The sequence below is a fragment of the Microbulbifer sp. ABF4_107 genome (genome assembly GCF_056312215.1).
In genome coordinates, this window is the sequence record NZ_CM149983.1 from 1 (window position 1) to 57,671 (window position 57,671).

Genomic DNA, 57,671 nt, shown 5'->3' on the forward strand with positions numbered 1-57,671 from the left:
ATGTCCTGTACTTCGTTCAGTTACGTATTGCTAAGGTTAAGATTGTCCTCAAACTGCCACCTACCAGCACCTATTGTCAGGGCTTTTTTCATTGGGCTCTTTTTTGTACCCAACCCTACGGGGAGCTTCCTGCGTTTATTTACTCCCGGCAAACCAACCATTACAGCCAGCCGAAATTCTTGAAAGAAGTGGCGAGGGCTACCGCCCAAGGCTCACAAAAATATCCGTCCCGCTGTTGCGGGAACTTTTTATCGAAAAGTCTCCGCTGAACAGCTCCACCCGATCACGCATGCTGCGGAGTCCGAAGCCGTCTCGCTCTGCTGCACAAGCCTTATCCACGTCAAAACCGACACCGTTGTCTGCGATACACAGAGTGACACGCTGATCCGTGCAGGTGAGCCGAATATCGATAATGCTCGCTTTACTGTGCTTCTGCGCGTTCGTCAACGCTTCCTGCGCAAGTCGGAAAAGCAGGGTTTCTATGTCTGGTGGAAGCCGGTTTTCCAACCCGGAAATACGCAGTGCTACCTGGATTTCAGTCTGATCCTCAATAAGCTGGCAGAGCCATTCGAGTGCGTGGGACAAGCCAAGGTCATCCAGCACTGCTGGACGTAACAATCGCGCAAGCTGGCGGGCTTCACTCAATGCAATTTCGGTAATTTCCAGGACTTCGGTTTTTTCGGCAGAGGCTTCCATGGTCGCGAGCCGAAGTTTTAAGGCCGTCAGTGTCTGCCCGATACCGTCGTGAAGCTCGCGTGCGAGCCTTTTGCGCTCCTCTTCCTGCACAGACCAGACACTGCGGGCCAAAGCGCGAAAGCGCTGCTCCCCATCAATCAGCTTGCGTGTTAATTTGTCCTGCTCGATGGACAGGCGTTGCAGGCGATCCATTACTTCAAGCTTATCCATCGAGTGATCTCCACGCTTCTGGAACCCACGGCAGTTTTAAAAACTCTTTGAGCTGGTCCTGTTTGATTGTACGGAGAAACCAGTGAGGAAGCTCCGAGCACGACCCGGAATTACACTCTCGCGCACTCTGCCGGATAGCGAACCAGGATTCAGCCGGAATCGTTTCAGGTTCCAGCCCCCGAGCCCAGCGCCAGATCTGGTTTGCAGGATCTATGGCATCCCGCTCGAGCTGCAAGCTATTTACGAGATACTGTCGCCAACTAGATTCCCAAGCAGGTAATGGTTGACCGAGCAGCTCCCTGATGACCGGTTCACTTTCTGCCGCGCGCCCGTTTTCAAGGAGCCACTCCGCTTTAATAAGTTGTTGGCGGGCGAGTTGGTCAGGAGTTGCACTATCCGTTAAAAGATCAAATTTGAGTTTGCCGCCATAGCGCAGAGTCAGCTCTGCGCGTAGCAAGGTGATTTCGTGTTCGGCTCGGGAATCTTGGAGTTCCGACGCCACCGAACTCGCTCTTACAAGCTCCGCTTCGGCCTTGGCCGGCTGGCCTCGCCATAGACTTAGTTGTGCGAGGTGAATTGATGTTGCAAGTTTCGCCTGCTGGTCTCCAATTTCTTCCGCTTCTCGTCGGCTCTGAAGCCATGCTCTGGTAGCCTGAGGCCAGCGCCCTTCCCGAGTATCCAGACTGGCAAGATATTGGCTGACATAGAGCATGCCTCTGCGATCGCCAATATTCTGGTGCCCCAGAAGAGATTGCTGAAAGTAGACCCTCGCACTTTCGTTGTCACCCGCCAACATCGCGATATAACCTACATTTGCCTGACTTTCCGCGATCAGGCCGAGATCGTCCAGTTCGCGGCGCAGCCCTAGCGCCTTCATATATTCTTGCTTGGCTGCGCTGTAGTTGCCGGACTCTTCGAGCAATACACCTTTATCGTTGTGAATACTGGCTTGAAGTCGTGGTGCATTCTCTAAGGCGAGTAAAGAAAGTGCGTCGTCGAGGTGCTGTTGTGCTTTATCCGGTGAGCCTGCGATGGCATTTAGGTAGGAAATATTTGCCAGCAGCCCTGCCTGACCAATCTTATCCCCAAGTGACCGCCTCTTTTCCAGAGCCTCCTGATAATATTTATCGGCGTGCCCCAGTTCACCTAGCCGTTCCTGGGCAACACCAATCGCCGCGAGGGTGTCCGCCTCAAGTTTCAATTGCCGCTGACTGCGAGAAAGCACAAGTGCGCGGGACAGCGGCTCTTCGATTGCCTTTAGTGCCGCGCCACTTTGAATCAGCTGGCGCCCGAGTATGTACCAGCCTCGCGCATCTGTGGGACTGTTGGCGAGCCAGCTTCGTAAATAGTCAATGCTCGCTTCCAAACTCTTGTGGTCTGCCAGTAGATCCGCGTGTAGGTGTGCTAAACGACTGTTGAAAGGCAACCGCTCGCTAAGAATTTCAAGAGAGCTAAGTGCTTTTTTACTGTTACCCGCGAGCCTCTGTCGCTCAAACTGGATTTGCAAGGCGAGTGTTGAGCTCGGGTTGTCGAGTAAGCTGTGGGCTTCATCTATGGCTTTTGTTGCTTCGCGGATATCACCGAGCCCATCGTTTGCCCTGAAGTGCAGGTACGAGCTCAAAGCGTGGGGCCATGTTACCGTTAGCCATTGTGAGAGTTTCGCGGCGAGTTCAAATTCTCCCATGTCGAGGTGGCGTCGTACCTGTACAACCTCGGCGCGAAACTTATCTGGAATGGCGATGGCCTGGGGCGCGCGCTGGTCCAATTGCGTAAGTAGCCTACTCCCTGCCAGATCGAGCGCAGAGAGCACATTCTCTGGCTCTATCATCTGGTGTATGGTGTGCGCCTTTTTTTGCCCGGGTGGACCGTAGCTGACGGTGAGGCTCCACTCATCCCCTATAGGTCTGATTTCAGATGTCACCACCCACACGGCCCCAAAGGCCTGTAGTAACTCTTCCTGCTGACTGGTTGAAAGAGGGAGTGGCCAACTGACCTGGCTGATGTAGTTCAAAACCGGTTGCTGCTCTGCCAGCCTCACATTCGGGGAAGACGCAAGCTGACTGTGTAACTGTTCCGCCGCTGTGCGGGAAAGCCAGGCTGGTACCGGTGGTGAGTATTCTGCGGGCAGCACCAGCAAGGTGGGCGAGGTGTGTTTACCTGTATCGGACGGTGCAGGTTGATACTTCCAGAGTGATAACCCCAAAATCACGACGAGCGGAAGTGCCCAGCCCCAGCGATAATTGCGGGGCGCCTGCGCAATACGCAAGCGAGCGTTACGAGCGCTTGTGGGGCGCCTGCTGGGACGTTTACTGAGCAGCTGGAGGATAAATTGACTGAGTTGTCTGGGCACCTCTTTACACCTTTCACAGGGTGCCAGCGGACGGACGCTTAACCGGGCGATCATCCGAGCACTACTTTCTTCACCGTCAAACGGAAGAAATCCGGTAGCTGACTCGTACAGAATCACCCCGAGGCTGTAGAGGTCACTGCGGCCATCGAGGGCTTTTCCCTGAATTTGTTCGGGAGAAGCATAATCTGGCGTGCCAGACGGGGCATCGGCTTTTTCACCCAGAGCGCGAGCGACGCCAAAGTCGGTAATAAAAGCCTGCCCTTCCGGGTTGATCAAAATGTTTTCTGGCTTCAGATCGAGGTGTACGACATTGTTCTGGTGCGCTTGATCCAGCGCGTCCAGCAAGGAGTGTGCGAGTGAGACTACGACCTGCGGTTTAAGTCGCTTTTCCCGGTCGAGCTTGGTTGCCAGGCTTTCGCCGGGAATATAGTCCATGGTGTAAAAGTAACCGTGCTCGGACTCGAAAATATCGTGCAGGCGAACCACATTCGGGTGGCTGATTTTTCGCGCAAGCAAAACTTCTCTGCGCAAGCTTACTCCTGCTTGCCGGTCGAGAAGTTTTAAAGCCACTTCAATCCCAAGTTGCTCATCCATTGCCAGGTACACTGAGCCGTAACCTCCACGGCCTACCAAGCACTGGATAACAAAACGATTTGCAAGGCGCTCACCGCTTTGCAGGGGATGGAAAAGATTGCTTATTGTTTTTGTTGTATCAGGATCTGTTTCCACTAGTGGAAAAACCTCATTTCCAGGCTGAAAGACTGGGAAAATGCGTTTCAGCAGTGCTCCGGTTCAGTTGATCAAGATCCGCTTTAAGCAATGTTGCCGCAATTGCCATGGATGCATTGTCTGCCATGGCCTCGAGAATACTTAAATCAAGCTCAGTAATCCCTTTTCCCATTAACAGGCTATCCGTATAGAGGACGCCAAGTTGTCTATCGTCCATCACCAGCGGCAAGCAGGCAAGGGCACGAATGGCATTGAGCTGGATACTGGGCTGGCTGGAAAGAAACTGATGGTCAAGACTGTCAGAGGTTACCAGCGGGCGGCCGGAGCTGAGCACTTCGGCTACCGCACTGCGCGACCCGGCAAAGTCAGCGCGTTGCAAAACTTCGGGTGTTACTCCATGCATTGCACTAACCGATAGATTACCGGTAGTACCTTTAAGTAGGATAAAAGCGCGATCGGTGCCAGCCAGCTGGATGACGCCTTCCAGTATTCGGGCGAGCATCTGCTCCAGGTCACCGCTGTTGGACAGTTGCTTGCCTATTTCTTCACAGTGCTTCCAACGCTTGTCTGCTTGGCCTTCGAGGTGATCCAGCTGCTGTATCCCCAGGAGTTGGAAACGCGTCTGAATCTCACCGATTGATAGCCAACAGTCATCCGTTAAATTGGCGAAACTGACATTTGCGCCGTGAATTCTCGTGCCATTTTTAGATCCCAGATCACGAAGCGTCCAGACATTATTCACCTGTTTCAGCTCAGCGTGACTCCTGGATACGGAGGGATTATCTATATGTAAGTTGCAGTCTGTGCTGCGGCCCAGTCTGTAAGTCCTGTTATCCTCCAGGCAAATTTCTTTCACTGGACGGCGAGGATAGTAAATACTGAACTGAGCCGGCACAGAATTAACCTTGAGAGAGACTGAAACGCAGGGTTGAACTTGCGCCGAGTAAATCACCAGCGGTGTTGGTCAGCGGGGAAGTGGCATGCCAGACATTACTGATTAATGAGCCGGCGAGGCTATCTATCAGGCCAATCACCAGGTCCAATGTGGCGATTGCAAGTAGGATATTTCCCTGTTCCCAAAAGAGCCGGGAAAGATTTAATTGGCCCAGCAGGCGGTTAGTGGTCAACCAGCTCAGCTTACTGGAGCTGATCGCGTTGCTTAACCTTTGATACTTGAGCGCTATTACGTCGTTTGGGTCTCTGTTGTCGCGGACCACCATCCACTCGGAGAAGTTGCCAGTTCTGAGGCGGGCGCGGTACGAGCCTTCACTGTGCTCGGCGGTTAAATCCTGAAAGGTCTCACCTTCGTGCGACTTGAATACCCTGAAATTGTTGTCAAAGTGAATATCGTGGGTATAGACCATGACATCGGCGGCTCCGCGAAAAGAAAGTTCTTCACTTGCGGGAGGTTCAATAACAATCATGACTGGGAAATCTGCAATCGGCTCGACGCCCTCGGGTAACCTGGCGACGACATTGGGGTCCGTCACGGAGAAGATATAAGAGTCCACTCCTGCGCTCGTTGCATCCAGGTTTTTTACTGAGTCAAAAGTGAGGGTGAGTTCAACGGAATTGCTGCCTTCGGAGATGGTGAATTGCGCACTATTCTCCGTAATTTCCGTTTCGGTAATGGTGGCCAAAGACGGCAGGCTCAAGGTACATCCGAGAAAAAATGTAAGTAAGCGCGACATGCTGTGCTACCCCGGAATCGTTATCGGAAATATTGTGTTCATTTTGATCACTTTTACATCTAACTACATCCGAAAATAAAAATAAAGCCAATTTGAGAGGTGTGTCATGGAATTTTGTCAATAGTGCGACATTGATTCTCATCACTGAAATTAAAACTGGAAAGTGCAGATATCGAATCACCGCAAAGAAGTCTGCCTCTGTTCTCCGTTGAAATTTTAAGCGCCGCCTGTAGCGTAATAGCCGCGCCATTCCGGTCATATATCCCAAACTTATCCCCAGCTCTGTCCAGTGTTTCTGTGAGTAACCGGGTTGTGCATAACCCGGAAAACTCTTAAGAAATCAAATTCTCCACTCACACCGACGAGAGGCATCTGCCGGGGCTGAGGCTTGTGGATCGCGCCAAATGAGTTGGGCTGTGCACAGTTCAAATGGCAGGTGCGCTAGAAATGAACACTCCAGCCCAGCGATGCGGATTCCACCTGATATTCTCCCCGAAGTTCCTCGCTGCCGACTTCAGGGAACAGCTCCCACTCCGCGCGAATAGTCCAACGATCTCGCAGTTGATAACTCACCCCTGCGCCATACCCCCAATGAAAACCACTGCCCGTTTCCGAAAACACGCCTTCCACGGGAATGGCCACCGGTTGCAGAGACCCGTCCTCAAGCTGGAATACTGCCAGCGCGTCTCCTCGCTGCAGCGAACGCAATTCATTAAACCAGAAGCCGCCACCCAGCTTGCCAAAGACACTGAATCCCGAGCGCCCCACAGGCAGGTGGCCGACAACAAAAGCATTGCCCATCCGGTTGGTTATACGGTCCTTGATGGCGAGTCGCGGAAATTGCGGATTGCCGACGACGAAATTTGATGTGGATGTTGCCGTCTGTCGTAGATCGGCTTCTACCGCGAAATTAGGGCTCCAGCGCCACCCCGCGTAGAGTTTGGCTCCCTCGCCCGCGTCACTGCAGTTGGATAGCGTTGCGACCTGACTCTCGCTGTTGAGCCGGTCAACGAAGCTACTCGTGTCACTACATATATCATTGAGGGCGGTTGCCTGGAGTGCGAGACCACCGTAGCGATGGGAATAGAAATCGGCACTGGCAAGGCTGCTGCCCAGCAGTGTAAGGGGTACCACAAGCAGAAGGAGGGGCCTGACCATGGCGATACCTGCTCTGGAGTCGGAAGAATCGTGTCTTGATGGCCGGCTTCCGTAAATCCATGGAAACTGGCCTGTGCGCTGAAGCTCAGCCCACCCATCACATCATATTTTGAGGTGCGCGCGCAATTCCGCCAACTTCTTGGCATTTTCAGCTTTCGACAGCGGTTTCGCCGCTTGATGTTCCAGCTGGACCTGTTTTGGCGCGGGCAAGCTTTCGCCCGCCATCAAGCGCTCGCAAATTTTTTTATAGTGGCTGGCGAATACGGGATAAGCGGAAGCTTCCGGGTTGTTCGCCAGGAAAAACCAGTCGGCGGCGCGGCCCGCGTGGTATACGGCGGGATGACTCCACTTGTGGTTGGCCTTGGGGCTGGGGGCATTGCAGGCCTCGCGGTAAGCGGCGCGCGGATCCGGAAGACCGTTATCGCCCTCGGCGCAGAACTGCAACATCTTGTGGATAGTAGGCAAATATTCGGATTGCTTGATGGCGCGTTTGGCACCGGCAACCATTTCCTCGGGGGAGAATCCGGCCAGGGACTCCAGCCACAGGCGCTTGGCATGGTTCAGCGTCTGTACGTCCTGAAAAGCGGAGTTGAACTGGTTGTGGTAGCTCAATTTCAGCAGCCCGAAAACTTCATTCAGTGCCCGCTTGCGCGCTTCCAGCTCGGGATTACCAGTTTGTGTCTGTGACGATGTCCCAGACTGACGTGTCTCTGGTGCGCTGGTTACCTGTGTTCCCGGATTCTTGTGGCTTGCCATGTTGTTGTCCTATCGCGAACTTGTTGCGTTCGGCCCACTTGTGCCGCGCATGGCGCACAAATACCGCGTCCCAGCTTTTGCGGGCGGCATTCTGGCTGCGCCAGTAAAGGATGAATTCCGGAACCAGCGATAGTGCAAAGTCCCGATCAATTTCACACTGGTTCAGCAGGTGCCCGAGGCAGTCGCTGGAGGGCTGCCAGTTGCGGGAAATGGGTTTAGCCACCGGGTTCTTTTCGATGCCCTGGCAGTAGTAAGCCCACTCCGTGCGCGCATACTCGATAAACTGCTCGCCCCAACGGGCGCTGTGGCCGCCACGCTCCAGCCATTTGTAAATGAACTCGGGCAGTAATTCTGCAGCAAAATTGGGGTTGATGGCCAATCGGCGCAGTTGTTCCCAGGTATTTTCGCTGGGCTGCCAGTCCCGGGTCATGGGCTCCGGCTTGCGCTTTTCGATAAACGGGGTGTCCTGCTTTTCCCAGTCCTCGGTTACCCAGTCGTTAAATTCAAGATCCCAGGAAACGGATTGCTTGGCACTGTTGCGGTGGTATTCCACAAAACGCTGCAGGCAGCGCTGAACGAAAGTACTGGGCACCCCCTCGTCTGAAAGCTTGCGCAGGGTTTCCTCCCCCGGGCGCCAGTGGTCAGGCAGCGGTTGTTTGCGCCCCTGGGTAGCCCGGAAGGACTCCCACTTGTTTTTTACCTGCTTCAGAAACAGGGAGCCGAAAGAGTGCCGGCTCTCACCGCGGTCTCGCCAGTAGGTCACGAACTCCGGTAACTGCTCCCGCACGAAGTGCTCCGGCACGCCCAGCTGCGCGATGCGCGCCATGGTTTCATTATCAGGCTGCCAGCTGGGCGAAATGGTATTGGCCGCGCGGGGAGCGGGGGCCTGAGCTATTGCAGGCCTGTTGGAGCCCTGCCCAGCTTGTAGCGAGAATTTGAGCATGGCACTGCTGCCGTAGGGGGCCGCGCCAAGTAAGAGGGCCCCCTGATTACGCAGACTGGTGGAGACCCGCTGGATATCCACAGGCTCCCAGAATGGCAGCAATTGTTGAAGCTGCTCGCCCCCTACGGTGTACCAGTCCCGACCGGGGTGTGACTCCACGGGCAAAAACGGTAGCAGGTCGCCCAGTGCGCCCAGCAATACTGCCTCCTCCAGGCCGAGGGTGGCGGCCAGAGTGGGGGAGATCACGAGGGGGCGTTCCGGGAGCAGGGGGTGTTTCATGCCGCGATGATACCACCCGAGGGGATGTCACCGGGAGGGTAAATGGCCCCTGGACCGAGGGGAATCCCCGACTCATGGGTTCCCACATCGCGCCTGAGACGTCCGGAAATAGTCTCTGTAACGCACATTCGGTCGGCGGCAGCTCGGGCTCGGGTTAGACGCCCTGCGCCGAAATACGGTAGGCGCAGCGCCTTGCTCCGTTTAGCAGGTATTCGCATCGATCCACCTGCGCGCCGGGCAGACACTGGCGGAAAATTTCCAGCTCCGAGCGGCAGAAGCCCTGGCACTGCCGGGCGGCCGCGCAGATCGGGCAGTGGTTTTCCAGCAGTAGCCATACGCCGCGCTTCTCGCGTACGGCCTGTGCCATGTAGCCTTCCCGATCGCGCAGCTCCGCCAGTTTTTTCACCCTGGCACCGAGGCTGTGGCACTTGGCCAGCGCGATTTGGTACTCTGCCAGAGACTCTTTCTCGCGCTGGCCTATCAGAGCGTCCAGCCCCTGCTCACCAAAGACTTCCCGCACGTTATCGATCAGCCGTACTGTGAGGTCGCCGTGTCGATCGGGAAAGCGTTGATGGGCCTTTTCGGTCAGCTCCCAGTAGCTGGTGGGGCGACCGACCTTTTCCACGCGATCAAAGCGGCTGAGGAGCCCACTGTCTGCCAGTTGATGCAAATGCTGGCGCGCGCCCACGGCGGATATCCCAAGGCTTTCCGCAATAAATGGGGCTGACTGTGGCCCACGGGTTTTCAGCAGGTAGAGAATCTGTTCGCGGGAATCGCCGGCGGAACTCCACGTCGACTTTTTTGATGTTGTCCTGGTCATTGTGCGTCCGCCTTTTGCGGCCATGCATCCGCTGTGCGCTGAATAAATGCAAACCAGATCGCGCCGGCAATACACAGCAAGCCGCCAAGCATCAGCGTCCACTGGCTGCCGAGTAGCGCCACACTACTCCCCAGCAGCGCAATCATGGTGCTGGTCAGACAGAAGTTGGCGGTAAGCAAGCCCATTACCCGTCCCTGGCCGAATTCAGCGAAGCGCTCCGACATAATCGCCGGAAAGATGCCATTCACTGTGGCGATACCGACACCGATGAAAGCGAACATGGCGTAGGCGCCAGCGAGATCTGTCCAGGGCAGTATCAGCAGCAAAATACCGAGCCCGACAGCTCCCTTGAATACTGCAGGCTCCGCGCCCAATCGCCGCTTGATTGCCGGCACTGCCAACACGCTGGTGGCTATCATAGCGCCGGTCACGATTACCGTGTTCCAGGCGATCTGGTGTGCTTGAAAGCCAAATTTTTCCACCAGCCAGAATGGATAGAATTCATAAAAAGCATTTACTCCAAGGGTAAACAGCAGATTAAACAGCGCCAGGGCGCACACTGCGGGCTCCCGCCAAAGGGCGAGGGAATTCTGTGCATGTACCAGCCGTATAAGACTGCCGCCGGAAGGGACCGCGAGCTTATCGGCAGGCATCAAGAGCTGCGCGAGCAAGGCGCAAGCGGTCACCGCCAGGGCTCCAGCCCAAAACACAAAATCCGCGCCGCTCGCAGCGAGATAGCCTCCACCGAGTGGCCCGAGCAGCCATCCCGCGTAAGAACAAGCCATTGCCAGCGACAGCGCGCGGGTCCGATCAATCGCCGGGTGCAGGTCTGCGGCCATGGCCCGCGCTATTGCGATATTGCCTTCGCACAGGCCGGTAACAAAGCGCGCGAAGGCAAACAGCAAGTAGTTCTCCCAGCTGAGTGCAAGCGCCGACAACGCATACCCCGCTGCGGCCAGTACAAGGGTAAACACCAGCGTGCGCCGGCGACCATACTGATCCGACAGGGCGCCCACCACACTGCTGCCGATCAGTAACCCCAGTGGAAACAGTGCCAGCAAAATACCGAGCAGCAGCTTGGGGGGCAACCCCATAAACCGGGTCAGTTCGTTCGCCGGTCCGTCCAGAAACAGCGGCGCCAATACCGGGTAGGGCAATGCGATACCGGCGGTGCCGATCAGGGTGACCAGCATGACGGCGAAGAGGGTAGCTTTGGGGTTTGCGATGGGCATGGTGATATAAAATAAGTAATTGCTTTTTATATTACGGTAGCACGTCTTCTTAATAAGAAAAGCAAATGCTTATTTATTGTGGCCATAGCGCTGAGCAATAACCCTGCGCGATGATCTCACTAGTCTGCTTTCCGCTACCCTGAGTGGGATCAAAGGTTTGACTACCTGATGCTTGCATTCCCCCTGCGGTAAGCTTTTACCATCACTGTTAACAAGCTTTGAGAAGCGCGATCGCACTTATTCATTGAATTCAGGCACGAGGAACTCATGACCAACAAAACCGCTTCGCCCGCCAAGACCTTTCAGTTACAGGGTGTCAGCTGCGCCGGCTGCGTGAAAAAAATCGAGTCTGCACTGGCGCAGGTGGAGGGGGTTAATGACGCGAGGGTGAACCTGGGGGACAAAACCCTGGTGGTTCATGGCGATGCTGAAGCGCAGGCCTGTATCAGCGCGGTGGAGTCCGCCGGCTATGGCGCGGAAGTCGTGCAGGCAAATGCACGGGAGCTGCGTGAACAGCAGCGGCAAGAAGAGCAAAGCCATTACCGGCAGCTGCTCTGGCGGGCGGGCATCGCGCTGGGTATTGGCGTGCCCCTGATGATCTGGGGACTGGTGACCGGCGAAATGGGCGTGCACAACAGCTTTCAGCAACTCGCTTGGGGAGCAGTCGGCCTCGTCACTCTTGCGGTACTGATTTTCTGCGGCGGCCATTTCTATACAGGCGCCTGGCGGGCCTTCCGCCATCACAGTGCCACCATGGATACACTGGTCGCACTCGGCACCGGCACCGCCTGGTTGTTTTCCATGCTGGTGGTCTTGCTGCCACAAGTCCTGCCTGAATCTGCTCGCCACGTCTATTTCGAGGCCAGTGCCATGATTATCGGCCTGATCAATCTCGGTCAGGCGCTGGAGGTGCGCGCCCGCGGCAAGACCAGCGCGGCGGTGGAAAAGCTATTGGAGCTGCAGGACACCAGCGCACGGGTAATCCGCGATGGGGAGGAAGTGGATATCCCTATCGAGCAGGTGCAGGCCGGCGACAAGCTGCGGGTACGCCCGGGGGAAAAAATTCCCGTGGATGGCAGCGTGCTGGAAGGCGAAAGCCTCGTCGATGAATCCATGCTCACCGGCGAACCGGTGCCGGTAAAGAAAGCGGCAGGCGATGGACTCAGTGCGGGTACCCTGAACAAAAATGGCAGTCTCGTATTCACCGCGGACAAAGTGGGCGCGGATACCCGACTGTCGCAGATCATCCAGATGGTCAAAAACGCCCAGAGTTCGCGCGTGCCCATCGCGCGGCTGGCGGACACCATTTCTGCCATCTTTGTGCCCACGGTAATGATCATCGCGGTGGTGGCCGCGTTGGTCTGGTACAACTTCGGCCCCGATCCCAAAGTCGCCCACATGTTGGTGGTGCTCACCTCGGTACTGATTATTGCTTGCCCCTGCGCGTTGGGTCTCGCCACGCCCATGTCGGTCATGGTCGGGGTTGGTAAAGGCGCTGAGAATGGCGTACTGGTGCGCAATGGCAAGGCACTGCAGCAGGCTACCGATCTCGATATCCTGGTGGTGGATAAAACCGGTACCCTTACCGAAGGTGCACCAAAGCTGACGGATATCGAAAGCGAAGGTGACGAGGACGAATTGCTGCAACATCTGGCGAGCCTGGAAAGCCGCTCCGAACATCCACTGGCGGAAGCGATTGTCGCAGCGGCAAAAGAAAAAAGCCTGCCGTTGGGTGAGGTAAAAAATTTCGAAGCGATAACTGCCCACGGAGTACGCGGCGAGGTCGATGGCAAAACCATTCTGCTGGGTAATCGCAAACTGATGCAGCGTGAAGGCATTGAAACCGGACAGTGGCCGGAGAAAGCAGAAGCGCTTGCCGCACAGGGGCGCACCGCCATGTATGCGGCAGTGGATGGGGCCATGGCCGGTGTGATCGCCGTAGCCGATCCCATTCGCGAAGACGCACAGGCTGCGGTAAAACGTTTGCAGGAACTCGGCCTTCGCATCGAAATGCTGACCGGTGACAACAAGGCTACGGCAGAGGCGGTCGCCAAACAGCTGGGTATCGAGCATGTGCACGCGGACCTGCTGCCGGAGGACAAGGAAAAGATCGTGGCCGACCTGCAAAAGGGCGGCGCCAAAGTGGGCATGGCCGGTGATGGTATTAACGATGCGCCAGCATTGGCGCGCGCCGATGTGGGCTTTGCCATCGGTGCCGGTACCGATGTGGCGATCGAGTCCGCGGATGTCACCCTGATGCGCTCGTCCTTGCACGGGGTTGCCGATGCGGTGGAGTTATCCCGCGCGACCCTGCGCAATATCAAACAGAACCTGTTCGGCGCATTTATTTACAACACCCTCGGTATCCCCATCGCCGCCGGTGTGTTTTATCCAATCACCGGCACACTGTTGAGCCCGGTGATTGCCGGTGCCGCCATGGCGTTTTCCTCGGTGACTGTGGTGAGTAATGCCAATCGGCTGCGGTTGTTCAAGCCGTCTCACGACTCGGCAAAATCCAACGGAGGTGACGCCTGATGGAATCCGTGCTGATTAATTCACTGGGTCTGGCCGCCATCGCGTTTACCCTGTGGTGGTTCTGGTTGGCGCCCAAGCAGCAGAAATCGCAGGCCGCTGAAGCCAGTGAAAAACTGGAAATTCTGGTCAAGGACGGTGTTTACGAACCGGAGCGGGTGCGGGTAGCCGCGGGCAAAGAAGCGATGCTGCATTTCCGCCGGGAAGACGCATCGCCCTGCGCCGAGTGGGTGCTGTTTCCCGACCTTGAAGTAAGCGCGCAGCTGACAGTGGATAAAGTTACCGAAGTAAAAATCCCCGCGGCCGACGCGGGGGAGTATCCATTCCACTGCCAGATGCAGATGTATCGCGGCACATTGGTTGTGGAGTAGAGCGCGGGATCAGGCGGCGTAGTGACTGAGAAATAACGCCGCCGTGCGCTCCGCCAGTGCGGCGCGCTCTTGCGGAGTGAGCAGTGGGCTGACCTGCATCAACTGGGGCCAGAAACAGCTGCCCTTGATCAGGCTGTGAATCTGCTTGCTACCGATTTCGATATCCAGATTCTGCAGGCGCCCGTCGGCTGTGGCCGCCTTGAGCCAGCGGGTGATGCCGGTCTCAATGGCTGAGAACTTTTCCATCTGCTGACGCAGCGCTTCCGGCTGGTGAAAAAAGTGGTCGAAGGCCACCCGATTCAGTTCGATATACTCGCGACTACAGATTACCTCTACTTCAGCCTCAATCAGTTTGCACAGTTGCAGCTTTAAATCGGAATCGCCCTCGTAAACCCCGCCGGCACACTGGGTGGCCTGCTGCCAGAGTTCGCCCATCAGCGTAATGATCAGCGCTTCTTTGCTGGCGAAGTGGTTGTACACGGTGCGCTTGGAGACTTCCGCCAGCGCGGCCAGTTCGTCCATGCTGGTGTTGTGCACCCCGCGCTCCTGAAACGCTCGCTTGGCAGCCTGCAGAATTGCCTGGCGCTTCAGTTCACTTCTTGTGGGTTTCTTCTCGGTCATCTGACCCTCTGGTCTCACATCGCTCAACTCGGCTTGAGGGGAATTTTACACTAGGCAGTTTACTTTTTGTGATTCGAGATTACACTACACTGTATAGTTTACTTTTTGGGTTGATCCTCGTTTCATCATGAAAGCACGCTGGTTGGTAATTACAGGGGTAATCGTTATGGCTGTCAGTCTGTTCAAAGGCTGTTCCTCGGCACCGCAGAAGTTTTACAACACGGGCATGGACGCCAGCGCCGGGGCGAGCAACCTGTGGGAAATCACCAAGATGTATCTGCGCGCGGAACGCAAAGCGCCCACACCGACATCGCCGCTCCCCATACGCGAAATTCCCGCGGCGGAACTGGCCGAGCCGGATTCTGAGGCGAAGGTTTATCGATTGGGGCACTCCAGTGTGCTGATACGCATGGACGGTGAAACGGTGCTTGCCGACCCGGTGTTCAGTGAGCGCGCGTCGCCTGTGCAGTGGGCGGGCCCCAGGCGTTTTCACCCGCTACCGTTTGAACTGTCGTCGCTGCCGCATATCGCGGCGGTGGTCATCAGTCACGATCACTACGACCATCTGGACAAGGCCAGCATTCAGGCGCTGGATGAAAAAGTGGGGCAGTACCTGGTGCCGTTGAAAGTGGGCGATCACCTGCGCCGTTGGGGAATTGCTGAAGACAAAATTGTGGAGCTCGACTGGTGGCAGTCACACGCCGTCGGCACACTGAAATTTACCGCCACCCCGGCCCAGCATTTTTCCGGGCGCAGTCTGGGGGACCGCGATGAAACCCTCTGGGCCGGCTGGGCGATCGCCGGGCGGGATACCAATATTTTCTTCAGTGGCGACAGTGGTTACTTTGACGGATTTCGGGAAATCGGCGAACGGCTGGGGCCGTTTGATCTGACCCTGATCGAGACCGGTGCCTACAACGACCTGTGGAGCAAGATCCATATGCTGCCGGAGCAGAGTGTGCAGGCCCATCTGGACCTGCGTGGCCGCGCGATGATTCCCATCCACAACAGCACCTTCGACTTGGCCCTGCACGACTGGTTCGAGCCGATGGAGCGCGCCGCGGCTGCGGCCTGGGAGAAGAGCGTGCGTATGATTACTCCGGTAATTGGTGCTCCGGTTGCGATCAATAATCCTCAGGTGATGGATTACTGGTGGCAGGAAGTTATGGCATCAGGGGCGTCCCCGATGCCATCTGAAAACGGATCAGAACCAGGCGTGCAGCCCGATCACCCATAGGGTTTCACTAACTGATTCCCCCTCATGCCGCATAAAGTCTGCGGTATTTCCGAATTTCTTTTCGTAGTTCACGCCGATATAGGGCGCGAACTGCGGAGTGAACTCGTAGCGCAACCGCAGGCCGGCTTCGATATCGGAAAGACCGGAGCCGGTGTGGTGCTCGGGAGAGTTCTGGCCGAAGAAATTCACTTCAATTTCCGGGCTCAGGATCCACTGCTGGGTGAACAACAGTTCGTACTCGGCTTCCACGCGAAACGCGGTATCTCCGTCTTCGCCGATAAACAGTGACGTATCCACTTCGAAGAAGTAGGGCGCCAGGCCGTTCAGGGCAACAACGCCCCAGTTGCGGCTGTCGGTTTCCAGTTCAATGTCGTGGCGCACGCCCAGCTGCAAATCCCAGTAGGGGGCGATGGCACGGCTGTAAAGCGCCTGTAGCTCGCTTTTCTCTGTTGTTCCATCTTCCCGTTCAACCTCAGTTTTCAGCCACAGTTTATTGAAGTCGCCACCAAACCACAGGCTGCCCTCCAGTGCGCTGCCATCGTGCTCGCGCGCTTCCAGCTGGTCGATGGTGACCTTGGTTAGTAGCACCTCGTGATCCATTACGTGATCCGGCTGGTTCGGCGCATGTTCCAGGTTCGATACGGCTGGTGCCGGCGAACGGTCGTGATGTTCGTGTTGCATGTGGTGATGCTGATGTTCGTCTTGATCAGCGAGGGCGCAGGCGGGAGCGATCGCAGCCACCAACAAAAAGTTTTTCATTGACCTCATCGTTAAACCACCCTCACTTCGCGGAACATCCCCGGCATGTGATACAGCAGATGGCAGTGGTAGGCCCAGCGACCATAGGCGTCCGCCGTTACCAGGTAGCTGATGGTGGAGCCGGGCTGCACGAGTATCGTGTGCTTGCGGGGAATAAATTCCGGGTCACCGGTTTCCAGTTCACTCCACATCCCGTGCAGGTGAATGGGGTGGGTCATCATGGTGTCGTTCACCAGGGTGATTCGCAGGCGCTCGCCGTATTTCAGTATCAGCGGTTCGGCATTGGCGAACTTGATCCCATCCATGGACCACATATAGCGCTCCATATTGCCGGTGAGATGTAGCTGGATTTCCCGCTCCGGCTCGCGCCGGTCGATGGTGGGAGTGAGGTTGCGGATATCCGCGTAGGTGAGCACCCGGCGGCCGTAGCGGCTCTGGTGATCGCGCAGGCCGATACCCGGGTCATGCAGACCATTCGTCGGCATGTCCGCGCGCATATCGACACCGGGGCCGTACTCGCTGGCGTGGTGTCGCACCGGCGCGTTGCTGCCGAAGCCCGCACGCCCGAGGCCGCTGGTTTTTCCCGGCATCTGGTGGCCGGCGTGCTGGTCCATATGCTGGCTGTGATCCATGGCGCTCATATTGTGGCCAGAGTGATCCATCGCGCTCATGTCAGCCATGTCATGACCGCTGTGATCCATACCCTGCATGTTGCCCATGTCGTGGGCGGAATGATCCATGCCCATATCGCGATGGGTCAGCACCGGGGCGTAGTCCATTGCCGGTACTGCGGCGCGCAATTCCGGGTGCGGTGTCAGCGTGCCGCGGGCATAGCCGCTGCGGTCGATAGTCTGGGCGAACAGCGTGTAGGCGCGGTCGTCGGCGGGCTCCACCACCACGTCGTAAGTTTCCGCCACGCCGATGCGGAATTCGTCCACGCTCACCGGCTCGATGTTCTGCCCGTCGCTCGCTACCACGGTCATTTTCAGTCCCGGAATGCGGATATCGAAGATGGACATGGCGGAGCCATTGATAAAGCGCAGGCGCACCTTTTCGCCCCGTTTGAACTGCGCCATAAAGTTGGCGTCCGGCGTCTGCCCGTTCATCAGATAGGTGTAGGTGTAACCGGTGACGTCGGAGATGTCACGATTGGACATGCGCATCTCGTTCCACATCTTGCGGTCGCGCCAGGTCTGGGCCACGCCTTTGTGGCGGATCTCCTCCCACAGGTCACCGGCGGTGCGACGGCGGCGGTTGTAGTAGTGGCCTTCTTTTTTGAGCTTGGCGTAAATGTCGTGGGGCGACTCGTCGCTCCAGTCGGTCAGCAGGATCACGTGGTCGCGATCATAAGCCACCGGGTCCGGTGCGGCCGGGTCAATCACAATGGCGCCGTAGTGGCCCTGCTGTTCCTGGAAATCCGAGTGGCTGTGGTACCAGTAGGTGCCGGACTGGGTAATCGGGAACTGATAGGTGAAGGTTTCCCCGGGGCGAATACCGTTAAAACTGAGCCCGGGTACGCCGTCCATATTGCTCGGCAGGATCAGGCCGTGCCAGTGGATGGAGGTGTCGTGGGCCAGGTGGTTGGTGACATTGATGGTGACGGTGTCCCCTTCCTTCCAGCGCAGCACCGGTGCCGGCACTCCGCCGTTTACCGCTACTGCGGTGTGCTCGCGGCCGGTGAAGTTGACCGGCAGATAGTTCACGTGCAGACCAAAGCGATTGCCACGTAAAACGTCGGGTAGCGGGTTGACCGTTTGTGCCGCGGATTCCCGGCTCGCGGGCAGTCCCGCGAGCGCCGCACCGGCGGCCATGCCGGTGACAAAACGCCGCCGGGAGACCGGCAGCGTGGTGACGGACTGATCAAAAAGATGCTTCATTACGCGACTCAGAACTGTTGCTCGGCGTTTTCGATGCGGGCGTAAACGCTGTGTCCACCGTCCTTGTGCAATAGCACCACGTCATAGGGGGTGAAGCGGTCGCCCACTTCCATACCCGGGCTGCCCAGCGGCATCGCCGGTACCGCCAGACCGCGGGCATTGGCCGGCGGGTTCTGCAAAAACTGGCGGATAAATTTGGCCGGTACGTGACCCTCAAAAACATAGTCGTTGTCGGAAACACTGGTGTGGCAGGACTGGAATTCCGGGGCGATATCGAAGCGGTTCTTCACACCGTTCAGGTCATCCACATCCTTTGTGTCCACCGCAAAGCCCTGTTCGTTGGCGTGATCTACCCACAGTTTGCAGCAGCCACAGGTGGCGGATTTGTACGTGGTCAGTGCAATGGACGGTTGAGTGGAAGCCGCTTTGGTTGCCGGGGTTGATGCGGTGTTCTGGGTCTGTTGCGCGCGGTCGCAGCCGGCACTGAGCAGGGTAGCGCCCAGCAGTAATGCAGTAAAAAATTTCACGGTACTGGTCTCTCAAAAAAGTTGGAATGCGATCGATTGCCGGATTTCCGGCGAAGGATCCGATTGTCAGGAAATCAACGGAGAGGCAGCATGCGCCAGCGGTGGGCGCACCTGTCCTGTGTCAGGCAGGGATGGGTGGGCGAATGTCGGATTCCGGCGCCGGGGAAGAACCCAGCGGCCGGTAGGCAGTAGAGGATAAATTGCGGATAAGGAATTCGGTGTCTGCCGCCGTGGTAGGCAAGGCGCTGGCACAGTGGCCCGGGCAGCAGCTGCAAGCCTGGTCACAGTCGTGTGGCGCGCCCGTGGCAGAGGCATCCTCGCAGGCGCGATTACTGCAGAGAGCAGCTTCTGCGGGCTGGTGATGCTTGGGGGAGGAAATACTGTGGCTGACTTCGGCGACCGGCGTTTCGACCTGTTCGCCCTCATGGCACGGCTGCGCCAGCGCTTCGCCACCAAGGGCAAGCAGTGCGAGCAGCAGGAATGTGCGGAAGACGTTGGTCATTGTGCTGGTTGATAGTGTTGGTTGAAAGCGCCGGTTGAGTGAAATTTATCCGACGGGAATCTTAGGTGGGAATACCTGCTGGTGCAAGTCGACGGCTTCCTGTGGCTCAGCCGGGAAGGCCCCGCAAGATACGCTCCTGACTGATCTCGCCAATTCCGCCATCGGTGCCTGCGACCGCCAGGTGCAGGTGGGTTGCATCCGGCAGCGGCAGCATGGCGTAGTGAAATTGCCAGGGGTCGGCAGCGCCCGGGAGGTCGTCGGAAAACTGGATACCCTTCCCCAGGTGGAACCCCGCCAGATTAATGCGCGAGAGCCCTTCAGAAATGCCGGTACCGCGGCCCTTGAAGAAGGCCTCTTTCATTGTCCACAGGCGGTAAAAGTGCACGGGTAACAGTTCGGGCGGTGCGGACGCCAGCAGCGACTGTTCGTCCGGGTGAAAATAGTGATTGGCGATCCGCAGAAAATTGCGCGGCCTGACGGGCTGCTCGATATCCACACCGATATCGGATTCGCAGCTGACCGTCAGTGCGATCCACTGGCCACTGTGGCTGAGACTGAAGTGCAACTCGGGTACTTCGAGGAGCCGGGGCTTACCGGACTCCGCCACCTGAAATTGCAGGCTTTCCGGCGCCTCCCCACTGATATTGCCCAGCACCCGCCGCAACAGTGCGCGACTCAGCAGGAACTGGTAGCGGGCTTCTTCGCTCTTGTAACGCTCCCGTCGCGCGTGTTCATCAATGCTCAGTAGCGATTCAAGGGCGCGGGCTTCAGCGCTGCCCGCGGGAATATCGTCGGTATGTAAAAGCCAGACTGCGGGTAAGGTCATCGCGCTCAAAAAATCAGAAACTGTGAAGTCATGCTAATACCTGATCGGGAGGGCTGCCAGTGCTTTGAGGTTCTGGGTTTAATTTGCTAGCTTTGCTGTTCTGAATTTAGGTCCAATTGTTTTGACGGTTTTTGCGACATGCTAAAACTCTCCATCAACGCCCTGTTTGGCTATCTGCTGCTGACGCTGCTGGTGATCCAGCAGGCGACGGCGTGCTATGACGGCCATGGGGATTTGGCAGAGCCAGTTGCAAATGTGGTCGCGGCGCAGCCGCTGGTGGACTGTATTGATTCAGACTGCGGCAGCCCCTGTGACACAGCGGAGCTGGTCGGGCTGGATCAGGAATGCAATCACTGCTGTCACTGCCATGCCGGTACCAGCCTGTGCCTGCCCGCGGGTAACTATACCCAGTGGAGCATTCCCGGTATGCGCTGGCTTGCTACGGCAGACAGCACTTTCCCTCACGAGATTATCTCCGCCCTCTATCGACCTCCCATTGCCTGAGTGAACTGAAAATTCCGCGGATTCAAAGCGTTTCCGCTCACTGAACTTCAACCCTCACTCGGGAATTGTTTTATGTCTTGTTTTGCGACACCACGCTGCTGGTGTCTGTCTTTTGCTGCGCGTGCACTGTTTGCGCTCGCTGCGTGCCTCCCCTTCTTGTTTATTCCTGTGCAGCCTGTGTCTGCTCAGAGCCACGATGCGCGGCCGTCGATCACCCTGTCCGAGGCCATCGCCAGAACCCTGGACCACCACCCCTCGCTCGCGGTGTTCGACTACCGCCAGCAATCTCTGGATGGCCGTGCGCAAACGGCGAGTCTGCGTCCTGCGCTCAACCTGGATACCGAGCTGGAAAATTTTGCCGGCACCGATGGTACGGACAACACCGAATTTACTGTCGGCCTGTCTTCAGTGATCGAACTGGGCGGCAAGCGCAATGCGCGCGGAGAGATCATCGCCAGTGAACGGCGGTTGCTGAATCTGGAGCGTGAAATTCAGGCGCTGGATCTGCTCGGTGAGGTGACTCGCCGCTACGTTCAGGTGCTCTCGGTTTCCGAGCAACTGGTGCTGGCAAGAGACAGCGTGCAGCTCGCCGAGGGCGCGCTGGCTTCGGTGACGTCGCGGGTTCGCGCCGGGGCCGCACCCACAGCAGAGAAACTGCGCGCATCGGCAGCGCTTTCCCGTGCACAGCTGCAGCAGCAGCGTCTTGAAAAACAGTTGCAGGCCGAGCGGATCGCACTGGCGGCTATGTGGGGGGAGACCAATGAGGACTTCTCTGTAGCCGGAGGGCAGTTGTACCGGATGCCGCAGGCCGACGATTTCCAGAACTATCTCGACCGCGCCAATCGAAACCCCATGCTGATGCGATTTGCTTCCGAGGCGCGCGTGCAGCAGGCGCAGTTGCGGCTGGCAAGCAGCGCCGGCCGCGCGGATGTGAGCTGGGGGCTTGGGGTGCGCCAGAGCAATGAGACCGACAGCACCTCGCTGGTGGCGGGGCTAAGTGTGCCACTGTTCAGTGGCCGTCGCGCCCGGGGCGAAATTGCCAGCGCCCGCGCCGCCCTGCAGGGCACCGCTGCTCGAGAGGACGCTGTGCGTTTGCAGTTGCATACCCAGCTGTATCGCGCCTATGCCGGCCGCGCCCAGGCGGTGCAATCTGTGCAACACCTGCGCGAGGAAATTATTCCGACACTGACCCGCGCTATGGGAGAAACCGAGACCCTGTATCGCGCCGGTCGCTACACCTATCAGGATTGGGTTGCGGCGCGGGAAGAATTACTCGATGCCCGCCGCGCACTGATCGACAGTGCCACGCAAGCGCTGCTGGCGGGGGCTGAAATGGAACAGCTTACCGCGGCACCGCTTCTCGCCAATCATCCTGTGCCCTCGATTGCACCAGCGACAGTGAATGAAAAATGATTTCAGGTAACACCATGTTCAAAACAGCACACATTGCCATGTTTCTGCTCGCGCTCTCTGTTCCAGGCTGGGCCAGCGACGACCATCACCATGAAGGCGACGGCCATCACGAAGAAGGCCACCATGACGAAGGCGTGGTAGAGCTATCCGATGCCGCGCTTGCCCGCGCCGGGGTGGCAATTGCCGTGGCCGCGGCCAGAGAAATCGAATCCACCGTCACTCTCTACGGAAAACTGCAACCGGAGCCCACGGCGATCAGCCATATTCGCGCGCGCTATCCGGGGCTGGTTTCCAAGATTGCTGTCAGCATTGGCGACCCGGTGAAAAAGGGACAGCTGTTGGCTTCGATCAATTCCAATGAAAGCTTGCAGGAATATACACTGCGCGCGCCCTTTGACGGGGTGGTGATCGAGAAGCACGCGGGACCCGGGGAATTTGTCAGCGAACAGGTGCTGTTTACCGTGGCGGACTACAGCAAGCTGTGGGCAGATTTGCAGGTGTTTCCCGAGCGGCTTGGCAACGTGCAGCGCGGTCAGCCGGTCGAAATTATTGCCGGTGAACAGACGTTTCAGGGAGAGGTGCAAAACCTGGTGCCCGCTGCCAATGGTGCGCCTTTTCAGCGCGCGCGGGTACCGTTGGATAACAGCAGTGGTGGCTGGTCATCGGGGATTTTTGTTCAGGGGCGCGTCACCGTTGGTGAAAAAAACGTGGCAGTCGCCGTCGACAATCGCGCACTGCAGACCCTGGACGGTGAGACAGTGATTTTTCTCGAAACCAAACCCAACCACTTTGAACCGCGCCCGGTGCACCTGGGTTTGCGGGGAAGCGAATTCAGTGAAGTACTGGACGGAATCAAGGCGGGTGAACGCTATGTGGCGGAGAACAGCTATCTGATCAAAGCCGAGCTGAAAAAATCTGCCGCCGGCCACGCGCACTGAGGAAATACTGCATGATTGAATCCATATTGCGCTTTGCCATCGAGCGGCGCTTGCTGGTGCTTTGCAGCAGCCTGATTATCGTTGCCCTGGGGTTGTGGAGCTATCAACGACTGCCTATCGACGCGGTGCCGGATATCACCAATGTCCAGGTGCAGATCCTGACCGAGGCGCCGGGCTATTCACCTCTGGAATCGGAGCAGCGGGTGACCTTTCCAGTGGAAACCGCGCTGGCGGGTCTGCCTCAACTTGAATATACCCGCAGCCTGTCGCGCTACGGTCTGTCTCAGGTCACCGCGGTATTTCGCGAAGGCACTGATATTTACTTCGCACGCAACCTGATCGCCAACCGGCTTACTTCCATTCGCAGCCAACTGCCCGCAGGGCTGGAGCCCACCATGGGCCCTATCGCCACCGGCCTCGGGGAAATTTTTCTGTACACCGTCAGTGCGGCGGACGATGTACGACAGCCGGACGGGACGCTCTACGACAGTACCGCACTTCGGGAAATTCAGGACTGGATTATCAAGCCGCAGCTAGCACTGGTGCCGGGCGTTACCGAGGTGAATGCCATCGGCGGATTTCGCAAGCAGTATCACGTCACACCGGATCCGCGGAAGTTGCTGACATTTGGCGTCACTATGGAGGATGTGATTACCGCGCTACAGCGCAGTAATCAAAACCGTGGTGCCGGCTTTGTTGAAGTTGGGGGAAATCAGTTACTGGTGCGTTCTCCTGGGCAGTTGGCGTCGATTCCCGATATTGAAAGCGTCGTCGTAAAACCCGCCGCAGGCAGCGAGCGCGATGGCTTCCTGGCCCCGGTCACCGTTGCCGATATTGGTAGCGTTGCGATCGGCAGGGAATTGCGAACCGGCGCTGCCACAGAGAATGGTCGTGAAACCGTGCTCGGTATGGCGATGATGCTGATGGGAGAAAACTCCCGCAAGGTTGCCGCTGACCTGGGTGAAGCCCTGCAGAAAGTACAGCATTCTTTGCCTCAAGGGGTAAAAGTTGAGGCTGTCTACGACCGCACGCGACTGGTAGATCGCGCCATCGATACCGTTCAGAAAAATTTGATGGAAGGCGCGCTGCTGGTGATTGCGGTGCTGTTTCTGATGCTGGGGAATTTCCGCGCGGCGCTGATCACTGCCGCGGTGATTCCCCTGGCGATGCTCGCCACACTCACCGGAATGTTGGGTGCCGGTATCTCCGCAAACCTGATGAGTTTGGGTGCACTGGATTTCGGGTTGATAGTGGACGGTGCAGTAATCATCGTGGAAAACACCACGCGTCGTCTGGCGCAGGCAAGTCACGGTCGCGACTCGGAACTGCCGCTCAGGCAGCGTCTGGACATAGTGTATAACGCCGCAAATGAGGTTATCCGGCCCAGTGTACTGGGGGTGCTGATTATTACTCTGGTGTACATCCCGCTGTTTTCACTGACCGGCGTGGAGGGCAAGATGTTCCACCCCATGGCGGCCACTGTGGTTATGGCGCTGCTTGCGGCCATGGTGTTCTGTTTTACCCTGGTGCCGGCGGCGGTGGCGGTATTCCTGCGCGGGAACATTCGCGAGCGGGAGAATGTCGCAGTGCGCAGTCTGAAATCTCTGTACAGGCCGATATTGATTGCCGCCCTGCAGCTGCGCTGGCTGGTAGTTTCTGTGGCGCTGCTATTTGTGTTGTTTTGTGGCTGGCTCGCCACCACTCTGGGTTCGGAGTTTGTGCCACAACTGAACGAAGGTGATATCGCCACCCACGCCCTGCGCATTCCCGGCACGGGTTTGGAACAGGCGGTGCAAATGCAGAAAGAGCTGGATGTGTCACTGGGCGCAGTGCCCGAAGTCGCACGGGTATTTTCCCGTATAGGCACCGCGGAAGTCGCAACAGATCCGATGCCGCCCAATGTGGCGGATACGTTCATTACCCTGAAACCGCAATCGGAATGGCCCGACCCGAAGCTTCCTCGCGAGGAGTTGATCGAGCGTTTGAAGGCCGCGATTGAGGCGGTGCCAGGAAACAATTACGAATTCACCCAGCCCATCCAGATGCGTTTCAACGAACTGATTTCCGGGGTGCGCGCAGATCTGGCGGTGAAACTCTACGGTGACGATCTCGTCCAGCTGCGACGCTCCGCTGAAGAGATTCTTGCACAGGTGCAGCAGGTCGAGGGTGCGGCAGACGCCCGCCTGGAGCAGGTGGATGGTCTGCCAGTGCTTTCCATAACGCCGCGACGTATGGCGCTCGCCCAATACGGTTTGGACGTGGAATCTCTTCAGGGCTACGTGGCCGCTGCTATCGGTGGCACCAGCACGGGACTCATGTATTTCGGTGATCGCCGTTTCGAGTTGATGGTGCGGCTGCCGGAAGACATTCGACAGAATATCGACGATTTTTCCTCGCTACCGGTTCCCCTTCCCAATGGTGGCTTCGTTCCACTGGAAGAAGTTGCCGAGCTGACGTGGACGGAGTCACCGGCCCAGGTGAGCAGGGAAAACGGTAAGCGACGCATAGTGGTTACCACCAATGTACGCGGTCGCGATCTGGGATCATTTGTGCAGGCGGTGCGTGAGCGTATCGACTCGGAAGTGGCACTGCCCGCTGGCTACTGGCTGGATTACGGTGGCACCTTTGAACAGCTGCGCTCCGCCGGCGACCGACTTTCCATTGTGGTGCCGGTGACGCTGTTGATGATTCTGCTGTTATTGATGATGGCGTTCAGCTCTCTGCGCGATGCATTGATTATCTTTACCGGGGTGCCTCTGGCGCTGACCGGTGGTGTGCTGGCGCTGTGGCTGCGAGATATGCCGCTATCGATTTCTGCAGGTGTAGGCTTTATCGCGCTTTCGGGGGTGGCGGTGTTGAATGGTCTTGTGATGTTGTCGTTTATACGTGAGCGCTGGCGCGAGAGTGGGGAGTTGTATACCTCAATCGTAGATGGCGCCATGTTGCGGCTGCGGCCGGTGTTGATGACGGCGCTGGTGGCGAGTCTGGGTTTTGTGCCGATGGCGCTCAATACCGGAACCGGTGCGGAGGTACAGCGGCCACTGGCGACGGTGGTGATTGGGGGAATTATTTCGTCCACACTGCTGACACTGCTTGTACTGCCTGTGTTGTACCGATGGGTGCATGGGCGATCCCGCAAATTTTCCCCTGTGGCGGAGGGAGGGTAGAATTGTCGACTTTCCGGGGTTCCTTGTCTGAGAACTCCGGGCGCCTTGACCGGTATCTTCTCCCCGGGACACGCCGTAAACCCATCCATGGGGGCTCGGCTGCGGCCATCCGGGCCGCAGACGGTCCCGGGGAGAAGATCCCGATCAAGGCTTAATTTCAAACCCAAGTGCTACTTGCTACCAGTAGATATCTTGGGATATCCGGTACAGAGAGAAACCCTTGGCCAAAAAATCCAAAACTGCGTTTGTCTGTAATGACTGCGGAGCCGACTACACCAAATGGGCGGGGCAGTGTAATGCCTGTGGGGCCTGGAACAGTCTGAGTGAAGTGCGGCTGGGGCCTGCGCATACCGATAGCCGTGCGGCGAATTTTACCGACGCACAGGCGGGCTACGCAGGTGCCGCGGGGCAGGGCAAGGTACAGAAGCTTTCCGAGATTGATCTCAGTGAGCTGCCCCGCATTCCCACCAATGCCAGTGAACTGGACCGGGTGCTGGGTGGTGGGCTGGTGCCGGGTTCGGTAGTGTTGATCGGTGGTCATCCCGGTGCGGGTAAGTCCACCGTACTGTTGCAGACCCTGTGTCACCTCTCGCAGAAGCTACCCGCTCTGTATGTAACCGGGGAGGAGTCCCTGCAACAGGTCGCCATGCGCGCGAAGCGTTTGGGGCTGCCGGCGGATCATCTGCAAATGCTTTCGGAAACAAACGTCGAGCAGATCTGCCTCACCGCCGGTGAGGTGAAGCCCAAGGTGATGGTGGTGGACTCCATTCAGGTCATGCATATGGCCGAAGTGCAGTCCGCACCCGGCTCCGTGGCGCAGGTGCGCGAGAGTGCGGCGTATTTGACGCGCTTCGCCAAGCAGACTGGAACCGCATTGATTCTGGTGGGCCATGTCACCAAAGACGGCACCCTTGCCGGACCCAAAGTCCTCGAGCACATCATCGACTGCTCCATCATGCTCGAGGGTACCCACGACTCCCGCTTCCGCACCCTGCGCGCGCACAAGAACCGCTTCGGTGCGGTCAATGAGCTGGGGGTGTTTGCCATGACCGAGCAGGGCCTCAAGGAAGTCTCCAACCCCTCCGCCATCTTCCTGCAGCGCGCCGATGAAATCGCCGCGGGTTCGGTGGTGACTTCCGTCTGGGAAGGCACTCGCCCGCTGCTGGTGGAGCTGCAGGCATTGGTGGACGACAGCAGCCTCGGCAACCCGCGACGCGTTGCCGTCGGGCTGGATCAAAACCGCCTGAATATGCTGCTCGCAGTGCTGCACCGCCACGGCGGTGTCCTTGTGGGCGATCAGGATGTGTTTATCAATGTGGTGGGCGGTGTAAAGGTGATGGAGACCAGTGCCGATCTGACCCTGCTGATGGCCGTGGTGTCCAGCTTCCGCAATCGCACCCTGGACCGGGATCTGATGATATTTGGCGAGGTAGGTCTGGCGGGTGAAATTCGTCCGGTACCTTCTGGTCAGGAACGCCTGAGAGAAGCGGCCAAACATGGCTTCCGCAAGGCGATTGTGCCGGCCGCAAATCGGCTCAAAACCGATATTGAGGGTATGCAGGTGATTCCAGTGAAATCGTTATCTGAAGCTCTTAATGCGCTGGATATGCGTTAGGTTTACACGGCCGGCGAATTGGTGGGCTTTTTTATACTTTGATGGGCTGGTGGGCAGTTAGGAAAAGAGCCCAAGTTTGTTGAGCCCAATCAACGCTAGCATGCTCATGGCAGACCCAATGAATGACCAGAAGAATATAATGGCGATAGCTTTGTCAAAAGAATTTGTGTTTTTTGCGATGATTTCTGAATTCGCGTGCATGCACGATAGTTGGCCAGATTCCAGTAACTTGTGAAATTTTCTCGGCGTAGCCAATGCTTGAGCTACATTTAAAATATCCCAGCCGCTCGCGAACTCGAGGCCGAGTTCTCGCTTTGTTTCTGGATTTTTTCGTAGCTTCCGAACAGTGAGTTGCCCGAAAACTACGTACAAAAATAAGCTAAAAAACATAACTGCAGCGCAGCAACCGAGTAAAAATGAAAATGTGCTCATGGCTATTTTCCGTTTAAGGTTCCCATTATTCCGTCATACCATCCATCGGCATGGGATTGGGTAACTTCATTCATCGTCATCGCAGCGCCCGCTGATGCCCCAGCCACTGCCAGTCCCCCAACAAGCAGCCCAACCCAGCCAATCGGTGTTGCGGCGACCAGAATCCCTAAAGCGACTGCTCCGACTTTTGCGGTTGCCGCTCCGGTGCCGACACTTAGGCCGAAGCTCAGTGATTCTCTAAACAGATCTCGCTCCCAATAGCCGTCAGCCTGGTAACTGTTATGGACTTTGCCAATGCGGGACCCGAAATCTATCACAGCCAATCCATTGCCCAAGAGCTTGGTGTGTTGGCTAAGTTTTACCAGTCTATGTGCCTCAATCTCGCTGCTGAGCTGCAATTTCGCTACATCTCGGCTGCTGTAAGCAATATTAGTACCGCGCTCGGCACTGGTCAGCGGTGTGCCACGCCGTGAGCGAATATGACTGGTTACCACGTGTAATTCCGCGCGAAACTGTGCCTGCATGCGATCAAAGGCCGCATGAGCGCTCTGTCTCAGCTGGGACTGATTACCCGCTTTTGTTCAGTTTGGCATCCCGATAGGTGAGTAGCGCTACCTGGTACTCCTTTACCGATTTTGCGAAAGCACTGATTCGCTCGCCGTAGACACTAGTCGAAGCGCCAGTCAGGGCGATATTGTAATCCCTGAGCTGCTCCATCATGGCCGCTATCGCCAGCGTATTATCCTCACCAAAGGTGAGCGACAGCTCGGTCAGGGGCTGGGATATGTGCTTTGGTGCCAGTAGCGTTTGAATTCGTTTGCCCTGAGCGTCGCTGTGGCCATTTAACAAGTATGGAGTGTTGGCTTTGGAAAATTTGGGAGCGGGGCAATGCAGTTCGGTCAGCTGCTGGATGTTAACGCTGCATGCCTGCTGAAGGGCGGGTGAGCTGAGATTTTTGTTACAGAGGTATACGGTACTCACTTTCAGATCCTTTGAAAATGTGCGAAACAGGAAGGCTGAAAATTTTACCGTCAATAAAATCGTTGTTGAAGCGAAATTCGGAGTATGAGCGTACCAGTCAGCGGTATCTGTGAGGGGTAGGCCGCTCGCAATTCGAGCGGCCTTCGGGCTCTGCTTTACATTTTCCAGTTAAACCGCAGCCCCGCGGTACGGGGTTGTCCCCATACCCCGTAACCCCAGTCTGCCCCGAGCGTATTCTGGTAAGTAAAATACTCTTCGTTGGTGAGATTACGGGCGAAAGCTTCCACGCTATATACATCGGAAGGTGAATGCCAGCTGACCTTGGCGTTTGCGAGGCCATAGGCGGACTGCATGGAATAGGGGTCGTTTTCTACCTGCAGGTAGTGATCATCCTGCCATGCATAATCGCCCTGGAATACGAGCTCGCCGTTGCTGCCCAGGCTCTGGTAGTAGCGTGCGACCAGGTTGTAGGTGAAACCCGGCGCGGAGGGAAGTTCGTTGCCGTCGAGGGTGTAAGTATCTGCGGCGACGACGAAGGACTGTTCGGAATCAAACTCGGTACTGAGCCAGCCTGCCCCGGCAATCACTTCAAAGTTTTCGGTAATCGGCGCGGTCAGCTCCAGTTCCGCACCGCTACCAGTGACATCACCAGCGTTGGTGATGACACTGCCCTCGGCGACGCTGATAAATACCTGCGCCTGAAAGTCCTGTACCGAATAGTGGAAGGCGGCGGCGTTCAATCGGTAGACATCGGCAATGGTGGTTTTCAGGCCCAGCTCGAAATTATCGATGGTCTCTGCGCCGACGGGATCGGTGGCGAGATCGTTGCGGTTGTAGCTGCCAGAAAAGCCACCGCTTTTAAAGCCGGTAGAATAGCTGGCGTAGGCCAGTGTCTTCTCGGACGGACGCCAGTCGAGGCCGATGCGGCCGGTGGTGGCCTGGTCACTCAGGTTCTTTTGTGTATCCACGGCATCGGCGTAAAAGCTGGGGCCGACATCCTGTGAAAAATCGCGCTGTTCTTCGGTATAGCGCAAGCCGCTCACCAGTGTGAAGGTGCTGCTGAGATCGTATTCAACCTGTCCGAACAGAGCCCAGGAGGTGCTGTCGAGGGTGACAATTTCCTGGTGCCACAAACCGTCCGCTGTTGTCGGTGCCTGGGTATTCAGACCTCGGTCATCCTTGTAGTAATAAGCCCCGGCTACCCAGTTGCTGTTCTGGGTTACACCATTCAGCCGGACTTCTTGTGTATATTGCTCCGCATCTACTGCGTACTGTTCGTCAAACCAAACTGCGGGGAGGCCGTCACCATCATCCTGCAGCAGCTTGTCCAACTCTTCGTAGGCGGTAATCGAGGTGAGGGTAAACCCTTCAAAGTCGTGGATGAGTGTGGCGGATGTACCGAAGGTGTCGATTCTGGTTGTCAGTCCATCGGCGGCGCCACTGGCGACATATTCGGGTCCGAAGTTCCCGTCTACCGCCTGTTCTCCCGAGATTCCTCCCAATCCCGGGTTCGCGCTGAAGCACTTTCCGTTTTGAATGCGCACGATAGAGCAGGTTGCAGCGCCAGCGTCCGGCGATTCCAGATATCCCAGATGGGCAAACCCAACAGATTGCTGATCAGCACTGCTGCCGTGAAGGTTTAACAGCAGGCTACTGTGATCCGCGAGGTCGATCTCAAGCTGTGTACGGTAACCGTAGCTGTCGGTGTCGTTGAGTTTCTCTCCAGTTACCACATTGGTTTGCCAGCCGTCATTGTGTGTGCTTTTGACGGCGACCCGTCCGCGGATATTTCGGTGCAGTGGGCCACTCACAGTACCTTCGAGGATACGTTCGGAATAGCTGCCATAGCTGGCGCTCGCGGTCGCCTCCAGCGTTTCAGTGGGTTTGCGCGATACATAGTGCACCAGACCACCGGTGGTATTGCGGCCGTACAGGGTACCCTGGGGGCCGCGCAGCACTTCCACGCGCTCCAGGTCAAACAGTTGAATGGCGGAACCCGCGGGGTTGCCGCGATAGACATCATCAACATAGATGGAAACCGGAGATTCCCAGGAGTCGGAGAAATTCACCAGACTGATGCCACGCAGGCTGACGGAGGGGCTGGACGCTTCGCCGAAGATGGCGAAGAAATTCATGTTCGGCACTTGCTGGGTAATATCCAGCCCTTCCTCGAAGCCCATTTTTTCGATGGCATCACCGGAAAAGGCGCTCACCGCAACGGACACGTCCTGCAGGGACTGTTCGCGCTTTTGTGCGGTGACGGTGACTTCTTCGAGAACGGATTGCTGGGAGAAGGCGCCGCTGGCGGTGAGTGTGCCGGCGAGTGCGATGGCTACGGTGAGCAACTTGCGGCCGGGCAGGGTGCATGGAAAAGCTTGTGCGTCAGAATGGTGATGGTTGCTGCGTTTTGGTGCAGGCATATTGTTCTCCTTGTGATCGCGCGCGTTCCGTAAGAATCCGAGCTGGATTGCGCGATTGAATAGCGGGCGTCATTGCCCAGAGTGCACGGTGATATTGCATCGCCGCAATGGTGCTGGAAGTTTTCTTAAATGAAATCCAGAAAAAAGAGCGCCAGACTGGCTAAGCTCTGGAAATACCCTACCAAAAATTACGGTTTTATCGCAATTTTGTTTCGGGTTTGAGGGGGCGGGCTTGGAGGGAGAGATATTGAAACCGTATTGCGAAGGTGAAATTTATTCCCTTCGCAATACGTGGAAAATCAGGTGCTTGCGTTACTTGGTTAAACGCAGCATCAGCTTCATCATTTTATTCGCCAGATTGCCGTAAGGTGGCATCAGCAATTTCAGTGGATCCAGCGGGCCCTGATAGAACACCGGGCGCAGTTTGGAGAAGGTCAGGAAACCTTCGTAGCCGTGGTAGTGGCCCATGCCACTTTCGCCCACACCACCGAAAGGAATATCGTGCTGGCCAACGTGCAGTACGGCGTTATTCACGCTGACTCCTCCGGACATCACGTGATCAATGTAATAGTCCCGCAGTTCCTTGTCTTTGGTGAATGGGTAGATCGCCAGCGGACGGTCGCCGCTATTGATGTAGCTGGCCACTTCTTCGCGGTTTTTGTAAGTCTTGATCGGCAGTAACGGGCCGAAAATTTCCCGCTGCATTACGTCCATGTCTTCACTGACATTGACCAGAAGGTGCGCGGGGAATTTTTTCAGGGTGTCGTTGCGGTCACCCTGTCCGTCGGTCAGGTCGATTGCGGTCGCGCCTTTCGCCAGCGCATCGTCAAGGGTGCTCCAGATACGCTGGAAGGATCGATCGTCGATTACCGAGGTGTAGTCCGGGTGCTGAATATCCGGATAGCGCTTTTTGAAAACGCGTTTCGCTTTTTCCACAAACGCATCGACCTTGTCTTCCGGCAGTAACAGGTAGTCTACCGTCGTGCAGATCTGTCCGGCATTGAACAGCTTCCAGAACAGAACCCGCTCTACGGCGGTATCGGTGTCGTAGTCGGGACCGACGATCGCCGGGGATTTGCCGCCAAGCTCCAGGGTAACCGGGGTCAGATTTGCTGCCGCTGCGGCCATAACCTTGCGCCCGGTTGCTCCGGAACCGGTAAAGATCAGGTGGTCGAATTTGAGGGTGGAGAACTCTATGCCGACGCCGCCGGTCTCCTCGAGAAATACCAGTTTATCCTGGGGGAAATAGTCGCTGCTGATACGTTGCAGCAATGCAGTGAGGTTGCGGGAGTTTTCCGACATTTTCACCATGGCGCGGTTGCCGGCGGCAAAGATATTGATCAGCGGCCCGAAGGACAGGTTGATCGGAAAATTCCACGGCACGATCACGCCCACTACACCCAGTGGCTGCGGAATGACCTTGGTCGATGAGGTCGGAAACGCGGTGATGTCGATATGGCGTCGCTGGGGCTTCATCCACTTCTTCAGGCGCTTGATGGTGTCCTTGATACCATCCAGCGCGGGAAAGATTTCTGCGAACAGGGTCTCATGATGAGAGCGGTTACCGTAGTCGCTGCTTACCGCCTGCACCAGTTCGTCCTGATGGTCGCGGATCATCCGGGCCAGGGATTTCAGGTCTTCAACCCGCTGCTGGTAGTTGGGGGCGGGGTTGGCCAGGTAGGCCTGGCGCTGGTTGGCCAGCAGGTTTTCCAGGGTTGCGGTTTGGGCGCCTTCGCTGGTCAGGGTCTGGGTATTCATCATCGCTTACCTAACTGTGTTTCCGGTGATACCTGGGGCGGTGTTCCGGGATAGATGCTGGTCAGTTTTGCACAGGATACGGGTTTTCCCCGGAAGAGAGTTGACCGAAGGCGTCGGCAAATTGACAGATCGCGCAACCTCGAGCCTCGCTGACTGTTTAGTCGGACCTTTGGTGCAGCCAGGCTCTGGGGCTGGCGCCCATGATGCGCTTGAAGGCACGGGTCAGTGCACTGAGCTGACTGTAGCCCACCAGTTCCGCGATCTCGGTCAGTGAGCGGCTGCCTTCCAGTAAGTAGGTACACACCTGCTCCACGCGGGTGCGGTCCAGTAGTTGCTGAAAACTGGTGCCCTGCTGGTTGAGACGCAGCTGCAGCGTGCGCGGTGCCATGTTCGCGCTGTCGGCGACCTTTTCCAGGGTCACTGGCCCTCGTGGCAACAGGTTGGTAATGGTCCAGAGTAACTGTTCCTGGAAGTCATCCAGTTGCTTTTTCTTCAGAAAATCATTGATCAGGCCGAGCATTTCCGGGTTTGCACCGGCAACGGGGCGCTGCAGCAGTTCCCTGGCAAACGCGATCCCGTTGTGCTCCTGCCCGAATTGCACCGGGCACTGGAACAGTTCACGGTAGGGTGCGAGTCCTGCGCTCCCTGTCGGGGCTGTACCGCACAGCTGGACCGAGCGCAGGGCGACGGGCTCGGCGAGAAGAAAGCGGATCAGATTAAATCCGCTGGCCACCAGATTGTCACTGTGCTGGCGGGAAGCGGCGGAAGGACCGGCGAACTCGTAGCGTGAACACAGGTAGGCGGTATCCGCCGACTCCTCCAGCCATACCTTCAGCCCCTGGGCCGTCTGTCCAATGGAGGAGGTGATCGTCTCCATGGCATCGCGCAGGGTCGGGCACTGTTGCAGCAGCAGGCCGATGGTGCCGAGGGCGGCAATACTCTGCTGTTGGGCCAGCTTGAGGCCGAAGTGCGGGCAGCCACTCAATTGAGCCCCCAGTTCCAGCAGTTCAACCTTGCTCTCCATCGGGATCATCAGGTCCGGACGATCCAGATAATCCGCAGGCAGCGCAAGGCGTTGCAGCAGTGCCCCGGCATCGACGCCGAAACTGCCAAGCAGAGACTTATAACCGGTGAGCGCGCTGGCGCGGACCATTGGGAGCAAGGGGTATCCTCTCCAGAATCAATGTTCTGGATATGATACCCAACCTGCCCCCGTGCACGCGATAGCGCGTCCGCGACGAACTCAGTCGCGTTTCTGTTGTTGCTCCTGTTCTGCGACCATCTCCGCGAACGCCAGCAGTATCGGCGATAGCTGTGACTCCCGCATCTCTTGTCCGATCAGATCCAGTTGCTGTTGCAGCTGGCTACGGTCTCCGTTGATATGCCGCTGCTCTCCGCCGTTGGGAGAAGACTGCAAGGGCGATGGCAGCGGTTCAACTTCCGGTGTCCAGCGCGGTATATCTGTCGGCAGATCAGGACTCGCTGCGGGACGTTCAAAAATGCCAAACAGGGAGTTGTCACGGAAACCGGCAAAATCCTTGTCCATCTGCAGCGGACTCGATTTGTGTGAGTCCTCCGGCGCGCTGGTATCGATGCTGAGGTCATTGCCAAATACCTGCGACCAGTCGTTGGGGTATTGCCTTCCATCCACCGGGCCGAAAGCCGGGTCGTAATAGTCCCCGTTGCGGCCACCCTGTAAATTGCTGGCGACATCCTCTGTTTCTTTGGAGATCAGTCGCCCGTGCATCTGTGGCATCTGGCGCTCCCACGCCCGCAGTGGCTCCATGTACTGCGGATACAATTGCGACAGGGTGATGTTGTCCACATTGATTTCGTTTTCAATGTGCGTGTTGTCGCTGTCTGTATTGTCGTCCGGATTCTGATCCGGGCCATTGCCGCCATCATCGGTGATACTCGCGGTGTTCTGAGTTTCCTGAACGGTGGGGTCCAGCGGGAAATTCACGATGACCGCAAAAGTGACGCTGCCTTGCTCTCCGGGGGCGAGTGTGCCGACGTCGAATGTGTAGCTATCGCCGTTGCGCACCCAGCCTGGCGTGGAATTAGCCGCGTCAAAGGTCGTATTTGGCGGCAACGTTTCGGTAATGACTACGCCGGTGGAGGTGGTGTTACCGCGGTTGCCGAAGTCGATCGTGTAAACAATGGATTCCGTTGGCCGAGGCTCCACATCGCCGTCGTCTTTATCGATGTACAGGTCGACAAATTCGATGGCAAAGGTCTCGCTGTCGGTATTGTTTTCCGGTGTGGGGTCGGGGCCGTTGCGGCCGTCGTCTTCTACCACCACGGTGTTGGTCTGCAAGGAAACGTCCACGGGGATCTGGTCGGCGACGACCGCCGTCAACGTCAGCGTGATCGTGTCGCCGGCGGCCAGAGGGCCGATATTCCAGGTTACCGTGCCCGCGGCGAGGTCAACGATGCCGCCATCGCTCGCAGTAATATCGGTAAGCAGGCTGGTGTCCGGCAGGGTGTCGGTGACGACAACGCCGGTACCGTCCTGATTGCCCTGGTTGCTGACCGAGATTGTCCAGCGAATGGTGTCTCCCGGGTGTGCGGGATCGCTGAAGTTCTCCGTTTTGTCAATTGTGTAGTCCGGTCGGGCCGCGACAATGACCGCGGGGTTGTCCCGATCTTCAGTGGAGTTATTGCCCGGCTCCTGATCTGGTCCGTTACTGCCATCGTCCACGATCGTGGCAATGTTGGTAAAACTGGCAAGGCCGGATGGTACCGGATCGGGAACGATCACCGCGAACTGCACGGTGCCAGTTTCTCCAGGCTCGAGGTCGCCAAGGTCAAAAAACAGTTCATCGCCGATTCGGGTCCAGCCCGGCGTGGAATTGGTCGGGTCGAATGTGGTGGCACCGGGAATCGTTTCGGTGATGGTTACGCCGGTTGCGGTTTCGGTGCCAAGGTTCGCGTAGCGCAGGGTATAGGTAACGACATCACCGGGGAACACAATACCGTCATCATCATTTACTTCTTTGTTAATCGCTACATCGATGTAAGTGATTTCGAACTCAGTGCTATCGGTATTGTTATCGGGAGTCGGGTCAGGCCCGTTGGTGCCATCGTCGGTCACCGCTACCGTGTTGGTCTGGGTGCTAAGCGGGAGTTTGGCGGTAAGATCATTCACCACCTCTGCGGACAGTTCTAGCGTCAACGTTTCCCCGGCGGCGAGGTCGCCAATATCCCAGGTGACGGTGCCGGCATTCAGGTCGATCACGCCGCCGTTGCTGGCGGTGAAGTTGGTAAACAGGCTGGTATCCGGCAGGGTGTCGGTGACCACAACACCGGTGCCATCCTGATTGCCCTGGTTGCTGATCTCGATGGTCCAGCTGACCGGATCACCGGGCTGTACCGGGCTGGTGAAGTCATTGGTTTTGACGGCCACGTAATCCGGGGCTGCCCCGATCGGGGTTACTTCGTTGTCCGTATTGTCATCCGTATTCTGATCGGGGCCGTTTTCGCCATCGTCGTCGATGCTGGCGGTATTGCTGGTTTCTACCACACCGGTTGGAATCGGATCGTTAAAGATCACGGCAAAGTCGACGCTGCCGGTTTCGCCGGCGGCGAGAGTGCCGAGGTTGAGGGTCAGGGTATTGCCGTTCTGCACCCAGCGGGGATCCGAGTTGGCGGCGTCGAAGGTCGAGTACTCCGGCAGCGTTTCGGTGATCACGACACCGGTCGCCTGCTCGGTACCGTTGTTGGCGTAATTCAGGGTGTACACCACGGCATCACCGGGCTCTGCGGTAACCCCGCCGTCGTCCTTGTCGATGGCGAGGTCCACAAAGGTGATGTCGAACTCGGTTTCGTCGGTATTGTTACCGGGCGTGGGATCCGGGCCGTTCGCGCCATCGTCATCCACGGTGACGGTATTGGTCTGTGTCGGAATACTGACGGGAACGGATTCTGCAACTTCGGCGCTGAGTGTCAGGGTAATGGAATCGCCGGCGGCGAGGTCGCCAATATCCCAGGTGACGGTGCCGGCATTCAGGTCGATCACGCCGCCGTTGCTGGCGGTGAAGTTGGTAAACAGGCTGGTATCCGGCAGGGTGTCGGTGACCACAACACCGGTGCCATCCTGATTGCCCTGGTTGCTGATCTCGATGGTCCAGCTGACCGGATCACCGGGCTGTACCGGGCTGGTGAAGTCATTGGTTTTGACGGCCACGTAATCCGGGGCTGCCCCGATCGGGGTTACTTCGTTGTCCGTATTGTCATCCGTATTCTGATCGGGGCCGTTTTCGCCATCGTCGTCGATGCTGGCGGTATTGCTGGTTTCTACCACACCGGTTGGAATCGGATCGTTAAAGATCACGGCAAAGTCGACGCTGCCGGTTTCGCCGGCGGCGAGAGTGCCGAGGTTGAGGGTCAGGGTATTGCCGTTCTGCACCCAGCGGGGATCCGAGTTGGCGGCGTCGAAGGTCGAGTACTCCGGCAGCGTTTCGGTGATCACGACACCGGTCGCCTGCTCGGTACCGTTGTTGGCGTAATTCAGGGTGTACACCACGGCATCACCGGGCTCTGCGGTAACCCCGCCGTCGTCCTTGTCGATGGCGAGGTCCACAAAGGTGATGTCGAACTCGGTTTCGTCGGTATTGTTACCGGGCGTGGGATCCGGGCCGTTCGCGCCATCGTCATCCACGGTGACGGTATTGGTCTGTGTCGGAATACTGACGGGAACGGATTCTGCAACTTCGGCGCTGAGTGTCAGGGTAATGGAATCGCCGGCGGCGAGGTCGCCAATATCCCAGGTGACGGTGCCGGCATTCAGGTCGATCACGCCGCCGTTGCTGGCGGTGAAGTTGGTAAACAGGCTGGTATCCGGCAGGGTGTCGGTGACCACAACACCGGTGCCATCCTGATTGCCCTGGTTGCTGATCTCGATGGTCCAGCTGACCGGATCACCGGGCTGTACCGGGCTGGTGAAGTCATTGGTTTTGACGGCCACGTAATCCGGGGCTGCCTGGATCGGCGTTACCTCTTCGTCGTCGTTGTCATCCGGGTTGGGATCTGTACCGTCTTCGGAATCGATGGTGATCGCGTTCAGTGTTTCCTCGACCCCGCTGGGTAGCGGGTCAATCACGGTAACCACCAATTCAATGGTGCCGTTATCACCCGCGGCTACGGTGTCGAGATCATAGGTCAGAGTGTCCCCGTTCAGCGTCCAACCGGGATTCTGTTGCGGGTCGAAGGTCACATACTCCGGCAGGGTATCGGTGATCACCACGTTGGTAGCATCGGCGGTACCGTTGTTCGCATAGGCGATGGAATAGGTGATGGTTTCACCCGGTGCCACGGTTACGTCGCCGTCGTCTTTATCCACGCTCAGGTCGAATGCTTCAATGGGGGCGGTAACCGTATCGTCGATGGTGTAGTCGCGCTCGATATCGCTATCGTCTCCGCCCTCGGGCGTATCCAGGGTGGAGTATTCGGCCTCGGCCGTGTTGGTAACATCCTCGCCAATCGCGGACGGGTCGCTGGTGACCTGTGCATCGTAGGTAATAATGATCTTGGTGGAAGCATCGATGGCGCTGACATCGATGGACAGCAGGTTCGCCGTGGAATGATCGACGATGACCGGGTTGCCGCCTTCTGCAGTAATCTGAAGATTCTCGATATCCGCCAGATAGGTGGGCAGTAGCTCGGAAATATTTACGTTATAGGCGTCGGCCCCACTGGCCGGGTCCAGCTGTACCGTAATCTCGTAGCTGGCGGTGCCGCCGAGTACCAACGGTGGGGTGGGCGCGGTCAGCTGCTTGTCGATTTGCAGGATTGGCTCCACCACCTCCACACTGGCGGCCGCGCCGATACTGCCTTCCAGATCTGAAGCGTCACCATCGGTATCGTAATTGAGGGTGACATCGTTGCTGAGGATTTCTCCCTGAAAATTGTCGGGGATGTCGGTAACCCGCAGGCGATAAACGTAGGTCACCGTTTCCGGTGCGTTATCGGTACTGGTGTTCAGCACGGTGCCGAAGTTGAGCCCTATGGTGTGGCTTGCCGGATCGTCGATGACCACAAACTGACTTTCGTCATACTGGAGCGCATCCGGGTCGCTGACCGTAATGCTCAGCACGTCGACAAATTCAAAGCCGGGGCCATAGACGTCCACAATCTGGCCGGTCAGCGCGGCTTCCGGAACGGTAACCGTCACCGAGAAAGTGACAATTTCCCCAATAGTCGCCTGTCCATCGCCGTTCAGGTCGTCGTTCTGCGAGGTTGAAATCAGTGTTTTTTCAACGGTCGGTGCGTTGATGTTTACAATCACATCGTCGCTATTGGCGTAGTTGTTGAGCCCATTGCCTTCGCCATCAGACCCGGTGCGCTCTCCGTCAACATCGCCGTCAAGACTCGACCAGTCCAGCTCGGCCGTATTGGAGATGGTGCTACCGGCAATCGTATTGGTCAGGGTCCCGGTAACTGTAATCGTCACTACGCCGCCGGGTTCCAGGTCGTACTCCGCCTGGGGATCCAGCACAATTTCGCCGTTTATGATATCGAAGAAATTGGAAATATCCCTGCTACCGGAATCCAGTTGTTCGGTAACACTCAGGGTAATATTGTCGAGCTCGGCCGGCAGCGGGTCGCTGAAACTGATGTCGTAGGCGATGGTGCTGCTTCCGTTACTGGGGTTGGTGACGGTGATCGTGTAGATCAGTTCATCGCCGTTATCGCCGCTGTTGATATTGGCAGTTTTTGAAATCGATAGTGTCGGCTCGATAACATTAACTTGTGCTGATTGTGAAACCGACTGGTCGCCGCTATCGATCTCCCCATTGTTATTTGAGTCCCAGATGAAAGTGGCTGTATTTTCTAGTGTTTCACCAGCTTGGTTACTTTGTACATTTTGAATCTTTACTGTGTAGATCAGAGCAACGACATTCTCGTCAAACTGACCGCTGCCTGCGTTATTTGTAATGTCCCCTAAAAAGAAGGTGACCTCGCCAGTAGAGCCAGTTGCTGGAGGTACGACTATACCAGGCTGAGTCAGATCTCCCAGAGATGAAGAAATATTGCTGCCGACGATTACTTCGTCAAGACTGACAAACTCAACTCCCGGTGGAAGCTGGTCGGTAATGGTGGAAAGAGGGATGGAACCTTCGGGAATGACAAAGTAGGATGCGTAGGTTACCGTTTCCCCAATAACCACTTGTGAAAGATCGTTAAATTCATTTTGCTGGGAGCTGGACGTAACTTGCTTTCCCTGTCCGAGAATTGAAGTTGTCGTGATTGTCGCCGAACCACTGGTTTCGTAATCGTTGGCGGGGTTTGTCGAGTTGTCTCCCGTGCGCTCGTCGGGATTGCTGTCGCCGTCGATACTGGTCCAGTCTGTTGTTGCCGTATTGACGATCGTCGAACCAGGAAAGATAAATTCGTCAACGGTAGCGGTAACCTGGATGGTGATGGTTTCCCCGATTTCCAGATCAAATGTCTGTCCGGGAACGGTCTGCAGGGTATTCCCGTCCACTTCAAATTTCGAGCCGATACTCGCATCACTGGGGTGCGTAATACTGTCGATCGTAACGCTATTCAATTCAGGCGGGAATACATCGGAAAAGGTAATGTCATACGCATCGGTGTCAGAAAACGCCGAGTGCGAAATTTCAATGATATAGGTCACCTGATCATTTGCGTCGATCTGTGCATTGGGGTCTTGCAGGGATTTGTTAACCTGCAGATCCGGCTCGATCACTTCAATGTTTTCTGCCGAAGCAGTACCGTGGCCAACGGGGTTGCTTACATCATCATCGGTATCGTCCCAGAAAAATTGCGCACTGTTGTTGAGCTGGTCACCGCTCTGGTTCTCGACAATATTTTCAACGAGCACTGTGTACTCGATGGTAATTGTTTCTGCTGTGGTGTTATCGCGGTTCAGGTTTACTAGATCACCGAGATCAAAAGTTACCTGTTGTCCATTTGTGGAGACGTTCAGGTCGGCCAGACTCCAGGCCACGCCATCGTCATTTTGTATGTCGCCGGAGGAAGTGCTGACGGTCGCAATATCGATATACGCCAGGCCTATATCCAGGGTATCGATAATATACGCGCTGGGGGAAATACCTTCTGCAATCTCCAGCGTCAGGCGATAAGTCGCCGTTTCACCAATTACGGCCTGATCATTTGCGTTGTTGTCACCGTTGATGCTGGTGCTGACAAGCTCTTTCGAAATCGCGTTTGAACGAATTTCAACAATGGCATCATCCTGCCAGTTGGGGCTCGAATTTCCCTCGGTATAGTCCGCGCCTTCATCGATGCCGCCGTAGGCTTCAAGAGTGGCGGTGTTACTGATTTCCTGGTTGGGGCGCACCGCACTGATGGCCACCAGGTCGTAGGTAATGATGACGATGTTGCTGCCGTCTGTGGTGGCACCGGTGTCGGGATCGCGGCCTTCGTTCAGAGCCCCCTCGCTGGGCGATGGGTCGGTCAATGTAATTCCGCCGCTAAACAGGTCTCCACTGTAGTCAACGGCGGTCCCATCGCCGGTAAACACCTGGAGATTGAGTCCTCCACCCGGTGTGGTAAACCCGAGCGGCAGGATGTCACTAATGGCGACGTTAAAAGCGTCAGAACCGCCGCTGTTTTCCACAACAATGGCAAAGCGGACTACATCGCCAGCGTCCACGTTACTCAGATCCGAATCGATCGGTGTGCTATCCAGGTCAGCACTGGTGATGTCGCCGCCACTCCACGGTGCGCCACTGCCGGCGGCGGTGCCTGCGGGATCAAAGGTGACAGGGGCGTTGGGGTCCGGGTCAAAGATGCCATCGCCGTTGTCGGTGGATACAACCCCTTTGGTAACGGTAATATCCGGGGAGAGCACCTCAACCTGCGTCCCATCCGGTGGCAGTACGGTCGATGTCGACGTGCCATCGACTTCGACGGTGGCAATATTGGTCAGTGATAGCCCATCGGTAAAGGGTTTATCCTGAACCAAGACCGTAAACAGAAGCTGGACTCGGCCACCTTCGGACTGCGCCTGGCTGACTGAAGCAAAGCTCCAGCTGATGGAGTTGTTGTCGGGATCGGAAGTAACTGAGACGTTAATATCCGCCAAGTACTCCGGCGGCCAGTTTCCAAATTCCGTTTCCGGTCCAAACCCCCACTGGTTGGCACCGGGGATATTGGCACCCTGGTTGGTCGGCACGTACGATGGCGTGGTGGCGTCAAATACCGGCAGCGGAAGATAGTCGGTAATGACAATGCCCTGGCTGTCGAGGGTGCCGAGATCCAGGTCGATGGCAAAGGTAACCCTATCCCCCACGGTGATTTCATCAAGATCATTCGGGTCGGTACTGTCGTTGACCGCAAATACACTCTTGTTGAAACTGGCCCCTTCGATGGTAATGCTTTCGGTGCTGCTGTTTTCTACGGACTCGCCGTTGGCCGATGAGGCAACGGCATTGATGGTGGCCTGATTAGTGATTACATCCAGTGCATCGACGGACGCATTGGGCGTACCCGCGTAGGGCGCGCCGATATATTCCTCGCGAATGGTTGCCTCGTAAGTGACTACCACAGTGGTAGTACCGTCGACGTTGGCATCAGAGAACAGATCGCCGTTGAGGCTGCCATCGGCACTGATGCCGAGATCAATCAGCAGTTGGGAAATATTGACACTGATGTCGGTGTGCCCGTCCTCGGGGGCGGGGTTCTCGGTGACCGTGGCATTGGCGCCTGCGGCGCTCGGTCCATAGTCGGTGCCATTGTAAAAAACCTCGATATTGATACTGCTGCCATCAACCGCCAGACCGTCTCCCACAAAGTCGGACAGCACGAGATCCTCAAGCTGCATGTAATCGGAAACCTGCAGCGTGAGGGTGTACTCCAGAACATCGCCGGGGGTTGTTCCTTCCCCGCCATTGTCTTCGATGGTTCGCACACTTTTCTGCACCGCGGTGGCGGTGGCGACGATGGTCTCTTCAGCGTCGTCGCTGACCGACTGATCCTGGTAGGTGCCAGTGGCACTGGCGGTATTGGTAACCGCATCGTTGGCGGCGTCGTTGATGACAATCGGATTGCCGTTCGCATCCACATCGGGGACATAGCCGGTGTATTCGATGATGATGTCGTTGTCCGCTAGGCTGCCCACCACCGGATTCAGAAATTCCACGATCAACTGTGCATTGCTGTTGGCGCCTTCTGGCGGCTCAGTAAGTTCGTAGTCAACACCTTCGGTGAGGGTACTGCCATTCGCGTCGGTGACAGTCACCGTGCCGGGGACATAGTAAAAGTTTTCCGGAACCTGTTCGGTGACAACGAGATCGACAACCGGTGACAGGTTTGCAATGTCGACGGTGACCCGCCAGGTAACAGGCTCGCTCGGCCCGGTAACGGTCTCACCGTCATCGCCGATAGACGCATTGTCGCCATCGCCATCGAATGCTTCTTTGTCCACCAGCATCACAGTGGGTGTGATGGTGGTTTCTATGGCCGATCCGCTGATGGCCGGGTCGGTGTCGGGATTGTTTAGCGGGTCCTCGCCGTAGGCAAATCCGGGTCTTACCCACACCGGAATCGGCACGCCGACCATGGCGCCGGCGGCCTCATCAATCAGCACAGAGGCGGTCAACTCATACGCGGGCTGATCCGGAGAGAAAGAGCCAAACGGCAGTTGCAATGCGTACCAGGTGGAACCTTCGGGGCCGACCGGCGGCAGTGTGATGTCACCGGTGTCGTTGAAGTCGTAGGGGTGGAACTCTACCGGGTTGCCATTGCTGTCGACCCACTGTCCACCCTGCGACGTATAGGTTTCCACCTGGGCGCCGAGTAGTCCGGACGTGCTTTGAATTTCCAGGCCGGGGCCGAGAACCACATCCATAAACGGGCCGTATCCCACGGTATCGCCGGCGTTATCGAACACGAAGGTCATGTCCGTGGGTTCGTTGATAAAGTCCTCGCCAGCAACCGAGACCGTGGCATTCGGCTCCGATGCCATTAAGCCTTCCCAGGAACCCTGCAGCAGTTTGGAGAATACCAGGTCGGTTTTCACATCGCCGTGCTGTTGTTCCAGTTCCCAGTCGCCGCCGCGCAGCGGATTTCCCGTCGCATCGTCAGATGCGGCTACATCGGCGCCGGTGAGGTCGGCAATCTGCGCAATAAAACTTTCGCCTGTCAGGCTGTACCCGGTGTTGCAGCCGTAGAGCAGGATGTCAGCGTCATTGGAAAGAAAGGACGACCAGCTTTGCAGTTGCGTACTGTGGTCACTGTTGTCGATGCCCGATAGAGAGCTGAGGGACAGCGAATCACCGCCGATATCGATCCCGCCCGCGCCGCCATGTGATACCAGGTGAATCGCATCAAACGTCTGCCCGCTCTGCTGAATAAAATCGGTAACGCTCTGCAGGTTGTCGCTTGTATCCAGAGTCAACAGCGTCAGGCTGCGTTCGCCGATGCTCAGTTGTAAAGCGTCGCCATTTGCGGCATCACCGGTAATGGTTGTGGCCTGCTGAAGAAGGTCGTCTACCAGTGTCTGAGCTTGATCCAGATTCAGATCAATGACGACCAGTTCGGATTGTGCGGTGGTACCAGAAGTGTACAAGTCTGCGAGTTTTTGTGGCGCCGTGTCCTGTTTTTCCTGGGGTGCGGCACCCTGGTCGACACTGTCTGGCGTCGCCACGTCTGTCGGAGAGGCATTTGCCATCTGGCTGACATCGGCGGCGACCGAGGCATCCAGCAATACCCGTTTCTCCAGGGTGCGGTGCAGACTGCGCAGTTGGCGACCATTTTGAATAATGGCCATAGCCAGGGATGATCTGGAAAACGCATTGAGTTCCATGGCGTACCTCGTTCCTTGCGGTATCAGCGGGCGGCGCTTCCGGCGGCCCAGAATTAAGTCTGTTTCAGTGGGCTATACGCCACTCTCTCGAATCAATACACCGGCCACGCGCTGGCTGAGCAGTTGCAGCAGGCTGATGGGTTCTCCCAGGAGAATCAGCCGGCCTGTGCGCTGAGCGCTTGCGGGTGCCTGCGCTGTGTGCGCCACGTCTTCCGATGTCGCGTCGGTAAATTCAAACAGCAACAGGTGCAGCGCTTCGGCGGAGCGGCGGTGTTCCTCGGTCAGTGTTTGCAGCGGGCCACCGTGAATGGAAGCCAGTGCAGGGTCCTGTATGCGTCGGGATGCAATATCCTCCAGGCCCCGAATGGTGACAGCGACCGGTTGCCATTGACCGTCGAAAAACAACTGGCCCCGACGATTGCGCAAGGCATCTGCCGATGGCAGTCGCATGATCTGCTGTGGCTGCGCATAGGCACGTCCGGAAAGACTCTGCCGGTTGGCAATTGTGAGGAAAGATTGATTCAGCTCGATGTACTGGCCGGTACTGAGTCCCGGCAATGTCCAGTCGACCGATCCCGATACATTTGCAGTAACCCGCAGTTGTGCCTGCTCTGTTTCCAGTGCGCGCAATCGCTGCTGCTTGCTCAGCAGGTCATGCAGGTATACGCCATCCAGTGCATCGATAGAGTCCGCGAAACCGTCGCTGTGCTGGCGGCGCTGAAGTAGCGATAGCTCTGCTCGGGTGCGCGCGATTCGATAGTCCAGCTCGTCGTTGTGAAATTCGGCAATAACCTGGCCTGCGGTAACCGACTCTCCGCGGCGCACGGCGAGGGAATGCAATATGGCGCCTGCCGGTGCCATCGCGTTCTGCTCCTGAGCAAAATAGGTGGCGGCGGGAATTTTGACCGGCCACGGCAGTGGAGCCAATAGTAGTGCCAGCATCAGCACTGCACTTATCAAAGCGCCGGGGCGAAACACGAGAAATGCGCGAAACAGTGATGGCAGTCCGCGAAATTCCGATCCCTGTGGCTGCGGTGTTTGCATGGTTTCCTCATTCCCCGATAACGCTTGTCCGCTGGCGTGTTGACTCTTCAGAAAGGAAACGAAGCCGGCAATCTCACGATAGGTGGGCACTACCAGCAACAGTGCGATGCATAGCAGGAATACCAGCACGCCAGCCGCCTTGAACAGCAACTGATAGGCGGCATAACTGATAAAGGCGAAAACAACCAGCCGGTATAGAACGCCGGCAGCGCCGAACAGGATCAGCAGCGCCTGCCGGCGCCCGCGGGGCGCTGGATACTGGCGCAGCAGCCGCGACCATACCCACTGGCGGAGACTCGACGCAGCGGTTTGCTGAAGATTTTTTTCCGCGGTGAAGTCACTCAACAGATAGTATCCATCAAACTTCATCAATGGATTCGCATTGATCATGCAGGTGGTGATCAATGACGTGGTGAATACATAAAACACCAGCGCGCGCAGTGGGCCATCATCCAGCAGGCACCAGGCGAGCGCTGCGCCGACGCCAAGCAGTAACTCGAAGGTCACGCCGGCCGCAGAGATATGCAGGCGTGCCCTGCGCGGCAAACGCCACGCGTCGGTGATTTCGCTGTACATAATGGGCATCATCGCGATCAGCCCGATACCAATGCTGTTGGCGCGAACCCCATAAAGCCGAGCGACGCTCGCGTGACCTAACTCGTGCACCAGGCTAAGCAATAAATAGCAGGAGAAAAATATGGCCGCGCCCACGGGATTCCAGCTGGCATCGAAGTAGGCGATAAACTCCGGCCAGTGCTGGCCGACCGAAACGCCACAAATCAACATCATGCAGATGAGGGCCGCGTAAAAGCCTTTGTGCAGAGTGCCGCGGGCGATGGGGAGCAGAAGCCGGCAACTCAGATCCGGGATGAATAGCGGGTGGCGCCAGAACAGTTTCTTCTGTAAGCCAATCAGTCTTCTTTGAGTGTCACTTATCGATGCGAGCTTGGCCGTCAGTGCGTCGCTGTTGCTCTGTTCAAGTTCGTTGTCACGGACAAATCGGGCCACCGAATCAATCTGCCGGGGCTCAATGACACAGCCATATCGTTGCGCTATTTCCTGGGCTACCGCATCGGCATTACCCAGTGGCCAGAATTGCAGTACCAGCATCTCCAGCTCACCAATCTCATGGTACTGACCACGAACCGGATCGTAGAGCAACCAGCATTTCTCGTCTGCTGATTCAGCAGTCGGGTGAACCTGGAGGTCGGTGCGCAGGGGTGCCCAGGTATTCCCATTGGAATCCTGACCGGTCGCTGACATCGTTGAACTGGCCTGTTGCTCTGGCTGCACCTGCTTGGTCACCTGTACGCGGAATCAGACCCCAATCCAGCGGCGGGCAGATGCCAGTGGTCGGCGCAGTAGATAGTAAATTAATGGGACCCGTGCTCCGTAGACACGGGCGTGGCCGCGCGTGTTGATATGAATCTGGGGCTGATCCTGTTGAATATCGGCCAGTAGCCGATAGCTTGCGGGCAGGTTTTCTCCCACCGTGGTCAGAAGACTGTGATAGTGCAATTCTCCCTCAATCGGGGCGAATGGCGCTGACTCAGCGTAAAATACTGTGCGGGCGCTCTCCGGCAGTCGAATCGCATCGCTGGTGGGGAGGTCAATTTGAATCTGGCGCGCGTCGGGCTGCACGATTTCCATGACCTTTTCACCGGCGCGAATCCTGCGACCAATCCACTCAGCGGGGTCGGTGTAAATAGCAATGCCGTTGGCCGGCGCTTTTACACGGGTTTTGTCCAATTGCGACTGTTGGAATTTCAGGTCGAGAGTGCGAATCGCCAGATCTGTTTCCGCTTCTGCCAGTTTGTGACCGGCGGATGTTTGCTGAAAGTTGTACTGTCGGGTCATGCGCAGGCGTTCCCGGTACAGAGAAATTTCCTGCTGTACCCGGTCGATTTCGGCACTGACTTCTGCATCTTCCAGAGAGAAAAGCAGATCGCCGCTTCGCACTGCTGCGTTGGGCGGAATATTGATTTCCCGTATTACCCCATCGGTCAACGCGGATACGATGCGGGGTTCGATGGCGGCAAGTGTTGCCGGTGCCAGTACGCTCTGTCGTACAGGTATCAGGCAGATGCAAACGATCGCTGCGGCGATGGCCAGCGGCCGGCGCGCCATGATACGTCTCAGCGAACCCTGCCGCTTGCCGCGCAGTGCGAGAAGTGCGTGACAGAGAACGGCGCCGATTTCCCGCAGGATTTCCGATTCTTGCTGAGAAAGTTGTCGCGCTCTCAGGATCGCCAGGTACCCGAGTGGTTCAGCATTTCCTTTTCCCACCTTTACCAGGCAGAGAAACTGGCTTCTGGTTTCGGCTGTACCCTTTTCACCAGGGGTACCCGGTGCGGAAATCTCCAACTGCAGCGGTGACTCTTTCTGCACCTGTGCAGTCTGCGCTTTTACGAGGCGCCGCCAATGCTGCGCTTCACTACTGGTGCTGTCTACGCTGCTTACATTGGACGCCGCGATCAGCGCAAGCTGAGTGCCACTGAAAAATAAGCAGGTATCGAAATCTAGCAGTTGTTGGCTGTCGGTACAGGTGGTGCGGGCAACCTGCTGCACATCGCTGGCATCGCGCAGCTTCTTTTGCAGGGCGAGAAACCCGTTGAGCTTTTCCAGCAGTCTCGCTTCCATGTCAGTTGGCCCCGCGGCCGAGGGGCTGACCGGATCCGTTCGCCAGCAGGTCAGTGTCCTCTTTTTGCAGCTGGAAGTTTGCCTCTCCGCTCATACCGGAAATCAGAAACACCGCTCCACTCGGGTCTTTTTCGATGATATTACCGATTACCCGAACGGTTCGTGTTACCGGGTCGACGACCGGCACGATGCGCTGCAGGCTGGCCGAATAGGTTCGGCCGGTTTCATTGATGGTGACCTGAAATCTGTCGCCGATGGAAATACGGGCGAGCCATCCGGAGGGGATGATGGCTTCGACTTCGAGCCCACGGTTATCGACTAGCTCAAATAGCGGTGCGCCGACTTCGGTGCGCTGATGTGGTTCAACACCGCGGCTGATCACGTAGCCGTCGAAGGGGGCGCGCACCTCGCACAAGCTGTTGCGATGGGCCAGCACCTTGGTGTTGGCGGTTGTCTCCGCAAGCTGTGCTTCGCTCTGGACCATCTCCAGTTCGCTGATATTCCCCCCCAGCTGGCGCAGGGAAATATTGGCATCCAATTGGCGGCGGGCAAGCGCCTGTTGTGACTCGGCGCCTTCAAGTTCGGCTTTCAGTTCGGTGCAGTCGTAGCGAGCAAGCAGGTCATTTTCATTGAAACGGTCACCGGCCCGCACGCGCACATCAACAATGCGTGCGGCCAGTTCACTGGACAGTTGCACCCGGCTGAGCGCGTTGAGTTTTGCGGGCGCGGTGACCTCCTCAGATGGAGTCTGCTGGTGGCCAGTGGATTGCGCGCTGCAGTGCAACGACATCAGAGCCGCGCAGACGGTTAGCATCACGGCGGAGAAGGTGGCTTGGGCATGCATCTCGGATTCCCCTATAACATCGACCACGGTGCGTGTTGCGGAAGCAGTGAACGCAGCGCTCACCAGTGCGCAGCGGCCTGTCCGTCTTCACGGATTTCAGCCTCGCGCTTCTCCACGCCCTCCGGGTTGTAGCCACCGATCGGCAGCAGCTCCATGCTGGCACTCTGGGTGCGCATATCCGCGACCTGTTGCTGGATCACTTCCAGGGGCTGACGGTAGTCAATGTAAAACTCGGGCTGGAAACCCACCGCGTTGCTGAGTCGTCCATTGGCGCTGCGCCAGTCTGCGTAGCTCACATCTTTCTGCACGCTGGAAAGCAGTGCCTGGGTAGAGGCGTGGATACTTTCCAGTTCGGTGCCCTGGCTCGATTGCCAGCGGGCCTGGGATTGGCTTGCCATCTGGCGGTCGATATCCGCCAGCTCCACCGCGTAACCGTGGTTCAGTTGCGCGCGTTTCACATGGCTGTAGGCGAGGTCAACCTGGGTGAGCACGGCGACGGTCAGTGCCGCGCGGCGCACATCGCCGAGGCGCTCATTGTCGCGGGCGTATCCGACCAGGTCGCGCCCGGCGACCACGGTGCCGAGTAAATCCCAGGTCAAACGCAGGCTGCTTTCGGCCCAGTCGTTGTACAACAGGTAGCTGTTGTCATCGTGGAAGTATCCGGTGCGCAGCTCCAGCCCCGGCAAAAGTTGCAGGCAGGCCTTGCGGATCTCTGTGGCGGCGATGCGCTCGCGATAGTCCTCTTCCAGCAGTTCCGGGCGGTTGCGCAGGCTGTACTGTTCCAGTTCCAGTACATTCATCTCCGAGAACGGACTGCGCAGGGCATCGCTGGGTGCTGCCCGCACCGAGAATTCAGTGCCCGGGGGGAGCCCCATCAGCGAGGCGAGCTCCATCTTGGCGTTGTGCATATCCCCTTCCAGCGCCAGCAGCTGCTGCATCAGGTCCAGCAGGTCGCGTCGGTAGGAAAGGCTGGCCTCGGTCTGGCGCAACCCGCGCTCGGCGCTCTCGCGGGATTTTTCCAGCGCGCGCCGGGTCTGTTCGATCAGCCCGGGCAATTGTGCCTGGGCACGCTGGGCGGCAGCGGCCATCCAGAAGGCGTATTCCACGTCCATGATCACGTTGTGCATCAGCTTGCGCTGGCGCTCGATTGCAATCATCACCCCATCGGCGGCCTGCTTGGCGGAGAGGTAGTTGATGCCGAAGTCCAGCACGTTCCACGACAGTTCAAGTCCGGCTGTGCTGTAGGTCTTATCCAGAGAGGTGGACTGCACCAGCGACTGGTTGCCGTTTACATCTTCACTGCTGGCGAAGTGCTGTTTGTTGCGGTGGTTGTAACCGGCACTGGCGGCAATTTCCGGCAGCATGTCCCAGCGCGACAGGCTCAGGTTGCGGTTGGCGACCACGGCTTCCATCAGCTTGAGGCGATTGTCCATGTTGTAGGCAATCGCCCGCGCAATGGCTTCATTGAGATCGATGGGGCCGGTGACCGGCTGCTGACTGCCGAAGGCGGTTTGCCAGTCGCCACTGGCGCGTTGATCGATGGTGGCGTCGTCCATGGCGGTCGGTTTTACCGAACAGGCGGTTAATGTTCCGAGTGTGACGCCAAATGTCACAAGAAAAGCCGCAAGTGGGGCTTGGCGCATATCTCTGAGTCCTTATAGATACTTATCGACTACTACGCGGTACATCTGCGCCAAATCAATTTAGTACAGAAGTTTCAATTCGCATCCCGAACTGGCTCCAGAAGGCTACTTTTGGCGCTGCAATGCTCGAAGAAGAGGAAGCTGACGCTGGATGCGTTGAATTGGGGCTATGGAGCAAAGTCGCAGACTCGCTCAATCGGTTAGGCCAATTAGGGTGCTGCAGGGGGAGGCGGCGGCGTTTTTTCTGGGGCACAATCCGGTATCTGGTAGAGAATCCTGCCAGCGATAGAAAGACAATAATAAAAGCTGTATATCGACGATAAGAGAGACCCGTCCCATTGGCCAATATAGAGTTCAGCGGCGTCAGCAAGCGCTATGACGATGGTCCCGCAACCGTGCCCGGCCTGGATCTGGAGATCCGCGATGGCGAATTTATGGTGCTGGTGGGCCCGTCCGGCTGTGGCAAATCCACTACCCTGCGGATGATTGCCGGGCTCGAATCCATTAGCGGTGGCGACCTGTATATTGGTGGTCACCGGGTCAACGACCTGCCGCCCAAGGACCGGGACATCGCCATGGTGTTCCAGAATTACGCCCTTTACCCGCATATGTCCGTGTATGAAAACATGGCATTTGGCCTGCGGGTGCGGAACTTCCCCAAGCTGGGTATCGATCGCCGGGTGCGGGATGCCGCCGAGACCCTGGGGCTGTCGGATCTGCTCGCGCGCAAGCCCGGCCAGTTGTCCGGGGGGCAGAATCAGCGGGTGGCCCTGGGCCGCGCCATGGTGCGCGATCCCCAGGTATTCCTGTTCGATGAACCGCTGTCCAATCTTGACGCCGAGCTGCGGGTACAGATGCGCGGTGTCATTCACCGGCTGCACCGCCAGCTGGGTACCACCTCTGTGTACGTTACCCACGATCAGGTGGAGGCGATGACCCTCGGCACCCGTATCGCGATTCTCGATAAAGGGGAGCTGATGCAGGTGGGCACGCCGCTGGAGCTGTATAACGACCCGGACAACACCTTTGTGGCGGGGTTTATGGGCTCGCCGCCGATGAATCTGGTTGCGGTTGCCAACGACGGTGCCCAGCTGTGTTGCGACCTGCTCACACTGCCGCGCCCGCACCTGCAGGGAGTGGGCAGCGCGTTACTGCTCGGTCTGCGCCCGGAAAAGCTGTGCTACGCCGCCGGCGCGCCGGCCCACTGGCCACGGCTGTCCGGTGAGATCGAACTGGTGGAAAGCCTGGGGGCGGAGATGCTGGTGCACCTGCGCAAGGGCGGCGACCAGGTCATAGCACGGCTGCCGGGTTTGCGGGTGTTTACTCTCGGCGACATGCTGGAGCTCGCGTTTGATCCCGCGGCGGTGTACCTGTTCGATGCACAGACGCAACAGCGCATTCGCAGTGGCACAGCCCGCGCCGGAGTCCGTGTGTGATCAGCGCCCCGACTTGTAGGAGCCTGCTTGCAAGCGAACCCGTCGCAAGCAGCCATCCCTGGAGCAGTGTCCGGCCCGGCCATCCATGGCCGGTCGCCCGGCAGAGCAGCGAGCGTTGCTCGCTAAGCACTCTGACGGGCCCTGCAAGCAGGCTCCTGCCGCTAGCACTTTGCCTTTTCATTCTCCTCTCGGCCACCGCCAGAGCAGCGGATAGCCTGACACTCTGGCACAGCTACCGCGGTGCCGAGCGCACTGCCTTTGAGCAGCGCATTCGCGACTACAACCGCAGCCAGAGCGCGGTACAGGTCAAGGCGCTGGCGGTTCCCTTTGGTGGCTTTGCCGACAAGTTATCCGCGGCGTTGCCCCGGGGGCAGGGGCCCGACCTGTTTGTTTTTGCCCACGATCGTCTCGGCGGGTGGGCCAGCTCCGGGCACACCATTGCGCCCATCGATCGCTATGTGAGTGAGCGTTTACTGCGGCGCTTTCCACCCAACCTGGTGGATGCGATGACCTTCGCGGGCGACCTCTATGGGTTGCCGTTCGCGTTCAAAAGCCCCGCGCTGATCATGAATGTCGACCTGGTGCCGTCGCCGCCGCCCGCAACCGACGCCATGGTGGTAGAGGCGCTGCGCCACACCGACCGCAGCGCTGGTCGCTTTGGCCTCGCCTACAGCTACACCGAACCCTTTTTTCACGGCGCCCTGATGAACAGCTTCGGGCGCGGCCCGTTTGATCGCGGTGGCAACCTGGATCTGGATAGTCCGGCCAATATTGCCTCGTTGCAGATGCTCGCGCGCTGGGCGCGCCACGACCGGATTCTGCCGGAGGACCCCAGCAGCACGCTGGTGACGGACCTGTTCAATCAGGGGAGAGCGGCCATGGTGATCAGTGGCCCCTGGATGCTGGGGGAAATCTCACCGCAGGTGAATTACCGGGTGGCACCGCTACCGCTCAACAGCGAGAGCGGTAAACCCCTGTCACCCTGGGTGGCGGTTGAGGGGCTGTTCCTGTCGCCCTGGTCACAGCACCCGGAACAGGCCGTGGCACTGATGGAGTTTCTCACCAGCCGCGCCTCCGCGGAGATCATGGCCATCGAGGGGGGACAGCTACCGGCGAATATCAGTGCGTTTGAACACCCGAGTATCGCAACCAACCATGTGGCCATGGCGTTTCGTCGCCAGCTGGAGCACACGGTGCCGATTCCCAATCTGCCGGCCATGACCCTGCTGTGGGTTCCCCTGGAAAATGCGTTGAAAAAAGTCGTCAAGGGTGTGGCGCAGCCGGAAGCGGAGATGCATCAACTTCAGCGGCAACTGAGCGCGGACCTCGCGGGTCTGGAGCGCTCCCGTCGACGGGGTGAAACCCCGGCGCAGATGCCAATCTGGCTGTGGGCGATTCCAGTTGCACTGATGGTGCTCGCGGTCTGGGGCTGGCACCGTTATCGTAAGCGCCTGATGGCGAGCTGGCAGGCCAACCGAACCGCTTACCTTTATATCTTGCCGGCCATGGTCGGCATGTTGGTACTGGTCTTTTTCCCGCTGCTGTACGGCCTTCTGTTGTCGTTTTCCGATACCACGGTATTCAATGAGCACGCCCCCCTGTGGTCGCGGTTTGTCGGGCTGGACAACTACGCAGCGATTCTCGGTGATTTTCACTTGTGGCGGGGGCAGGGCAGCGAGCGCAGTCTGGACTTCGATAATTTTTACTGGACGCTGCTGATCACTGTCTTGTGGACCGCCAGCAATGTGGTGCTTGCGGTGGGGCTGGCGCTGATTCTGGCGCTTGCCCTGGACAGGCCTATCTTCGGGCGCAGTTGGTTCCGCCTGATCCTTATCCTGCCCTGGGCCATTCCCAACTACATTACTGCGCTGGTGTGGAAAGGGATGTTTCACCCGCAATTCGGTGTGATCAATCAGGGCCTGCAGGTGCTCGGGCTGGCGCCGGTGGCGTGGTTCGATTCCATCGGCGCGAGCTTTTTTACCGGGCTGGTGACCAATGTCTGGTTGAGTATCCCGTTTATGATGGTGGTCATTTTAGGCGGCCTGCAGTCCATTCCGCGGGAACTGTATGAGGTGGCCCGGGTGGAAGGCGCCGGACGCTGGTTCCAGTTCCGCGCGATTACCCTGCCGCTGCTGAAACCGGTGCTGATCCCGGCGGTGATCCTGTCGGTGGTGTGGACCTTCAATATGTTCAACGTCATTTATCTGGTCAGCGACGGCGCACCGGCGGGTGCCAACGATATTCTGATCACCAAGGCGTTCCGTATTGGCTTTGAAAAATACCAGTACGCCTACGCCGCGGCCTATTCCATGGTGATTCTGGCATTGCTGTTCTGCTATGCCATGTGGCAGGTGCGCGTGAGCCGAACTATGGAGGGCGCGCGGTGACTACCGCAAGAGAAGCCGGACCTATGCCCGGAAGGGTCAGCCTGCGCGGCAAGCGGCTGCTGCGCGATATTTGCAGCGCCCGTTTCGCGCTGCTGATTTTCGCCTCGCTGATCGTGATCTATCCACTGTTGTGGGTGGTCAGCCTCGCCTTCTCCGGACAGCAGTCCCTGACCCTGGTGCGACTGTCGGAAGACGCCAGTATTACCGAGCAGTTAATGGCCCTGATTCCGCTACCGGAACAGTGGACTCTGGCCAACTTCCGCGCGGTACTGACCGAGCAGCCGTTTCTTCGCTGGCTCGGCAACAGCCTGGTGGTTGCCATGGCCACCACCATTGTCGGCCTTTCCCTGAGCTGCACCGCGGCCTATGCATTTTCCCGCTTTCGCTTCGCCGGTCGGCAGCGCGGCATGATGTTGTTCCTTATTTCCCAGATGTTTCCCGCGGTGCTGATGTTGATACCGCTCTACGTGATTGTGGTGCAGTGGTTGGGGCTGGGGAACTCCTGGCTGGGGCTGATCCTGGTGTACTCCATTACCGCTCTGCCATTTTGTGTGTGGATGCTGAAAGGGTATTTCGACACGCTGCCGTTTGAGATAGAAGAGTCCGCACTGCTCGACGGTGCCAGCCACTGGACCATTTTTATCCGAATCATCCTGCCCCTGGCACGCCCCGCCATTGCCGTTACCGGCTTGTTCGCATTCATGACCGCATGGAACGAGTTTATTCTCGCCTCGATCTTTATGGATGATGAATCCCTCTACACCGTTCCGGTAGGCCTGCGTTTTTTTGTCAGCGACTACGCCTCCGAGTGGGGGTACTTTGCTGCCGGCTCCATTCTCGTCTCTCTGCCCGTTATGCTCCTGTTTCTCGCCTTGCAGCGCTTCCTGATATCCGGGTTGTCGGCCGGTGCCGTCAAGGGTTGATCAGTAGGCAGTAGTTGCTCCCCACTTCTCGCCCCGCGCTGGTGCTGTAAATGGGTCACGCTGGTGCAAAAGCGCGTCATTCACGTAAGTCATTGAAAAATAAGTGCTTTCCCGTTCCCGCTTTGCGGGAATCAAGGTGGGATAGTCCATTTTTCACCAATTTCCCAAGGTGGGACGACGCAATTTGGCGCGCAGCGGGAGTATAGGCTCGCGCCAGATCGGGTTATCCTGTTGCGGTCTCAAGTGGTACCCACCCTGGCGAAAACCAATAAATAAAATGACGTGACGATGGGGGAGACAACTCCATGAACAGAATGACCGGATTCAAGAAGAATTCTATTGCGGTGGCCATCGCCACCCTCGCGGGTGTAAGCGGCGGCGCCCTGGCTCAAACCGAAGCAGATGCAGCACTGGAAGAAGTGGTGGTGCTGGGTATTCGCGGCAGTCTCGATAAATCCATGGATGCCAAGCGCGACGCCCAGGGTGTTGTGGATGCCATCTCCGCGGAAGATATCGGCAAGTTCCCCGACACTAACCTGGCGGAATCCATGCAGCGGATCTCCGGTGTTTCCATTGACCGTGTCAACGGCGAAGGCAGCCGGGTCACTGTGCGCGGCCTGGGTCCGGACTTCAACCTGGTGACCCTGAATGGTCGCCAGCTGGCGCGCACCACCGGTGGCCGCTCGTTTGATTTCCAGAACATCGCCTCCGACATGGTGACCGGTGTGGAAGTGGCCAAGACCAGCGATGCCACGCTGCCGTCCGGCGGCATGGGTGCGACCATCAACCTGCTGACCGCGCGTCCGCTGGAAACTCCCGAGCGCACCATCCGCTTTGCGGCCAAAGGTGTGATTGATGAGTCCTCCGATGATGCGGATATGACGCCCGAATTCAGCGGCTTCTACTCCGATACCTTTGCCGATGGCAAATTCGGTGTGGCCATCTCCGGCAATATCTCCGAGCGCGAAAGTGGCAGCTCCCAGTCCACCACCCCCGGCTGGATGAGTGCCGAGGGCCAGACCAACAGCAACGACTGGGGTGGATTCCTGCCGCTGGAAGGCCAGGTAAACCGCCCGGGTGAGGGTGACATCTACTCCGCCCCGCGCAGCCTGGTGTACAAATTTGAAGAGCAGCAGCGCAAGCGCACCAACGGGCAGCTGGTACTGCAATGGGCGCCGAACGAAGACGTGACCGCGACTGTTGACTACAACTACTACCAGAACAAGATCGCCAAACAGTTCAACGATATTTCCGTGTACCACACCTGGGGTGAGTGGGGGGGAAGCCAGGAAGGTATCTGGACCGACGGTCCCATCTCTTCCCCGATCATCTACTCCGAATTCGGCACTGGTGGTGACGTGGCCATGGGCGGCGGCAGTACCGCCGAGGTGTTTGAAGGTGACATGTTCGGCGTGAATCTCGAGTGGCAGGCCAGCGACCGCCTGAGCCTGGAACTTGATGCCCAGCACTCTGAAGCCGAGCGCCGCCCGGACAGCCCCTGGGGCACCGGCGGTACCCTGAGTCTGGCGGCGCTGGTGCGCCAGGGTTCTACCATCGATTTCACTCAGGACCTGCCGGCGTTGCATGTCATTACCGAAAATGGCCTGAATGCATCG

The 57,671-nt window shown here is 57.5% G+C and carries 38 protein-coding genes (1 of these 38 running past the window's edge); 12 read left to right on the forward strand and 26 right to left on the reverse strand.

Features of this window, described 5'->3' with window-relative positions:
* Positions 1-198 precede the first annotated feature (198 nt).
* From ACYX4K_RS00005 to ACYX4K_RS00045, 9 genes are all read right to left on the reverse strand, one after another.
* On the reverse strand, positions 199-906 hold the full coding sequence (locus tag ACYX4K_RS00005; RefSeq protein ID WP_475090881.1) for a sensor histidine kinase: 708 nt from the start codon (positions 904-906) through the stop codon (positions 199-201).
* A complete protein-coding gene (locus tag ACYX4K_RS00010) occupies positions 899-3,985 on the reverse strand; it encodes a protein kinase domain-containing protein (protein WP_475090880.1) in 3,087 nt (1,028 codons plus the stop codon). The genes ACYX4K_RS00005 and ACYX4K_RS00010 overlap by 8 nt, the downstream gene beginning before the upstream one ends.
* Before the next feature lie 13 nt (positions 3,986-3,998).
* Positions 3,999-4,937 (reverse strand): FHA domain-containing protein, encoded by a 939-nt coding sequence (locus tag ACYX4K_RS00015; RefSeq protein ID WP_475119822.1) that lies wholly within the window; start codon positions 4,935-4,937, stop codon positions 3,999-4,001.
* The gene (locus ACYX4K_RS00020; protein WP_475090879.1) at positions 4,885-5,640 is read right to left on the reverse strand and encodes a DUF6689 family protein; all 756 of its coding nucleotides are present in this window, start codon (positions 5,638-5,640) and stop codon (positions 4,885-4,887) included. The genes ACYX4K_RS00015 and ACYX4K_RS00020 overlap by 53 nt, the downstream gene beginning before the upstream one ends.
* A gap of 477 nt (positions 5,641-6,117) precedes the next feature.
* Positions 6,118-6,834 carry an outer membrane beta-barrel protein gene (locus tag ACYX4K_RS00025; protein WP_475090878.1) on the reverse strand — a complete coding sequence of 239 codons (717 nt, stop codon included), beginning with the start codon at positions 6,832-6,834 and terminating at the stop codon, positions 6,118-6,120.
* 102 nt (positions 6,835-6,936) lie between these two features.
* Complete coding sequence (locus ACYX4K_RS00030; RefSeq protein ID WP_475090876.1) at positions 6,937-7,590, reverse strand: replication protein P; 654 nt, start codon at positions 7,588-7,590, stop codon at positions 6,937-6,939.
* Positions 7,502-8,812, reverse strand: coding sequence for a DnaT-like ssDNA-binding domain-containing protein (locus ACYX4K_RS00035; RefSeq protein WP_475090875.1), 1,311 nt, complete (start codon positions 8,810-8,812; stop codon positions 7,502-7,504). Before ACYX4K_RS00035 ends, ACYX4K_RS00030 begins: the two co-directional genes overlap by 89 nt.
* A 154-nt stretch (positions 8,813-8,966) precedes the next feature.
* On the reverse strand, positions 8,967-9,632 hold the full coding sequence (locus tag ACYX4K_RS00040) for a helix-turn-helix transcriptional regulator (RefSeq protein WP_475090874.1): 666 nt from the start codon (positions 9,630-9,632) through the stop codon (positions 8,967-8,969).
* A complete protein-coding gene (locus tag ACYX4K_RS00045; protein WP_475090873.1) occupies positions 9,629-10,864 on the reverse strand; it encodes an MFS transporter in 1,236 nt (411 codons plus the stop codon). The genes ACYX4K_RS00040 and ACYX4K_RS00045 overlap by 4 nt, the downstream gene beginning before the upstream one ends.
* A gap of 267 nt (positions 10,865-11,131) precedes the next feature.
* Here ACYX4K_RS00045 and ACYX4K_RS00050 point away from each other — a divergent pair, with 267 nt between their 5' ends.
* Both ACYX4K_RS00050 and ACYX4K_RS00055 read left to right on the forward strand, forming a co-directional pair.
* The gene (locus tag ACYX4K_RS00050) at positions 11,132-13,399 is read left to right on the forward strand and encodes a heavy metal translocating P-type ATPase (protein ID WP_475090872.1); all 2,268 of its coding nucleotides are present in this window, start codon (positions 11,132-11,134) and stop codon (positions 13,397-13,399) included.
* Positions 13,399-13,767, forward strand: coding sequence for a cupredoxin domain-containing protein (locus ACYX4K_RS00055; RefSeq protein ID WP_475090871.1), 369 nt, complete (start codon positions 13,399-13,401; stop codon positions 13,765-13,767). The genes ACYX4K_RS00050 and ACYX4K_RS00055 overlap by 1 nt, the downstream gene beginning before the upstream one ends.
* A 9-nt stretch (positions 13,768-13,776) precedes the next feature.
* Here the strand turns inward: ACYX4K_RS00055 and ACYX4K_RS00060 are convergent, their stop codons facing one another.
* A complete protein-coding gene (locus tag ACYX4K_RS00060; protein ID WP_475090869.1) occupies positions 13,777-14,388 on the reverse strand; it encodes a TetR/AcrR family transcriptional regulator in 612 nt (203 codons plus the stop codon).
* Positions 14,389-14,554: 166 nt separating this feature from the next.
* On the opposite strand from ACYX4K_RS00060, the gene ACYX4K_RS00065 reads away from it, so the two are divergent.
* The gene (locus ACYX4K_RS00065) at positions 14,555-15,625 is read left to right on the forward strand and encodes an MBL fold metallo-hydrolase (RefSeq protein WP_475090868.1); all 1,071 of its coding nucleotides are present in this window, start codon (positions 14,555-14,557) and stop codon (positions 15,623-15,625) included.
* On the opposite strand, the gene ACYX4K_RS00070 is transcribed toward ACYX4K_RS00065, so the two are convergent.
* The 5 genes from ACYX4K_RS00070 to ACYX4K_RS00090 all read right to left on the reverse strand — a co-directional run bounded on the left by ACYX4K_RS00070 (position 15,593) and on the right by ACYX4K_RS00090 (position 20,116).
* Entirely contained in the window at positions 15,593-16,306 is a 714-nt protein-coding gene (locus tag ACYX4K_RS00070; protein ID WP_475090867.1) for a copper resistance protein B, read from the reverse strand. The two genes, ACYX4K_RS00065 and ACYX4K_RS00070, sit on opposite strands and share 33 nt — an antisense overlap.
* A gap of 89 nt (positions 16,307-16,395) precedes the next feature.
* Positions 16,396-18,261, reverse strand: a complete 1,866-nt coding sequence (locus tag ACYX4K_RS00075) for a copper resistance system multicopper oxidase (RefSeq protein WP_475090865.1) — start codon at positions 18,259-18,261, stop codon at positions 16,396-16,398.
* A gap of 8 nt (positions 18,262-18,269) precedes the next feature.
* A complete protein-coding gene (locus ACYX4K_RS00080; RefSeq protein ID WP_475090863.1) occupies positions 18,270-18,788 on the reverse strand; it encodes a DUF411 domain-containing protein in 519 nt (172 codons plus the stop codon).
* A 121-nt stretch (positions 18,789-18,909) separates the two neighbouring features.
* A complete protein-coding gene (locus tag ACYX4K_RS00085) occupies positions 18,910-19,290 on the reverse strand; it encodes a hypothetical protein (RefSeq protein ID WP_475090862.1) in 381 nt (126 codons plus the stop codon).
* A gap of 106 nt (positions 19,291-19,396) precedes the next feature.
* A complete protein-coding gene (locus tag ACYX4K_RS00090) occupies positions 19,397-20,116 on the reverse strand; it encodes a 4'-phosphopantetheinyl transferase family protein (RefSeq protein ID WP_475090861.1) in 720 nt (239 codons plus the stop codon).
* Between the two features lie 138 nt (positions 20,117-20,254).
* Between ACYX4K_RS00090 and ACYX4K_RS00095 the strand changes: the two genes are divergently transcribed.
* From ACYX4K_RS00095 to radA, 5 genes are all read left to right on the forward strand, one after another.
* Complete coding sequence (locus ACYX4K_RS00095; protein ID WP_475090859.1) at positions 20,255-20,620, forward strand: hypothetical protein; 366 nt, start codon at positions 20,255-20,257, stop codon at positions 20,618-20,620.
* 177 nt (positions 20,621-20,797) lie between these two features.
* The gene (locus ACYX4K_RS00100) at positions 20,798-22,033 is read left to right on the forward strand and encodes a TolC family protein (protein ID WP_475090857.1); all 1,236 of its coding nucleotides are present in this window, start codon (positions 20,798-20,800) and stop codon (positions 22,031-22,033) included.
* A gap of 14 nt (positions 22,034-22,047) precedes the next feature.
* A complete protein-coding gene (locus tag ACYX4K_RS00105; protein ID WP_475090856.1) occupies positions 22,048-22,971 on the forward strand; it encodes an efflux RND transporter periplasmic adaptor subunit in 924 nt (307 codons plus the stop codon).
* A gap of 11 nt (positions 22,972-22,982) precedes the next feature.
* On the forward strand, positions 22,983-26,138 hold the full coding sequence (locus tag ACYX4K_RS00110) for an efflux RND transporter permease subunit (RefSeq protein ID WP_475090855.1): 3,156 nt from the start codon (positions 22,983-22,985) through the stop codon (positions 26,136-26,138).
* Between the two features lie 220 nt (positions 26,139-26,358).
* Positions 26,359-27,753 (forward strand): DNA repair protein RadA, encoded by a 1,395-nt coding sequence (radA, locus tag ACYX4K_RS00115; RefSeq protein ID WP_475090854.1) that lies wholly within the window; start codon positions 26,359-26,361, stop codon positions 27,751-27,753.
* A gap of 57 nt (positions 27,754-27,810) precedes the next feature.
* Here the strand turns inward: radA and ACYX4K_RS00120 are convergent, their stop codons facing one another.
* The 11 genes from ACYX4K_RS00120 to ACYX4K_RS00170 all read right to left on the reverse strand — a co-directional run bounded on the left by ACYX4K_RS00120 (position 27,811) and on the right by ACYX4K_RS00170 (position 51,309).
* Positions 27,811-28,185 carry a hypothetical protein gene (locus ACYX4K_RS00120; RefSeq protein ID WP_475090853.1) on the reverse strand — a complete coding sequence of 125 codons (375 nt, stop codon included), beginning with the start codon at positions 28,183-28,185 and terminating at the stop codon, positions 27,811-27,813.
* A gap of 2 nt (positions 28,186-28,187) precedes the next feature.
* Positions 28,188-28,709 carry a hypothetical protein gene (locus ACYX4K_RS00125; protein WP_476178735.1) on the reverse strand — a complete coding sequence of 174 codons (522 nt, stop codon included), beginning with the start codon at positions 28,707-28,709 and terminating at the stop codon, positions 28,188-28,190.
* A gap of 43 nt (positions 28,710-28,752) precedes the next feature.
* A complete protein-coding gene (locus tag ACYX4K_RS00130) occupies positions 28,753-29,166 on the reverse strand; it encodes a hypothetical protein (RefSeq protein WP_475090849.1) in 414 nt (137 codons plus the stop codon).
* Between the two features lie 155 nt (positions 29,167-29,321).
* Complete coding sequence (locus tag ACYX4K_RS00135) at positions 29,322-31,586, reverse strand: TonB-dependent receptor (RefSeq protein ID WP_475090847.1); 2,265 nt, start codon at positions 31,584-31,586, stop codon at positions 29,322-29,324.
* Positions 31,587-31,898: 312 nt separating this feature from the next.
* Complete coding sequence (locus ACYX4K_RS00140) at positions 31,899-33,344, reverse strand: coniferyl aldehyde dehydrogenase (RefSeq protein WP_475090846.1); 1,446 nt, start codon at positions 33,342-33,344, stop codon at positions 31,899-31,901.
* A gap of 157 nt (positions 33,345-33,501) precedes the next feature.
* Entirely contained in the window at positions 33,502-34,497 is a 996-nt protein-coding gene (locus tag ACYX4K_RS00145; protein ID WP_475093897.1) for an AraC family transcriptional regulator, read from the reverse strand.
* Positions 34,498-34,587: 90 nt separating this feature from the next.
* The gene (locus tag ACYX4K_RS00150; RefSeq protein ID WP_475090844.1) at positions 34,588-45,138 is read right to left on the reverse strand and encodes a DUF4347 domain-containing protein; all 10,551 of its coding nucleotides are present in this window, start codon (positions 45,136-45,138) and stop codon (positions 34,588-34,590) included.
* 72 nt (positions 45,139-45,210) lie between these two features.
* Positions 45,211-47,445, reverse strand: coding sequence for a site-2 protease family protein (locus tag ACYX4K_RS00155; protein ID WP_475090842.1), 2,235 nt, complete (start codon positions 47,443-47,445; stop codon positions 45,211-45,213).
* Positions 47,446-47,499: 54 nt separating this feature from the next.
* Positions 47,500-48,822 (reverse strand): efflux RND transporter periplasmic adaptor subunit, encoded by a 1,323-nt coding sequence (locus ACYX4K_RS00160; protein WP_475090840.1) that lies wholly within the window; start codon positions 48,820-48,822, stop codon positions 47,500-47,502.
* Position 48,823: 1 nt separating this feature from the next.
* Positions 48,824-49,666: an efflux RND transporter periplasmic adaptor subunit gene (locus ACYX4K_RS00165; protein ID WP_475090838.1), complete on the reverse strand. Its 843-nt coding sequence runs from the start codon at positions 49,664-49,666 to the stop codon at positions 48,824-48,826.
* Between the two features lie 59 nt (positions 49,667-49,725).
* Positions 49,726-51,309 carry a TolC family protein gene (locus tag ACYX4K_RS00170; RefSeq protein WP_475090836.1) on the reverse strand — a complete coding sequence of 528 codons (1,584 nt, stop codon included), beginning with the start codon at positions 51,307-51,309 and terminating at the stop codon, positions 49,726-49,728.
* A gap of 338 nt (positions 51,310-51,647) precedes the next feature.
* On the opposite strand from ACYX4K_RS00170, the gene ACYX4K_RS00175 reads away from it, so the two are divergent.
* From ACYX4K_RS00175 to ACYX4K_RS00190, 4 genes are all read left to right on the forward strand, one after another.
* Positions 51,648-52,745, forward strand: coding sequence for an ABC transporter ATP-binding protein (locus ACYX4K_RS00175; RefSeq protein WP_475090834.1), 1,098 nt, complete (start codon positions 51,648-51,650; stop codon positions 52,743-52,745).
* The gene (locus tag ACYX4K_RS00180; protein WP_475090832.1) at positions 52,742-55,132 is read left to right on the forward strand and encodes an extracellular solute-binding protein; all 2,391 of its coding nucleotides are present in this window, start codon (positions 52,742-52,744) and stop codon (positions 55,130-55,132) included. The genes ACYX4K_RS00175 and ACYX4K_RS00180 overlap by 4 nt, the downstream gene beginning before the upstream one ends.
* Entirely contained in the window at positions 55,129-56,055 is a 927-nt protein-coding gene (locus tag ACYX4K_RS00185) for a sugar ABC transporter permease (protein ID WP_475090830.1), read from the forward strand. The genes ACYX4K_RS00180 and ACYX4K_RS00185 overlap by 4 nt, the downstream gene beginning before the upstream one ends.
* Positions 56,056-56,360: 305 nt before the next feature.
* Positions 56,361-57,671: the start of a TonB-dependent receptor gene (locus ACYX4K_RS00190; RefSeq protein ID WP_476178736.1), read on the forward strand. 1,677 nt of this gene lie beyond the right edge of the window; 1,311 of the gene's 2,988 nt are visible here — the first part of the coding sequence; the start codon lies at positions 56,361-56,363; the stop codon falls past the right edge of the window.

Coding starts and splice junctions, on each gene's coding strand:
- ACYX4K_RS00005 (WP_475090881.1), bottom strand. CDS start 906: ATGGATAAGCTTGAAGTAATGGATCGCCTGCAACGCCTGTCCATCGAG.
- ACYX4K_RS00025 (WP_475090878.1), bottom strand. CDS start 6,834: ATGGTCAGGCCCCTCCTTCTGCTTGTGGTACCCCTTACACTGCTGGGC.
- ACYX4K_RS00030 (WP_475090876.1), bottom strand. CDS start 7,590: ATGGCAAGCCACAAGAATCCGGGAACACAGGTAACCAGCGCACCAGAG.
- ACYX4K_RS00035 (WP_475090875.1), bottom strand. CDS start 8,812: ATGAAACACCCCCTGCTCCCGGAACGCCCCCTCGTGATCTCCCCCACT.
- ACYX4K_RS00040 (WP_475090874.1), bottom strand. CDS start 9,632: ATGACCAGGACAACATCAAAAAAGTCGACGTGGAGTTCCGCCGGCGAT.
- ACYX4K_RS00045 (WP_475090873.1), bottom strand. CDS start 10,864: ATGCCCATCGCAAACCCCAAAGCTACCCTCTTCGCCGTCATGCTGGTC.
- ACYX4K_RS00050 (WP_475090872.1), top strand. CDS start 11,132: ATGACCAACAAAACCGCTTCGCCCGCCAAGACCTTTCAGTTACAGGGT.
- ACYX4K_RS00055 (WP_475090871.1), top strand. CDS start 13,399: ATGGAATCCGTGCTGATTAATTCACTGGGTCTGGCCGCCATCGCGTTT.
- ACYX4K_RS00060 (WP_475090869.1), bottom strand. CDS start 14,388: ATGACCGAGAAGAAACCCACAAGAAGTGAACTGAAGCGCCAGGCAATT.
- ACYX4K_RS00065 (WP_475090868.1), top strand. CDS start 14,555: ATGGCTGTCAGTCTGTTCAAAGGCTGTTCCTCGGCACCGCAGAAGTTT.
- ACYX4K_RS00070 (WP_475090867.1), bottom strand. CDS start 16,306: ATGCAACACGAACATCACGACCGTTCGCCGGCACCAGCCGTATCGAAC.
- ACYX4K_RS00075 (WP_475090865.1), bottom strand. CDS start 18,261: ATGAAGCATCTTTTTGATCAGTCCGTCACCACGCTGCCGGTCTCCCGG.
- ACYX4K_RS00085 (WP_475090862.1), bottom strand. CDS start 19,290: ATGACCAACGTCTTCCGCACATTCCTGCTGCTCGCACTGCTTGCCCTT.
- ACYX4K_RS00090 (WP_475090861.1), bottom strand. CDS start 20,116: ATGACCTTACCCGCAGTCTGGCTTTTACATACCGACGATATTCCCGCG.
- ACYX4K_RS00095 (WP_475090859.1), top strand. CDS start 20,255: ATGCTAAAACTCTCCATCAACGCCCTGTTTGGCTATCTGCTGCTGACG.
- ACYX4K_RS00105 (WP_475090856.1), top strand. CDS start 22,048: ATGTTCAAAACAGCACACATTGCCATGTTTCTGCTCGCGCTCTCTGTT.
- ACYX4K_RS00110 (WP_475090855.1), top strand. CDS start 22,983: ATGATTGAATCCATATTGCGCTTTGCCATCGAGCGGCGCTTGCTGGTG.
- ACYX4K_RS00120 (WP_475090853.1), bottom strand. CDS start 28,185: ATGAGCACATTTTCATTTTTACTCGGTTGCTGCGCTGCAGTTATGTTT.
- ACYX4K_RS00125 (WP_476178735.1), bottom strand. CDS start 28,709: ATGCAGGCACAGTTTCGCGCGGAATTACACGTGGTAACCAGTCATATT.
- ACYX4K_RS00135 (WP_475090847.1), bottom strand. CDS start 31,586: ATGCCTGCACCAAAACGCAGCAACCATCACCATTCTGACGCACAAGCT.
- ACYX4K_RS00140 (WP_475090846.1), bottom strand. CDS start 33,344: ATGAATACCCAGACCCTGACCAGCGAAGGCGCCCAAACCGCAACCCTG.
- ACYX4K_RS00145 (WP_475093897.1), bottom strand. CDS start 34,497: ATGGTCCGCGCCAGCGCGCTCACCGGTTATAAGTCTCTGCTTGGCAGT.
- ACYX4K_RS00150 (WP_475090844.1), bottom strand. CDS start 45,138: ATGGAACTCAATGCGTTTTCCAGATCATCCCTGGCTATGGCCATTATT.
- ACYX4K_RS00155 (WP_475090842.1), bottom strand. CDS start 47,445: ATGTCAGCGACCGGTCAGGATTCCAATGGGAATACCTGGGCACCCCTG.
- ACYX4K_RS00160 (WP_475090840.1), bottom strand. CDS start 48,822: ATGGAAGCGAGACTGCTGGAAAAGCTCAACGGGTTTCTCGCCCTGCAA.
- ACYX4K_RS00165 (WP_475090838.1), bottom strand. CDS start 49,666: ATGCATGCCCAAGCCACCTTCTCCGCCGTGATGCTAACCGTCTGCGCG.
- ACYX4K_RS00170 (WP_475090836.1), bottom strand. CDS start 51,309: ATGCGCCAAGCCCCACTTGCGGCTTTTCTTGTGACATTTGGCGTCACA.